41 protein-coding genes and 1 pseudogene (1 of these 42 running past the window's edge) are annotated in these 48,126 nt (G+C 32.2%); 10 read left to right on the forward strand and 32 right to left on the reverse strand.

The window, feature by feature from the left end; translation table 11 throughout:
* Positions 1 to 72, forward strand: the end of a protein-coding gene (gene ltaA / locus ACZ267_RS05570) for a lipoteichoic acid biosynthesis MFS flippase LtaA (RefSeq protein WP_015365213.1). 1,116 nt of this gene lie to the left of the window's left edge; the window shows 72 of its 1,188 coding nt (coding positions 1,117–1,188); its start codon lies off the left edge, out of view; the stop codon is at positions 70 to 72.
* Positions 73 to 151: 79 nt separating this feature from the next.
* On the opposite strand, the gene ACZ267_RS05575 is transcribed toward ltaA, so the two are convergent.
* The 3 genes from ACZ267_RS05575 to ACZ267_RS05585 form a co-directional block, all read right to left on the reverse strand.
* Positions 152 to 661, reverse strand: a complete 510-nt coding sequence (locus ACZ267_RS05575; RefSeq protein ID WP_002465632.1) for a YjcG family protein — start codon at positions 659 to 661, stop codon at positions 152 to 154.
* A gap of 163 nt (positions 662 to 824) precedes the next feature.
* A complete protein-coding gene (locus tag ACZ267_RS05580) occupies positions 825 to 1,571 on the reverse strand; it encodes an esterase family protein (RefSeq protein WP_002465611.1) in 747 nt (248 codons plus the stop codon).
* A 191-nt stretch (positions 1,572 to 1,762) separates the two neighbouring features.
* Positions 1,763 to 3,325: an alanine/glycine:cation symporter family protein gene (locus ACZ267_RS05585; RefSeq protein WP_002465639.1), complete on the reverse strand. Its 1,563-nt coding sequence runs from the start codon at positions 3,323 to 3,325 to the stop codon at positions 1,763 to 1,765.
* A 210-nt stretch (positions 3,326 to 3,535) separates the two neighbouring features.
* Between ACZ267_RS05585 and cozEa the strand changes: the two genes are divergently transcribed.
* Positions 3,536 to 4,621, forward strand: coding sequence for a lipoteichoic acid biosynthesis protein CozEa (gene cozEa, locus ACZ267_RS05590; protein ID WP_002465608.1), 1,086 nt, complete (start codon positions 3,536 to 3,538; stop codon positions 4,619 to 4,621).
* 97 nt (positions 4,622 to 4,718) lie between these two features.
* Here cozEa and fabI read toward each other — a convergent pair whose 3' ends face one another.
* The 7 genes from fabI to ACZ267_RS05625 form a co-directional block, all read right to left on the reverse strand.
* The gene (gene fabI / locus ACZ267_RS05595; RefSeq protein ID WP_079449059.1) at positions 4,719 to 5,489 is read right to left on the reverse strand and encodes an enoyl-ACP reductase FabI; all 771 of its coding nucleotides are present in this window, start codon (positions 5,487 to 5,489) and stop codon (positions 4,719 to 4,721) included.
* A gap of 204 nt (positions 5,490 to 5,693) precedes the next feature.
* The gene (locus ACZ267_RS05600) at positions 5,694 to 7,538 is read right to left on the reverse strand and encodes a monovalent cation:proton antiporter family protein (RefSeq protein ID WP_002465616.1); all 1,845 of its coding nucleotides are present in this window, start codon (positions 7,536 to 7,538) and stop codon (positions 5,694 to 5,696) included.
* A gap of 10 nt (positions 7,539 to 7,548) precedes the next feature.
* Complete coding sequence (gene mgtE, locus ACZ267_RS05605; RefSeq protein ID WP_002465623.1) at positions 7,549 to 8,940, reverse strand: magnesium transporter; 1,392 nt, start codon at positions 8,938 to 8,940, stop codon at positions 7,549 to 7,551.
* A gap of 24 nt (positions 8,941 to 8,964) precedes the next feature.
* Positions 8,965 to 9,819: an RluA family pseudouridine synthase gene (locus tag ACZ267_RS05610; RefSeq protein ID WP_002465618.1), complete on the reverse strand. Its 855-nt coding sequence runs from the start codon at positions 9,817 to 9,819 to the stop codon at positions 8,965 to 8,967.
* Positions 9,816 to 10,625, reverse strand: coding sequence for an NAD kinase (locus ACZ267_RS05615; RefSeq protein WP_002450766.1), 810 nt, complete (start codon positions 10,623 to 10,625; stop codon positions 9,816 to 9,818). The genes ACZ267_RS05610 and ACZ267_RS05615 overlap by 4 nt, the downstream gene beginning before the upstream one ends.
* Positions 10,626 to 10,637: 12 nt before the next feature.
* Positions 10,638 to 11,273, reverse strand: a complete 636-nt coding sequence (gene yjbM / locus ACZ267_RS05620) for a GTP diphosphokinase (RefSeq protein WP_002450767.1) — start codon at positions 11,271 to 11,273, stop codon at positions 10,638 to 10,640.
* A gap of 16 nt (positions 11,274 to 11,289) precedes the next feature.
* On the reverse strand, positions 11,290 to 11,637 hold the full coding sequence (locus ACZ267_RS05625) for a UPF0738 family protein (protein WP_002450768.1): 348 nt from the start codon (positions 11,635 to 11,637) through the stop codon (positions 11,290 to 11,292).
* A 233-nt stretch (positions 11,638 to 11,870) separates the two neighbouring features.
* Here ACZ267_RS05625 and ACZ267_RS05630 point away from each other — a divergent pair, with 233 nt between their 5' ends.
* The 3 genes from ACZ267_RS05630 to yjbH all read left to right on the forward strand — a co-directional run bounded on the left by ACZ267_RS05630 (position 11,871) and on the right by yjbH (position 13,733).
* Entirely contained in the window at positions 11,871 to 12,452 is a 582-nt protein-coding gene (locus tag ACZ267_RS05630) for a CYTH domain-containing protein (RefSeq protein WP_002465631.1), read from the forward strand.
* 89 nt (positions 12,453 to 12,541) lie between these two features.
* Positions 12,542 to 12,913, forward strand: a complete 372-nt coding sequence (locus ACZ267_RS05635) for a truncated hemoglobin YjbI (RefSeq protein ID WP_015365216.1) — start codon at positions 12,542 to 12,544, stop codon at positions 12,911 to 12,913.
* A gap of 16 nt (positions 12,914 to 12,929) precedes the next feature.
* Complete coding sequence (yjbH, locus tag ACZ267_RS05640; protein ID WP_079449058.1) at positions 12,930 to 13,733, forward strand: protease adaptor protein YjbH; 804 nt, start codon at positions 12,930 to 12,932, stop codon at positions 13,731 to 13,733.
* A 327-nt stretch (positions 13,734 to 14,060) separates the two neighbouring features.
* Here the strand turns inward: yjbH and pepF are convergent, their stop codons facing one another.
* From pepF to spxA, 4 genes are all read right to left on the reverse strand, one after another.
* Positions 14,061 to 15,869 carry an oligoendopeptidase F gene (gene pepF, locus ACZ267_RS05645; RefSeq protein WP_079449057.1) on the reverse strand — a complete coding sequence of 603 codons (1,809 nt, stop codon included), beginning with the start codon at positions 15,867 to 15,869 and terminating at the stop codon, positions 14,061 to 14,063.
* A 44-nt stretch (positions 15,870 to 15,913) separates the two neighbouring features.
* Entirely contained in the window at positions 15,914 to 16,900 is a 987-nt protein-coding gene (locus ACZ267_RS05650; RefSeq protein ID WP_002465630.1) for a competence protein CoiA, read from the reverse strand.
* Between the two features lie 117 nt (positions 16,901 to 17,017).
* Positions 17,018 to 17,737, reverse strand: a complete 720-nt coding sequence (gene mecA, locus ACZ267_RS05655) for an adaptor protein MecA (RefSeq protein WP_002465643.1) — start codon at positions 17,735 to 17,737, stop codon at positions 17,018 to 17,020.
* A gap of 260 nt (positions 17,738 to 17,997) precedes the next feature.
* On the reverse strand, positions 17,998 to 18,393 hold the full coding sequence (spxA, locus tag ACZ267_RS05660; protein ID WP_002450775.1) for a transcriptional regulator SpxA: 396 nt from the start codon (positions 18,391 to 18,393) through the stop codon (positions 17,998 to 18,000).
* Positions 18,394 to 18,679: 286 nt separating this feature from the next.
* Here spxA and trpS point away from each other — a divergent pair, with 286 nt between their 5' ends.
* Positions 18,680 to 19,669 (forward strand): tryptophan--tRNA ligase, encoded by a 990-nt coding sequence (gene trpS / locus ACZ267_RS05665; protein WP_002465641.1) that lies wholly within the window; start codon positions 18,680 to 18,682, stop codon positions 19,667 to 19,669.
* Positions 19,670 to 19,727: 58 nt separating this feature from the next.
* Here trpS and ACZ267_RS05670 read toward each other — a convergent pair whose 3' ends face one another.
* The 5 genes from ACZ267_RS05670 to opp3b are packed head-to-tail and all read right to left on the reverse strand — an operon-like array spanning position 19,728 to position 25,417.
* Positions 19,728 to 21,383, reverse strand: a complete 1,656-nt coding sequence (locus ACZ267_RS05670) for a peptide ABC transporter substrate-binding protein (protein WP_047210699.1) — start codon at positions 21,381 to 21,383, stop codon at positions 19,728 to 19,730.
* Positions 21,384 to 21,403: 20 nt separating this feature from the next.
* Complete coding sequence (locus ACZ267_RS05675) at positions 21,404 to 22,345, reverse strand: ABC transporter ATP-binding protein (protein ID WP_015365219.1); 942 nt, start codon at positions 22,343 to 22,345, stop codon at positions 21,404 to 21,406.
* Positions 22,338 to 23,417 (reverse strand): ABC transporter ATP-binding protein, encoded by a 1,080-nt coding sequence (locus tag ACZ267_RS05680; protein WP_463680292.1) that lies wholly within the window; start codon positions 23,415 to 23,417, stop codon positions 22,338 to 22,340. Before ACZ267_RS05680 ends, ACZ267_RS05675 begins: the two co-directional genes overlap by 8 nt.
* Positions 23,418 to 23,432: 15 nt before the next feature.
* The gene (gene opp3C, locus ACZ267_RS05685; RefSeq protein ID WP_002467195.1) at positions 23,433 to 24,491 is read right to left on the reverse strand and encodes an oligopeptide ABC transporter permease; all 1,059 of its coding nucleotides are present in this window, start codon (positions 24,489 to 24,491) and stop codon (positions 23,433 to 23,435) included.
* Positions 24,491 to 25,417: an oligopeptide ABC transporter permease gene (gene opp3b, locus ACZ267_RS05690; RefSeq protein ID WP_002467196.1), complete on the reverse strand. Its 927-nt coding sequence runs from the start codon at positions 25,415 to 25,417 to the stop codon at positions 24,491 to 24,493. Before opp3b ends, opp3C begins: the two co-directional genes overlap by 1 nt.
* Before the next feature lie 201 nt (positions 25,418 to 25,618).
* Between opp3b and ACZ267_RS05695 the strand changes: the two genes are divergently transcribed.
* Positions 25,619 to 25,999: a DUF3899 domain-containing protein gene (locus tag ACZ267_RS05695; RefSeq protein ID WP_031463933.1), complete on the forward strand. Its 381-nt coding sequence runs from the start codon at positions 25,619 to 25,621 to the stop codon at positions 25,997 to 25,999.
* Between the two features lie 44 nt (positions 26,000 to 26,043).
* Here ACZ267_RS05695 and fabF read toward each other — a convergent pair whose 3' ends face one another.
* Both fabF and ACZ267_RS05705 read right to left on the reverse strand, forming a co-directional pair.
* Positions 26,044 to 27,285, reverse strand: coding sequence for a beta-ketoacyl-ACP synthase II (gene fabF, locus ACZ267_RS05700; protein WP_002450783.1), 1,242 nt, complete (start codon positions 27,283 to 27,285; stop codon positions 26,044 to 26,046).
* Between the two features lie 11 nt (positions 27,286 to 27,296).
* A complete protein-coding gene (locus ACZ267_RS05705) occupies positions 27,297 to 28,238 on the reverse strand; it encodes a beta-ketoacyl-ACP synthase III (protein ID WP_002450784.1) in 942 nt (313 codons plus the stop codon).
* 314 nt (positions 28,239 to 28,552) lie between these two features.
* On the opposite strand from ACZ267_RS05705, the gene ACZ267_RS05710 reads away from it, so the two are divergent.
* Positions 28,553 to 28,744, forward strand: a complete 192-nt coding sequence (locus ACZ267_RS05710; protein WP_002450785.1) for a YjzD family protein — start codon at positions 28,553 to 28,555, stop codon at positions 28,742 to 28,744.
* A 179-nt stretch (positions 28,745 to 28,923) separates the two neighbouring features.
* Here ACZ267_RS05710 and clpB read toward each other — a convergent pair whose 3' ends face one another.
* From clpB to ACZ267_RS05725, 3 genes are all read right to left on the reverse strand, one after another.
* Positions 28,924 to 31,530 carry an ATP-dependent chaperone ClpB gene (gene clpB / locus ACZ267_RS05715; RefSeq protein ID WP_079449056.1) on the reverse strand — a complete coding sequence of 869 codons (2,607 nt, stop codon included), beginning with the start codon at positions 31,528 to 31,530 and terminating at the stop codon, positions 28,924 to 28,926.
* 377 nt (positions 31,531 to 31,907) lie between these two features.
* Entirely contained in the window at positions 31,908 to 33,710 is a 1,803-nt protein-coding gene (locus tag ACZ267_RS05720) for an acyltransferase family protein (RefSeq protein WP_015365221.1), read from the reverse strand.
* 494 nt (positions 33,711 to 34,204) lie between these two features.
* A complete protein-coding gene (locus tag ACZ267_RS05725) occupies positions 34,205 to 34,513 on the reverse strand; it encodes a metal-sulfur cluster assembly factor (RefSeq protein WP_002450788.1) in 309 nt (102 codons plus the stop codon).
* 113 nt (positions 34,514 to 34,626) lie between these two features.
* Here ACZ267_RS05725 and ACZ267_RS05730 point away from each other — a divergent pair, with 113 nt between their 5' ends.
* On the forward strand, positions 34,627 to 35,451 hold the full coding sequence (locus ACZ267_RS05730; protein ID WP_079449054.1) for a Cof-type HAD-IIB family hydrolase: 825 nt from the start codon (positions 34,627 to 34,629) through the stop codon (positions 35,449 to 35,451).
* Between the two features lie 75 nt (positions 35,452 to 35,526).
* On the forward strand, positions 35,527 to 36,843 hold the full coding sequence (locus ACZ267_RS05735) for a CoA-disulfide reductase (protein ID WP_002467063.1): 1,317 nt from the start codon (positions 35,527 to 35,529) through the stop codon (positions 36,841 to 36,843).
* An 82-nt stretch (positions 36,844 to 36,925) separates the two neighbouring features.
* Here ACZ267_RS05735 and ACZ267_RS05740 read toward each other — a convergent pair whose 3' ends face one another.
* The 8 genes and pseudogenes from ACZ267_RS05740 to ACZ267_RS05775 all read right to left on the reverse strand — a co-directional run.
* Positions 36,926 to 37,327: a YisL family protein gene (locus ACZ267_RS05740; protein ID WP_002467064.1), complete on the reverse strand. Its 402-nt coding sequence runs from the start codon at positions 37,325 to 37,327 to the stop codon at positions 36,926 to 36,928.
* A gap of 123 nt (positions 37,328 to 37,450) precedes the next feature.
* Complete coding sequence (locus ACZ267_RS05745; RefSeq protein WP_002450792.1) at positions 37,451 to 38,353, reverse strand: fumarylacetoacetate hydrolase family protein; 903 nt, start codon at positions 38,351 to 38,353, stop codon at positions 37,451 to 37,453.
* 133 nt (positions 38,354 to 38,486) lie between these two features.
* Entirely contained in the window at positions 38,487 to 42,149 is a 3,663-nt protein-coding gene (addA, locus tag ACZ267_RS05750; RefSeq protein ID WP_047210697.1) for a helicase-exonuclease AddAB subunit AddA, read from the reverse strand.
* Positions 42,146 to 45,616 carry a helicase-exonuclease AddAB subunit AddB gene (gene addB, locus ACZ267_RS05755; protein ID WP_019235846.1) on the reverse strand — a complete coding sequence of 1,157 codons (3,471 nt, stop codon included), beginning with the start codon at positions 45,614 to 45,616 and terminating at the stop codon, positions 42,146 to 42,148. The genes addA and addB overlap by 4 nt, the downstream gene beginning before the upstream one ends.
* 264 nt (positions 45,617 to 45,880) lie before the next feature.
* Positions 45,881 to 46,456: a signal peptidase I gene (gene lepB / locus ACZ267_RS05760; RefSeq protein WP_079449053.1), complete on the reverse strand. Its 576-nt coding sequence runs from the start codon at positions 46,454 to 46,456 to the stop codon at positions 45,881 to 45,883.
* 18 nt (positions 46,457 to 46,474) lie between these two features.
* Positions 46,475 to 46,996, reverse strand: a complete 522-nt coding sequence (gene lepB / locus ACZ267_RS05765) for a signal peptidase I (protein WP_079449052.1) — start codon at positions 46,994 to 46,996, stop codon at positions 46,475 to 46,477.
* A 4-nt stretch (positions 46,997 to 47,000) separates the two neighbouring features.
* On the reverse strand, positions 47,001 to 47,576 hold the full coding sequence (locus ACZ267_RS05770; protein ID WP_015365226.1) for a TVP38/TMEM64 family protein: 576 nt from the start codon (positions 47,574 to 47,576) through the stop codon (positions 47,001 to 47,003).
* Positions 47,577 to 47,796: 220 nt separating this feature from the next.
* Positions 47,797 to 48,126: pseudogene (locus ACZ267_RS05775) on the reverse strand (glucose-6-phosphate isomerase); the annotation flags it as partial.

Below are 48,126 nucleotides of genomic sequence, written 5' to 3' on the forward strand. Positions count from 1 at the left end.
TCTGCACTTATTTTCTTAGTTTTAGCCTTATTTTATGGCTATTACTTTATAAATAGAAAACGTGCTAATTAAATAAAAATGGAGTGAGATAAAGATCTATGTATCATAGATTCCACTATCTCACTCCATTTTTTATAACTATTTATAATTTTTAATTTAACTTAAATGTATCGATAACTTTCCATTTATCTTCTTCAGTGCTAAATTGTAGTAATGATAATTCATCGATTGTCTCTTTATGATCTACCCCTGCTAACTCTACTTGACCATAAATATCTTCAAATTCTTGGCTTGAAAGACCTTGAGCAATTGTAAAATGAGGTACAAATTGATGTTCGGCCTTACCATAGAAATCATCTGTATTAAAACGATCGAAAATTTCTTCAAGTTCATCATTCTTAGCAACTTTAAAGTAAATGACATTATTTACTGGTTTAAAGCTAGATGCTTTAGTTGCATGAATATCAATTGATGAAATACCTTTAATTCGAGTTTCAATTTCTTTTTTAACTGAATCTAAATCCGCATCGTTAATTTCAAATTGAGATTTCACAGTAATATGTGGCATAATTTGCGCATAATGTGTATCATAACGCTTACGATATGCATTTACCTCTTCTTGAAATGACTTTGATGGGATTAAAGCTAATCCTAAAATCATTTGAATTCCTCCTTTGTTTAACCTATTTCCATTATATCAAAATTCTATGAAAACCGTTACTTTAAACTTAAAAATATTTTTTCTATTTTAAACAATATACATAATAATATTTGTACGTTATTAATTTGAATAACGATTGAACTTGATCATTAATAAGTATAATTTACTCTGGTAATTCCTCATCTAAAAAGTATTTTAAAATATCCCCTAATAAAGGTTTCCATGATTTCCAATTATGACCACCTTCAAATTCTTGATAGTGATAACGAACATCAAATTGATTAATAAGTGCATTCAACTCGCGATTAGGTGTTAAGAAGTTAGCTCTCTTGCCATTCGTAGGTAATGTGAAGTCTTCCTCTTCTAAACCGATTCCATGCCAAATAGAAAGTTGTGATTTCGTGTCACACCCCTCAACCTTTTCTTTAACCACTTCATCGTATTGTGGACTTAACATTGCTACTTGGCTAAATATCGTTGGATAGGTTAGGGCTGTAAGTAATGCTATACTTCCAGCTAAACTATCACCCATCAATAGTCGAGCATTCCCCACTTTATAAGTAGGAAAAGTCGCATCTATAAATGGTAATAGTTCTTTACCAACTGCTTGGACAGTTAAATGTGATCGGCTACCTTTTGGATGAAACTCTTCACGACGTTTTTCTACATCTTCATAATGAAAACCAACAATAATCGCTCTTTGAATTTCATTATCTTTACGTAGCTTTTCATATTCTCGTTGGATTCGTCCAAACCTTAAAAAATCCAAACCGTCGAAGCATATAATCACTTGGTATTTAAATAAATCAGTATATTCTTCAGGCAAGTAAATAGAAATAGTAACATCTCTTTCTAATATGTCACTATAAAATATATGTTTGTTAATTTTACCTGGTTTAAATTCAGACATGTTAAAACGCCCCCTAGTAGTATTATTTATATTGTACCAAGAGACGTTATATTTTTAAATTATGTGCGTTATGAACTTTGATAAACACTGCAAAATTAAATCAGCAATATGTTAATTTGTTGTACTTAATCTAATAATGACTTACAAATGATAACTAATTACTCTAATTCTTTAAATAATAAACTCATTATTTATTTTTCATTTTTCAATCTTTCTGGATAAGTTTTCAACCAAAATATTGCATTAGGAATTTTCTTTGCATCAGGCTTGTAAACCGCATGGTAGCCAGAACCCAAATGTGCCTTTTGTCGTTCATAATCTTTGAGGGCTTCTAACGCAGGTTTATGCAATATCCAAATTGCTATAATATTCAACCATGCCATTAATCCAACACCTAAATCCCCTAAAGCCCATGCGACATCGGCTGTTTTAATTGAACCATAAAAAGTTGCAAATAATAAAGCTAATCTTGCTATGATAAAGAAGATGTGTGTAGTACTTTTACTTTGATGTCTAGTTAAATATGCTACATTAGTCTCTGCGATATAGTAATAAGCCAATATCGTCGTAAAGGCAAAGAAGAATAAAGCAATGGCAATAAAGTATGAACCAATACCAGAAAAATGGGGATCAAAATGGTAACCACTTCCATGGAAAGCTTTATCTATACCTGCTTGAGCATACATTGCAGTACCTGAATAATCTTTACTGCCATCTGCATTTTCTACAAATATTCCTCCATCTTTGATTAAATGTGGTGTGCCATTCGAATTAGTCTGACCATCTGTTACGTTATATGTACCTGAAAGTAAAATAATGAGTGCTGTTGCTGTACATACAAATAATGTATCTACATAAACTGAGAATGATTGAACGAGTCCTTGTTTTGTTGGGTGAGAAACTTCTGCAGCAGATGCGGCATGCGGTCCTGTCCCTTGTCCTGCTTCATTAGAATATAACCCTCTTTTTACACCTATCTCAATCATGGCACCGACTATACCACCAAACGCTGACTGTAACCCAAACGCAGATTTGAAAATAAGTGCAAATAAAGCTGGAACATGTTGGATATTAATAATAATAATGACTATTGCCATTAATATATATATGACTGCCATAAACGGTACAACTGCTGTAGCAACATTAGCAATTGAACGTAATCCACCAAAAATAATTAATGCTAAAATAATGACAACTATAATAGCTACTATCCAATTCGGAACATTAAAAGCATTATGCATAGAGCTTGCAATTGCATTTGATTGTACACCGGGTAAGAGTAGACCTACTGAAATGACTGTAACAATCGCGAATACTAAACCATATATTTTCCCGAATTTTCCACCTATCCCATATTCAATATAGTATGCTGGTCCACCTCGATATTCTCCCTTATCTTCACGTTTAAAAATTTGTCCTAAAGTGGATTCAATAAATGCACTACTCGCACCTAGAAAGGCGCTAATCCACATCCAGAATACAGCGCCTGGTCCTCCAATAAATATAGCAGTCGACACACCTACAATGTTACCTGTCCCTACACGCCCTGCTAATGACATTGCTATAGCTTGAAAACTTGTAATACCACTTGGTGACTTTTCCCCTTGGAACATTAAACGTATCATCTCTTTAAAATGTCTCACTTGGAAAAAACGCATTCTCAAACTAAATAAAATCCCTGTTAATAATAGTCCGTATACTAATGGTTTACTCCAGACGAGATCATTTAAAAATGTAACGATTTTTTCAATCATCGTATACCCCCTTAATTATTATCGATTAAAAAAATTATACAATGTACATTTACACTTTACAATATATTTTCAGAATTTTCATTAAATAATATGTATTTTTAACTTACTCAATATGACACTTTATCAATCATGACTCTTTTGTAGCTTTTCAATTTGAGATATACTATATAAGACTATAAAAAATGAAAATTTTCAGGAGGATCTATATATATGTTAAACAAAGTTTGGTTTAGAACCGGCATAGCTCTAATTATGTTGTTCATACTCATCAAGCTATTTATGCAAGTGCATGAAGTATTTACACCAGTTGTAACTATCATCGGTTCTGTTTTTCTTCCTTTTTTAATTAGTGGATTTTTATTCTACATATGTTTACCATTTCAAACATTATTAGAAAAATGGGGATTCCCAAGATGGGCAAGTATTTTAACTATATTTGTAGTATTAATTGCAATTATCGCTATTGTTGTAGCATTTATCGCACCTATCATTATTTCAAATATTAATAACCTAATTAAACAAACACCTGCCTTACAAAGAGAAACTGAGCGTTTAATCAATTTCTCACTAACACAAATTGATAAATTACCAAGTGATGTCACACATCGAATTAATAACATGGTTAAATCAATGGGAGATGGCGTGACTGATGTGTTATCTAACTCAATTTCATATATCACATCATTAATTTCTACTATCTTTTTATTAATCATGGTACCGTTCTTCCTTATTTACATGTTGAAAGATCATGAAAAATTTATTCCTGCTGTAGCTAAATTTTTCAAAGGTGAACGTAAAGTATTTGTCGTAGATTTATTAAAAGACTTAAACTATACATTAAAATCTTACATCCAAGGTCAAGTGACGGTGAGTGTTATTTTAGGTATCATTTTGTATATTGGTTATACAATAATCGGCTTACCCTATACACCGTTACTTGTTTTATTCGCTGGTGTTGCCAACTTAATACCATTCTTAGGCCCATGGCTATCTTTCACGCCAGCAGCTATTTTAGGTATTATCGATGGACCTTCAACTTTCATTTGGGTATGTGTCATTACGTTAATTGCTCAACAATTAGAAGGTAATGTCATCACGCCAAATGTAATGGGTAAATCACTTAGCATGCATCCATTAACAATTATTGTTGTCATATTAGCTGCAGGTGATTTAGGTGGTTTCACTCTCATTCTGATTGCCGTACCTTTATACGCAGTGTTAAAAACAGTTATTAGCAATATCTTTAAATATCGTCAGCGTATTATCGATAAAGCAAATAGCAATGTCAAAGATTAATCTTATTTATAAAACAAAAAGACCAAGTGATTATTTTATTAATCACTTGGTCTTTTATTATGTTATAAGTAATATACATAAATAGTTAATAACTCAATTATTTAATTGCGTGGAATCCACCATCTACATGAATATTTTCACCTGTAACACCACTTGATAAGTCACTTAATAAGTATGCAGCAGTTTTACCTACTTCTTCTTGATCCACATTACGTTTTAATGGTGAACGTTCTTCAATTTCTTTAAGAATAGTATTGAAACCACCAACACCTTTTCCACTTAGCGTACGGATAGGACCTGCTGAAATTGCATTAACACGGATATTATCTTCACCTAAGTCTAATGCTAAATATTTAACATTGGCTTCTAAACTTGCTTTGGCAACACCCATAACATTATAGTTTTGTACTGCAAATTCGCCACCTAAATAAGTAGTTGCAACTATGCTACCGCCTTCAGGCATTAATTTTTTAGCTTCGTGTGCAACAATTGTTAAAGAATATGAACTAATATCTTGTGCTAATAAGAAACCATCTCTTGAAGTTTCAGAGAAACGTCCTCTTAAATCTTCCATATTTGCAAATGCGATTGAGTGGTAAACACCGTCTATATTACCTACTTCTTCACCAATTTTCGCAAATCCATTGATAACATCTTCATCACTTTGAACATCAATTTGATATAAACGTGCTTCAGGTTGATTTAATTGATCTAATAATTTTTCTAATTCTTTACGGCTACGTTCTTTACGATATGTAAATACTAATTTTGCACCTAATTGGTCCAATACTTTTGCAACACCAAAACCAATACTACGTTTATTAGCAATTCCCATAATGACGTAAGTTTTATTTTCTAGATTTAACATGCAAATAACTCCTTTAATTTAGATATATGTTAGTTTATTTCAAACGTTTCCTTCTTTATTCACTCATCATATTCTAACACTTTTAGTACCAGATAATAAAGTATTTTAGATTGGTATAACTTCAATCATCAATTTAGACTTTCTTCATCAATAACAAATCGCCTGTAAGTATTCCTTATACTTACAGACGATTGCTATTATATATTAATAATAAAATTCTAATTCTTGTTTTAATTCGTCAACATATTCTTTTGAACCTGTAACAATCAATCTATCTTTATAGCGCAATTGTGTGTCACCGTGTGGAACGATAGAATCATTGTTACGGACAATTCTCACGAAGATTATATCTCCACCGAATGGGAAGTTACGTAATTGCATATTTTCATATTGGTGATTCAACATTTGAATTTCATATAGAGACGTTTCTACGTTACTTAATAAGTTAAGCATATTTGGTGTTTCTATTAATCCTTTAAGTAAAATCTTATTACTTAAGTAGTTACTGAAAATTTCAATACCTAATGATTTCATTTCCATATCTTCATTAGTACTTTCTAATCTACAAATAACACGTTCAACACCATGTTCTTTAGCCATTAAAGCCACTTTTCTATTTATTTCATCATCATTCGTCGCACAAACAACAATATCACGATCAAATAGACCTAATCTTTCTAATATCTCTTGTTCATAGTCAGCTATTTCAATCATTGTAATTTCATCGGATAATTTTCGACTGTCACTTAAATCCTTACGATAATAGAGTGAAATATCGTATAGTTGTGACGTTAAATTCTGAGCAATTGGAATAGTAAGTTGGTTTTTACCAATTAAACTAACTTCTATACGACGATTCATTTCATTTGGCACAGGGAATAATTTTTTAAAGATGACTGGTACAAATACACATGTAATTACAGCACTTAATATCAGTAACCCTGATGTTTCAGGTGAGATCGTCTTAAGTTGTTCAGCAATTTTAGCTGCTGCAATCACAAGCGATAACGTCGATGTTAATAAAAAACCAGAGGCAATCGTGGTTTTCAAATCAAACCAACGTTTGATTAAGAATACTGGTATCAACTTAGATACAATAAATGCCAAGATTAATATTGGAATAATAATCAGTAATGATGGTTCTTTAACAAGTGACGGAATATTTAAATCGACTCCTACCATAATGAAGAAAATTGGAATAAAGAATCCATAACCAAAGGAATCTAACTTTTCAACCATTTCTTCGTCAGGATTTAATAATGACACTACAACACCGGCTAAAAATGCACCGAGTATGTATTCTGCCCCTACGCCTTCAGCCAAAGCTACAAGCAATATAATAAGCGCAAAGACGGCACGAATACCAATTTGAGTTGTACCACCCATTAACTTTTGTAAAAACGACATACGCTTAAATAGTACACCGATAACATAAAATACGATTGTAAATACAACTAATATACCTGTTAGCCAAATCGTACTACCACCATGGCCGTTCACCGCACCATATATAGTTAATAATATCATTGTGACTAAATCAGCTAATACCGCTACTAATAGGATAAATTGTCCAATCGTAGTTCTCATAATGTTCATTTCTTTTAATGTCGGTACTACGACGCCTAAAGAAATTGTTGAAATGATAATAACCATTAATAATACATCGTCGATTAAACCAAACCATTTAAATGCAAAAGCTAAAATGATTGATACAATCATGATTAAACCGAAAACTAACATAGCTAGATTTAAATGCCCAGGCACTTTCTTTTCTTCTTTACTTTCACCTTGTCGTGGGCGTGAATCCTTTTTAAACGCATTAAAATCAATTTCCAAACCACTTAAAAACATTAAAAAGATAAATCCTAATGTTGAAAGAATATTAAGCATAGAATCTTTTGTTACGAGATTTAAAAATGAATTTCCTATGATAATTCCCATTAAGATTTCAGCGACAACCACTGGCAAAAAGTTGATATTTAACCTATTAACGATAATAGGTGTTAAAAATGCAGCAACGACTACAATCACAAGTGATAAGAACTCCATTCGTTCCTCCTTAAGTTAAATAAGACATAAATGATGTTGCTAAGCCAAAATAAATTAACATACTAACAATATCATTAATTGTAGTAATAAATGGACCGCTTGCTACTGCTGGATCAATTTTTAATTTATTCATAAGTAATGGAATCATTGAACCTACTAATGTTCCTACTGTCATAGCACATGTCAAACTACCACCTACGATGACTGCTAATAAAGGTTGTCGATAGATTGAAATGATAATAATGATTAAAATAATTGAACAGACAATTCCAGATAATAATCCGCTTCCCGCTTCTCTTAAAGCTACTTTAAACTTGCTTTGTTCATCAATATCTCCTGTTGAGATATTACGTACAGAAACGGCTAATGATTGTGTACCAGAATTACCTGACATCCCGCTAATAATAGGAATGAATGCTGCTAATAGTGCAACTTTAGATAATGTATCCTCAAAACTACCTAGAATCGTCGCAGTAATCATGCCTAAAAACGTTAAAATGATTAACCACGGTAAACGTTTCATCGCTGTTTTAATCACAGAGTCATTCGTAGAATCAATATCAGAAACCCCGGCTAAACGAGAGTAGTCTTCACTAGCTTCTTCGTCCATTACATCTAGAATGTCATCGATTGTAATGATACCTAGCAAATGATTTTGATAATCTACTACTGGTACCGCAATAAAATCATAGTCTCTCATGATTTGTGCAACGTCTTCTTGGTCTGTTGCAACGTCAACGCTAATGACACGTTCGCTCATGACATCTTCAATATAAGCATCGTTTTCAGCGGTGATTAAATCCCTTAATGATAAAACACCTACTAGTTGATCATCTTCATTCACAGCAAAAATGACATATATGGTTTCTGCATTAGGCGCTTGCTCTTTAACATGCATCAATGCTTCTTTCACAGGCGTTGTTGATTTTAAAGAAAGATATTCCGTCGTCATAATACCGCCGGCAGTATCTTCTTCATAATGTAACAATGCTTTGATTTCATTTGCATCTTCGTTATTCATTAATGTGAGTAAACTAGCAACTTTCGGTTTGGATAATTCGTTTAAAATATCTACCGCATTATCGTAAGACATCTCTTCTAAAATATGACTCGCATAGTTTGCATTGATATTATCGAATAGCTCCTCATATTCTTCATCATCTATATCTAAATGGTCGAAGAAATCAGCAACTTCACTAGGAGATAAGAATTCGAATATCTTTTGCCGTTTTTCTTCATCGGTATCTTCAAAGTACTCACTTTGTTCGTAATTATGCATTGATAAAAATTCTTCTCTAAATGCATCAATATCGCCATCTTGTAATAATTGATCTAATAAATCTTTATCATAAACGTCTTCGTTCACATTTTCTTTCTCTTTTAATTCTGTGTCGTTAGACAAATTAAACACCTCCAAAACAATTTTTTATATTAAGTCATACCATTGATTGAGTTGTTTATGATCAATTTCGATATGTATCATATTTTTATTAACTGGATGTTCAAAAATGAGTTTTGAACAATGTAAGCACTGCCCCTCTATTTTACCATGTTTTCCACCATACAATGTATCACCTATTAAAGGGTGACCGATATATTGAAAATGCACTCTAATTTGATGAGTTCGACCCGTACAGAGTTGTACTTCACAGCAACTAACATTCTCTTTTTGTTTTAAAGTACGAAACACTGTTTTGGCATATTTCCCGTTCTCAGATACACATCTTTCTATAATACTTTCATCGCTTCTTGCAATAGGAGCTTCAATCATGCCACTAGGTTCAGTCATACCGTATGCTAAACACGTATAAACTTTGTCCATTTTGGCTTTTGAAAATAAATGATGTATATATCCATATTTCGCAAAAAGTACAATCCCAGTAGTATTGCGGTCTAAACGGGTTACTATATGAGGATTGGTTCGTTCACCTTTATGATGTAAATAACCTAATACTTGTTCAACTAAGCTTTCATGTGGATGTTCACGTGACGGTGCACAGTTTTGTCCATTAGGTTTAGATACAATAATGATATAGTCATCTTCGAATAATATATCTAGTGGCTTCATATAAGGTGTTAAATTGGCACTGGGTACTTCTATAGGTAGTTGAACTTCTAGCTGATCACCAAAATTCAATTGATATCTCACAGTGACATGTCTCTGATTGACAAGTAAAGCGCCATTAGTTTTAATGGCGCTAATTGTCTTCTTCGAAAAGTCATGTCGTTGTAAAAATGATTTAAGCGTTTCTTGCTGTGTAATCGTATATCTGAAAATCATACTTCATCATCACTTGAAATAAATGAATCGTGTACCCTCTTCCAAAATGGGAATGGTCTGAAGCGTGCAAATCTTACCTTTTCATTTGCTACTCTATACTGGATTGCATTTACATTTTTATGCTTAATACTCACGTGATCAATCGTAGTTCTTATTGTGTCATGATTGACCGGTGTTATCAAACACGTGTGATGTTTAGGAAGTACTAATGGCGACCCCACTGTTCTAAACACACGATTGTTGATTGAAGCAATTTCTGCAATTTGCATTGCTTCTAAAGATGGATGAATTAATGCGCCACCTAATGCTTTATTGTATGCTGTTGATCCAGATGGCGTAGATATACATAGCCCATCTCCTCTAAAACGCTCAAAATGTTTACCACGAATATTAACATCCACAACTAATGTTGATCCATTTTCAGTTTTCATTGTAGCTTCATTCAATGCTAAATACCTTGTTTCATAACCATTATTATTATATCGAACAATGATTTCCAATAATGGATATTCAATAACTTGAAATTCTGAATTATTGATTTCAATAATCAATTTCTCGACTTCATGAGGTAACCAGTCAGCATAAAACCCTAAATGTCCGGTGTGCACACCAACAAACGCCACTTTCGAAAGCATATGACTATATTGATGAAAGGCTTGTAATAAAGTGCCATCCCCACCGACTGAAATGACTATTTCTGGGTTTTCATTATCTTCAACCATTTGAAAATCTTTCATATAGTTAATCATTTTATGCTTTAACGCATTAGATTTCGAATCACCTTTAGTTAGGATTGTATAACGCATGTTTACACCTCATTAGTCATTTTCATGTTTTTTTGCACGCTTTTGAGTATAATATTTCTGTGCTTCTTGAATTTCATCTTTAATCTCGGACATTTCTTCATCTAATAAGTAAGCCGCTTCTGCCGCCCTTTCTAAACGATGCTGTATCTCATCTGGATAATCTCCATCATATTTATATCGTAATGTATGTTCTATGGTTGACCAGAAATTCATAGCCAACGTTCTAATCTGAATTTCAGCTAAAATAGATTTTTGTCCATTTAATGTTTCAATAGGATATTCAATAATTACGTGGTAAGAGCGATATCCACTTGGTTTGGTATTGCGAATATAGTCCCTTTCTTCAACAACACTAAAATCCTTACGTTGACGTAATATATTAACTACGACATCTATATCATCCACAAATTGGCACATAATTCTGAGTCCAGCTATGTCATACATTTCTTCTCTTAATCTATCAAATGGAATTTCCCTTTTGTTTGCTTTATCTATAATACTTGAAATAGGTTTAACGCGGCCTGTTACGAATTCAATGGGAGAACTGTGTTCACTAATCTCATATTGTTTACGTAATCCTTTTAATTTAACTTTTAATTCATTAACAGCCTGTTTATACGGTGTTAAAAATTGATCCCACTGGTTCATATTACTTCACTCCGCTTCATTCTAGTTCAAAAGTTTTTTCAACAGCAGAAACAAACTCCTTACCATAGTTATTATTGCCTTCAATATTGTCTAATATGTAATCTAATTCCTCTTGGAAATGTTTAAGTTCTAACTCATCGTTTACAATAAGTTTCTTACCTTTGTTTTCATGTAACATCGACCATGTTTCTTCTACAAAGATTAAATACGAATAGGATTGACCATCATCTAAGATGTATGCAAATCCATAATTATCACTGTCAACAAGCATTTGTCCTACTTCTTCTAATCCTTCGATTGAATCTTCTGAATAACAGTAAATTGTATCGTCTTTCACTTTGATTTCATTTATATATATACGCATGCTTGCCCCTCCTTATTCCATATTAGTTTAACATAATTTATGCTTACATCACACGTATGTAGCCGAATATTGTCACTTTATTATATGTATTTGAATTTTTTAATATGACTTATTATTCTAATTTCATTTTTTTATAATGATTCTATTTTCAAAACATTGTCTCACTTTAAAACAAGAACCATTTCAGTCATACTATTAATAAAACAAACAACGTTGTAGAGGAGTAACAATGAATGACAACAAATAATGAAATTGAATTCAAACAAATACTTAGTGAATCAGCATATAATGATATTAAAAATCAATATTTCAAAGAAACATCACCTTTCAAACAAACAAATTACTATATAGATACTGCAGACTTTAAACTTAAGGATCACTATTCTGCATTAAGAATTCGCGTTAAAAATAATACTTATGAGATGACACTCAAAGTACCTGCAGAGGTAGGTTTAACTGAATATAATTTCAATGTCACGCTTGAGCCTGAAATTGACAAAACAATTTATCACGACCAATTGCCAGATGAGATTAGACAAATACTAATGGAGGACTTTGACGTTAAAGATGGCACATTATTGATATTAGGTGCTTTAACTACGTATAGAATGGAAACCTCCTATCAAAATGAACTTCTTGTGTTAGATAAAAGTGAGTATCTTGGCACAGAAGATTGCGAGCTAGAATTCGAAGTACATGATTATGACGAGGGCTTACAAAAGTTTAATGACTTACTGAAATCATTTCATATGACTCATGAAAAACCATTAAACAAAGTCCAACGTTTCTTTAACAGAAAAGCTAATTTAGCCTAACAACAACAATGGAAGCCATAATGCAAATTACTTTCAAATGTAAAAATTCATGTTATATTAGATATATATTAATGAAATACGGTGATATTATGCCTAAAACACCATATGACATCATAGGGCAAGATGCACTATATCAAATGATTGATCATTTTTATGATTTAGTTGAAAAAGACGATAGAATTAATCATTTATTCCCTGGTGATTTTATAGAAACGAGTCGAAAACAAAAGCAATTTTTAACTCAGTTTTTAGGAGGCCCTGATTTATATACACAGGAACATGGACACCCCATGTTGAAAAGACGACATATGGAATTTACGATTACTGAATATGAGCGCGATGCTTGGTTAGAAAATATGTCTATAGCAATTAATCATGCTAACTTCCCTGCTGGGGTTGGTGACTATTTATTTGAAAGATTGCGACTAACAGCTAATCATATGGTGAATTCCGAAAAATAATTGTAGGTGAAAAGACATGGCTGAAGAGTTAAGAGTAATGGAGAATAAGAGTCGTGAAGATGCAAATACTGATCTATCACCTGTATGCAAAATAGAAATTTACTCTTTTTTCGATCCCTTTAGTAAAGATTGTTTCAAAATTTCGGCAATCTTATCAAAACTAAGAATTGAATATAATCAATATATACGTGTAAGACATATTCTTAATCCTTCATTAAAAGTTTTAACAAAATGCCAAGCACAAAGCACCTCTGATTTCGATAATATTGCATTAGCTTACAAAGCAGCTGAATTACAAGGTCGTTTAAGAGCAGAGCGATTTATTCATTTAATGCAAAATGAAATTATACCAAAACGCGATATTATCACCGAAGAAATGATATGTGATTGTGTAAAAAATGCTGGAATTGATTATGATGTGTTTAAAGAAGACTTACAGAAAAGCAAACTAACAGAAAGTTTAAAAGTTGATTTGCATATAGCACGTGAAATGGAAATAGAACAATCTCCATCCCTCGTATTCTTCAGTGAAGACGTGCATGAAGAAGGATTAAAAGTTGAAGGTCTTTATCTATATCACATATACACATACATCATCAATGAACTTATGGGGACACCAATTGAAAAGAATTTGCCTCCGAAGTTAGAAACTTATATACAACAGAAACAACTTGTGACAATGGAAGAGTTACTCACGATTTATGAGTGGCCTGAAAAATTATTAAATAAAGAATTGAAAAAACTCATGCTACAACAGAAAGTGGAAAAATTAAATTATCCTGATGGCAAGTTTTGGAAATCTAAAATGCCTAAATGTTGAAAACTTACTGTGGTTCAATATTTAAAAATAAGCGCAACAGATATCAAATGATCTGTTGCGCTTATTTTTTGTTTATTCATAATTTGTATAATTTATGTATATTGTTTACTGCATATTTTACAGCAAATAAAAAAACGCCGTGTCTGATTACACGACGCTAAACAAAGGGGATGGGAGAAATTTTTCACTTCAAACAAAGGGGTATGTTTGTTATGTGATTAATTTCATGTTCATAATATAACACGACGTATATCCCATTTCAACCTTTGTGTTTGATTAAATTTAAATTGTCACAATCTGTTCATAATGTAAGCGAATTCAATCATATTAAGCTTTCATTAGTTTTTCAAAAGCATCTAATTTCTGTTCGAAGACTTCACATGCTTGTTCAATTGGTTCAGGTGATGTCATATCTACACCTGCATTTTTTAAGATTTCAATTGGATAATTTGAGCTACCTTTTTTCAAGAATTCATTAATATATCTTTCAACAGCTGGTTGGCCCTCTGTTAAGATTTGGTGGCTTAAACTTTGTGCAGCACTATAACCAGTTGCGTATTGATATACATAATAATTCATATAGAAGTGAGGAATTCGTGACCATTCTTTACTAATGTCTTCATCTGTTTCAACTGCATCACCAAAGTATTGTTTATTAAGTTTGGCATACTCTTCATTCATGCGATTCGGCGTCAATGGTTGCCCTGCTTCTTCAATTTGATGAATTTTATGTTCAAATTCTGCAAACATAGTTTGACGGAATAAAGTTGCTCTAAAGCGTTCAAGTTCTTGATTCAACAATAATAAACGTTTGTCGTCATCTAAATGCTTATCCATATAGTCGCTTAATAAAGCTTCATTACATGTTGATGCTACTTCAGCTACAAATATTGTATAGTCACTTAAATTGGATGGTTGATTTTGACGACTGAAATAACTATGTGCTGAATGACCAAATTCATGAACTAAAGTATATAAATCTGAAACTGTATCTGACCAGTTTAATAAGATGAATGGGTTGGTTAAATGTGCACCAGATGAATATCCACCAGATCGTTTACCTTTGTTTTCATAAACATCAACCCAACGGTTGTCCAATCCTTCTTTAACCACGTTTAAATATTCTTCTCCCATTGGTTCAAGTGCTTTTAACATCCATGATTTAGCTTCTTCATAAGGCATTTCAAATTTAACGTCTTTCACCAATGGTGTATATAAATCATACATTTTTAAGTCATCGATGCCTAATAACTCTTGTCTTAAACGCGTATATCTATGAAGTAATGGTAAGTATTTGTGAACCGTTTTAACTAAATTATCATATACTTCTTCTGGAATATGGTTATTACTTAAAGCTTTTTCACGGGCAGATTTATAGTGATGCGTACGCGCATTAAACACATTTTTCTTCACTTCACCTGCTAATGTTGCTCCTAAAGTATTGTTATGAGATCCATAAGCTTTATATACGTTTCTAAATGCAGATTCTCTTAAAACACGATCATCTGACTCTAGATATTTAATAAATGTACCTTGCGTTAACGGATGTGCTTTACCATCTTTATCAATAGCATCTTCAAATTCTAAATCCGCATTACTGAACATACCATATACGTTAGACGGCGTAGATAAAGCATCTTGTGCTTCAGTCAATAATTTTTCAGTATCAGCATCTAATATATGTGGGCGCTTTTCATTGATGAGTTGTAGATCAAATTCATATTGTTTTAATTTATCGTTTGATTGAATAAATGTTTGAATTGTCTCTTCATCAAGTTGTAAAATTTCTGGTACTAAAAAACTCCATGCTGAACTAAATTTAATAATTAATTGATGTGCACGTGCTTCCATGCCTGTATACTGATCATTGGCAGTATCTTGGTCTTGTTTTAAGTGGGCATAGACATATACCTTTTCTAATTTGGTGCCTATTTCATCTTCTAATGCTAAGGCTTGATATAAAGTATCTGCACTATCTCCTAGGTGACCTTTAAACTGTTCTTCTTTACCGATGTCGTTTTCGACATCTTTAAATGCCGCTTCAAATGCATCATCACTTGGGAATATCGTTGTTAAATCCCATGTATATTCAGGATATTTACGTTCCTGTTCTTCTCTAGATAATTGTTGACTCATCATGTAAACCTCCTCGAAATAATCAATAACTTAATTTTCTCATTTTAATAGATAATTTGCACGTCATTACAATTCAATTTTCGTGCATTTTGATACTGTTCTATTATTTTATTTAACAGTTTTGATTTGCTGTAATGATGATATGCAAAATCTCGCAACTTAATCACTGCCCCTATATTCGCAATCGTCAATTCGTCATGAATTTCTAAAAGTCGAAGTTGTAGCTGCCATTCAATTGGATGGGGTTTGATATAAATTTGTAGTGGGATAATAATGCCAAACTGTTGAATGACTTGCTTGTCATTGAGTTGCAATTGATACATAGCGCTTAGAGTTGGTTCTAATACAGAATTCTTACGACGGCAATGTTGGATATATCTATTTATAAGGCTTTCGCCTAATTTATAACATACCATGTTTTTATGTCTTTTTTCTGTCAGTAATATTGTCATATCTTCAACTATGTCTCTTTTTGCAAGAAATTGCCGCCCTCCTAGATGCTGGATATTTGAATATCTGATTAATTGGCAAAACTTTTCTTGCCATGTATACAAAGACCTATGGGTCGCATTTATAAAACTGGCTTGATGATCATTTAATGTCAATTTACCGTTTCTGTATTTGATATCTTCGATAATCCAAAATGGTCTAAGTCCGACACTCATTAGCCCTGCGGTACGCTTTTGAATTTCAGACAACGGAATGTTAGAAAATTGTACCTCAATCGCAAATGATGAATTAACAACAATATCAGGAAACTGTTGTATATTCTCATAATATGGTTCAACTTCAACTTTAAAATTCAACCTTTTTAACATGGAGGCAATTTTGTATTTTGTTTGATAATGCAAAGCACTTTCCCCTTTTGAACGCCATATCTTACAAGGATTCACATGTGCAAAATGTGCTATTACTTTCGTTCCAATTTTTAAAATCACTTTTGATTTACAATGTGGACAGAAATAATTCTGATTCTTTATTGCTTGCTTTGCTAACACACATTCATGATTTTCATTTATAGCTACTAACATCGGTTCACCTCATATATTTCAACGAAGCAAACTTTCAATTTACTTGTGTAACTTGACCCTTGCATTAACCATAAAAAAACGAGACATCCACATGTCTCGTTTATCAATCTATTAAATTTATTCAGTTGCGTCAGTAAAGTAACGACGCACTTGTGAAGTAACGTTATGGCTCATTATAATCTTACCATAATCATTTAAATATACTTCTGTTTTATCAGTTGGGTATGCAAATTCTAATAATTGACTATAACTATCATTAATTGTCTCTTGATCGACCGTGTCATCAAAATGAATAGCATAGTAATATTGTGAGTCAATCATATAAAGTAAATCTTCAAACTCATCAGCACTTTGATTATTGTGATATGCATAATTAATGACTTGTTCTAAATCCTCAAATTTTACAATCACTGTACGAATATTGGCTTGTTTGCGTTGTCTTTGAGATTGTTCTTGTTGCGCTTTCTTTTGTTGATTACGTTGTTCAAATATATTTTCGATATTATCTTCGCTTTCAAGCGTTTGAGCTAGAAGTTCATTTACTTGGTCATCAAATTGATCAAAATTACCATCTTCAGCCATATTCATGGCATCTTCATTTTTAGACTTAGAAATAGTCACTTCCACGCCCTTTTCAAAGGCATGTACTTGAATCCATAGTGGTCCTTCAACGACAAAATCTTCTTCTTCATTAATTTCATCCATCATTGACCAGAAGAATTCTTCACCGCGTTTGCGGTTAGTCCATAAATCTTCACGACTAAAACCACGAGCTTCTATGTCGCTATATGTTATAAACAATTTAACTGTTGTATCATCAACGCGTTCTATTCTCATATCATCTCACTCCTTACAGTCGATGAATAGTAACCATATTGTATTAGAACGTGACTCAAATTACAATCTATTTGTTTGATTAAATTTAACTATTCTTAAGATGGCTTCTTATATTAACATATTCCCTATTTTAATGCTAAAAAACAGCGCATTTGTTCATGATTTATTTTAAAAAATACACAAAAGACAACACCATTTAACAATAGTGTTGTCTTAATATCTTTTAGTAAAGTGATAAAATCACATAGTTATTAAAGTTATTAGTCAACCAAACGTTGAGCTTCTTGTAATTGGAACGTACGGACTTTTCTTGGTAAGAAACGTCTGATTTCATCCTCGTTATAACCTACTTGTAAACGTTTATCGTCTAAAATGATTGGGCGACGTAATAAACCTGGATTATCTTGAATAATTGAATATAAATCTTGTAATGGTAAAGAATCAATATCAACATTCAATTTTTGGTATGTTTTAGAACGAGTAGAAATAATTTCATCAGTTCCGTCTTCAGTCATTTTTAATATTAATTTAATTTCATCGATTGTTAAATGTTCAGAAAAAATGTTACGCTCCGTATATGGAATGTCATGTTCTTGTAACCATGCTTTCGCTTTACGGCAAGATGTGCAACTTGGTGAAGTAAATAATGTTACCATACATCTCACTCTCCTATAAATGGATTCATTCATTAATTTTAAATTAGTTATAGATTAAAGAAATGATTGTTATTTGCTTTCTTAACCTTACAATATATATTATAACCATCTAACATTAAAATTAAATGAGAAAATCCTAATTTTTCTGAGAAATCTTGAAATTATTCAAAATTATCTCACAAACTATTTAATACTTAGATATACATTCATTTTAACACAACTTACAATTTAAAGAAATACTGTTATAATGAGAGATAAATAATATTTGAGAAAGTAGGCATCTAATATGGAAACATTATTTTCAGGCATTCAACCAAGCGGTATACCAACAATTGGTAACTATATAGGTGCATTAAAACAATTTGAAGAAATACAAAATGATTATGATTGTTTCTTCTGTATTGTTGATCAACATGCAATCACTGTACCTCAAGACCGTTTGAAATTACGCAAACAAATTAGACAACTCGCAGCAATATATCTAGCTTCAGGTATTGATCCTGACAAATCTACCCTATTCATTCAGTCTGAAGTCCCTGCACATGTTCAAGCAGGATGGATGCTCACTACAATAGCTTCAATTGGTGAATTAGAACGTATGACACAATTTAAAGATAAAGCTCAAAAACGAACTGATGGCGTCCCAGCTGGATTACTTACTTATCCACCATTAATGGCAGCTGATATAGTTATTTATAATACTAATATTGTTCCTGTTGGTGAAGATCAAAAACAACATATGGAATTGACACGTAATTTGGTAGATAGATTTAATAGTCGTTATAATGACGTATTAATTAAACCAGAAATCCGTATGCCAAAAGTAGGTGGTCGTGTGATGAGTTTACAAGACCCTACTAAAAAGATGAGTAAAAGTGATGATAATCAAAAGAACTTCATTTCATTATTAGACGAACCAAATGTAGCAGCTAAAAAAATTAAAAGTGCTGTTACTGATTCAGATGGTATTATTAAGTTTGACCGTGATAATAAACCAGGGGTTTCTAATTTACTTTCAATCTATTCTGGTTTAACTAACGAACCTATTAAAGATATCGAAGCGAAATATGAGGGAGAAGGTTACGGAAAATTCAAAGGTGATTTAGCTGAAATAGTTAAATCATTCCTAGTTGACTTCCAAGAAAAATACGACGCATTTTATAACTCTGATGAACTAGATGATATTTTAGATAAAGGTAGAGAAAAGGCACATCAAGCCTCATTTAAAACATTGAAAAAAATGGAAAAAGCTATGGGTCTTGGCCGTAAAAGATAATCGATTCACTATACGAAAAAGCACTGAGGTTACACAACCTCAGTGCTTTTTTATTATATTATTTTTTCTTTTTACCAGTTTCTCTATCAATCGATTTATCGATATATACATCTTTTAATGTAGTATCTGGACCTACCTTATGGTATACCAATCCTTTTACTTGAGGATTTGTTAAATGCGCCTCTCCTTTTTGATAAATTGGTGCAACAGGTGCATCATTTAGTAAAATTTCTTCTGCTTTTTGAAGTGTTGCATTTCTTTCATCTTCATTTTGAAGCAATTTACCATTGGCATCTTTTATTAGCTTATCGTATTCTTTGTTACTCCAGTCAGTGTTGTTTTGCGGATTTCCTGTAGTCATTATTTGTAAAAAAGCCGTTGGATCTGGATAATCTGGTACCCAACCTGAATATGTTGCCTCAAAGTCACCTGCAAGTTCTAGGTTGGTTTTTTGTTTGAAAGGCATTTGTTTGACTTTCATTTCTACGCCAGGCAAATTATTTTCAATTTGAGATTTTATATATTCAGCAGAAATTTTTGCTCCCGGAGTATCTTCTACATTTAAAGTAAATGTTACATTTTTCTTACCTAATTCTTTTTGCGCTTTTTTCCAATTATTTTTTGCACCTTTTTTGTCAAAATTTAATGGTGATTTCACTGTACTAGCAAAATCTTTACCCTCAGGCGTCTTAGCTGTCCCAGTTGCAGTAAATTTATTAGATACCGTAGAGCCATTATTAAGTGTTGAATTTACATAAGTTTCCTTATCAATAGATTTTGCAATAGCCTTTCTCAAATTCTTATTTTTAAATTCCGGCTTATTTTTTTGATTCATTTTAATGAAAAATGTTCCTGCTGTTAAACGCTTATTAAAAGATGGAGAATCTTTATATTTATCCGCTTGTTCTGAAGAAACTAAGGTATCGTCAACTGAATTAGTTTCGTAAAGGGACGTACCTGCCTGTCCATCTTTTAACACTTTATATTGAACCTTATCTAGTTTTACATGTTTTTTATCCCAGTAATCTTTATTCTTTACTAATTGGATTTTATCTTCAACTTGCCAGTTCACTACTTTGAATGGTCCATTGTAAACTGCTTTATCAGCAGTAGTACCATATGCTTTGCCATATTTTTTAGCCACTTTTTCATTTTGAGGATCAAATGTATTTAATGCCAACAACTCATTGATATATGGCACCGGTCTTTCCAATTTAACTTGTAGTTTATATTTATTTAGTGCTTTGATACCTAAATCCTTAACCGGCTTTTTACCAGCATTAACTTGATCGGCATTTTTAATATCGCTCATAATATACGCAAATTCTGAACCTGTTTTAGGGTCTACTACTTTTCTCCAAGCAAAAACAAAGTCATTCGCAGTAACTGGATCTCCATTACTCCATTTTGCGTCTTTTCTTAAATTAATAGTTAGTGTTTTTCCATCATTACTTTTCTTAGGTAATGATGTTGCAACAGCTGGCTCTGCTTTATCATGTTTATCCATTGTATATAGCCCTTCAAATGCTTGACCCGCAATATCACCTGATACAGCTTCAGTAATCAATGTCGTATCTAAAGTCGTCATATCTTGTGGTATAACTTTTCTAAATACTTGACCTTCATCTGAATATAAACTTTTACTGTTACTGCAACCTGATAAGGTGCTTAATGAAATGATAAAAATCGCAATCAGTGTTATCCATTTTCTCATACGTATCCCCCTCCCTTTGATTATCCTGCTGTATTAACATGCTGTTTTAATTTTTCTGCTTCCGCTTCAGTTGCAAAGACAAAGTGTTCTGGTCGAATCTCGTGCAATTGTCTATTTTGATCATCTGCATTGCTTGCTTCATATGTAATCCGTTTTCTTTGTCTTTCAACGTCTGGATCAGGTTGAGGAATCGCTGATAATAATGACTTCGTATAGTCATGTAAAGGATGATTATATATATCATCTGCAGGTCCGAGTTCAACAATTTTTCCAAAATGCATCACAGCTATTCTGTCTGAAATATATTTAACCATTGATAAATCATGTGCAATAAATAAGAACGTAATCCCTTTTTCTCTTTGTAGTCGTAACATTATATTGACGACTTGTGCTTGTATGGAAACGTCTAATGCTGAAATCGGCTCATCAGCAATAATAAATTCTGGTTCTACTGCTAATGCCCTTGCTATACCTATACGTTGACGTTGTCCACCTGAAAATTCATGAGGATAACGGTTCGCATGTTCCTTACTTAACCCTACTGTTTCTAATGCATCATATACACGCTTCTTACGATTACGTTTATCAGTGGCTAAATGATGAATATCTATGCCTTCTCCAACAATGTCCATCACTTTTAGACGTGGGTTTAAAGACGCATAGGGATCTTGAAAGATCATTTGAATCTTCTTGTTGAATTTCAACATATCTTGGCGTTTACGAATATTATGTATATCCGTACCATCATAAATAATTTCTCCACTAGTAATATCATTTAATTTAATGATAGCTTTACCTGTAGTTGATTTACCACAACCTGATTCTCCAACTAAACCTAAAGTTTCACCTTTATAAATATCAAACGAAATATCTTCAATTGCTCTAACTTCGTTCTTTTTACCTTGGTTAAAATATTGTTTTAAATGTTTCACTTCTACTAATTTCTTTTTTTGGTTAATCATTAAACGCCACCCTCTCTACTTTGATGGGTTGTTCATATTGGTTAGGTAATGTTTTAAAGCGCTTTTGAACTGCTAATGGTGGTTCAACTTTGGGTGCTCTTTCATCTAATAACCATGACTTAACAAAATGAGTAGGCGATACTTTAAACCACGGTGCTTCTTCTTTAAAATCAATATCTAATGCATACTGACTTCGTCTAGCAAATGCATCTCCTACCGGTGGATGTAATAAATCTGGTGGTGTTCCAGGAATTGCAATTAAGTCTGTATCATTACTCGTAGTTAAATCTGGCATGGATGATAATAATCCCCAAGTATAAGGATGTTTCGGACCATAAAATATTTCATCAACATTACCTGTTTCAACCATTTGTCCGCCATACATAACGGCTACTCTATCAGCAATATTTGCTACGACACCTAAATCATGTGTAATAAAAATAATTGAAGTATTAATTTTCTGTTGAAGTTCCTTCATCAAATCTAATATTTGAGCTTGCATTGTTACATCAAGTGCTGTCGTCGGTTCGTCAGCGATTAATACTTTGGGTTCACATGCTAGTGCTGTTGCGATAACAATTCTTTGTCTTTGACCACCTGAAAATTGATGTGGGTATGCTTTAAAACGCTTTTCAGCGTTTGGCAATCCAACTAGATTTAAAATTTCTAATGCGCGTTGTTTAGCTTCAGATTTACTTAGATTTTTATGTTTAATTAATGGTTCCATAACTTGTTTGCCAATTTGCATCGTTGGGTTTAAAGATGTCATTGGATCTTGAAATATCATTGAGATATCTCTACCTCGTAATTTAATTAATTCTTTTTCACTTTTATTCGCAAGATTTTCCCCTAAAAAGTTAATTTCTCCCTGTTTAATACGACCTGCATCCCCTTGGAATAACTTTGTGATTGCCTTAGTCGTAACTGATTTACCTGAACCTGATTCTCCAACAATTGCTAATGTTTCTCCTTTATTCAGGTAAAAGTCTACGCCTCGGACAGCTTGAACTTCACCTGCAGAAATATCAAATGAAACATGCAAGTCGTTGACTTCTAAAATTCTCTCTGTCATATACATGCCCCTCCTTTATTTACGCATCTTCGGATCGAATGCATCACGTAATCCATCACTGAATAGATAGAAAAATAAGATTAATAAACTTAAAATGATTGCTGGTATAAATAATTCATGTGGATGAATTAATAACATTGCACGTCCATCGTTGACGAGTGATCCTAAAGATGTTTGTGGTGCTGGTACACCAATACCAATAAAACTTAAAAATGCTTCAAAGAAAATAGCACTTGGTACTGTAAACATAGATGTAACAACAATTGCACCTAATGTATTAGGCAAAATATGTTTGAATATAAGTTTGAATTTTGATGCACCTAAAGTTTGAGAAGCGAGTACAAATTCTTGGTTCTTTAATTTTAAGAATTCACCTCTAACAACACGACTCATACCTAACCAACCTGTGATGGACATCGCTATAATAATAGTCCAAATCGAAGGTTCAAAAATTAATACAAAGAGAATAACGACAATTAGATTAGGAATTGAAGCAATAACTTCTAGGATTCTTTGCATGACATTATCAATTCGACCACCAAAGAAACCTGAAATAGCACCATAAGTCACACCAATAAAAATATCTAATATCGCTGCAACGATACCAATGAATAGTGAAATCTGTGTTCCTTTCCATGTTCTTGTCCACAAGTCACGACCTAATTGATCAGTTCCAAACCAATAGTTTTCCTTGGCGTGTGCTTCTTTATATGCATCTTTACCATCCGTTCCCTTACCATCAAATGGTAAAAATGGTACTTTATCTAACACTGGTATTTTAGCTGGTAAATTTCGATGTTCAACATTTTGCTCTGCATAATCTCTGTTATTCATTAAAGGTCCAATAAATGCGAATAACACAATTAAAATGAGTCCAATCATACCAACAACAGCTAGTTTATTACTTTTTAATTGCGCCCACGCATCTTGCCAGAAGTTTTTACTTTCACGTTGTAGCTCTGGCTCTTGATTTAAATCTAATTCTCTTAATACAAAATCCGTAGAAATTGCCCCTTCAGAGGTATGTGACATTGTTGCATTTGAGTAATCTTTATCCTTTCTTTTATCTGTCATTACTTTTTACCTCCTTGAACACGAATTCTAGGATCTATAATGCCGTATAAGATATCTACGATAAAAATAGATACGATAAATAATGTACTAAATAAAATCGTTGTCGCCATGATGACTGAGAAATCGTTTGTAGTAATCGAACGTACGAATTGATCCCCTAATCCAGGTACTCCGAAGATATTCTCAATGGTAAGTGTCCCAGTTAAAATACCTGCTAACATTGGCACTAATATCGTAATGATGGGTATCAAAGCGTTTCTTAACGCATGACCGAACAACACTCTCATCGTTGAATTACCTTTTGCTCGTGCTAATAAAATATAATCTGAACTTAATACTTCAATCATTTCAGCTCGTATGTATCGGGCTACTGTTGCTAATACTACTGCAGATAAAGCGAGTGAAGGTAACACTGCTGTAGAAAATCCTTCCCATCCTGCAACTGGGAACCATCTTAAACGTACTGCAAACACATATTGTAATAAAACTGCTAATACGAATGATGGTACAGACACTGCAATAACTGAAATTACAGTCGTTGTGTAATCTACCCAGGTATTTTGTTTCGTAGCTGCAGCAATTCCTAAAATGAGTCCAACGATAATACCAATAATCATTGCCGTTAATCCCATTTCAAATGATGGTATTAATCTTGGCTTAATCAATTCCCATACCGGTTGATTATGGTATTGGAATGAATAACCAAAATCGCCTGTCACAACATTTTTTAGATAATGTACGTACTGTACTGCGACGGGGTCATTTAACCCATATTTCTCATTTAATATCGCTTTTTGATCAGCATTTAATTTTGCATCATTAAATGGTGAACCTGGCATCATTTTCATCAAGAAAAATGTGATTGTAATAATGATGAATAATGATAAAAACATATAACCTAATCTTTTAAGGATGTATTTTCCCATCTAATCCCCCCATTTATTTTTCACAATTGACAATCCCTTCAAAATATTCAGAATACTTTATTAGTATTATATATATAACTTACATGCAAAATCAATATAGTTTTGCGTTAATGCAATAAAGCAATCATTTTATAAAATAGAATTTTTTTGTTTTCAGAATAAGTTGATTATTGTAAACTAAAACCAATACGATACGGAGTGATGTTATTGAAATTAATTAAATTTTATCTCTATCCATTACTAATAACTCTATTTATTTCTTTTATTTTTTGGTTATGGACCAAACATACATGGGTCGAGTACATCAATGTCTTATTTTATGTTTCATTAGTGATTTTCATCATATTATTTATTATTTTATTAGTTCAAGAAGGTATCTTCGATGTAACAAGCTATGGATTTAGACGTTTAAAATATCAAATGTCCTCTACTTCAAGAAAACGTAGCATGGAAGATGATAGCTTTTTAAATCCTCAACACGTCAAAAAAGAACACTACATGATTTCCTCATGGGTGTTCCCTAACCTGCTTATACATTTAGTTTTAGTGTTAATCACAATAATTATTTCGTTCAATATGTAAAAAAGCGCAAGTGCGATGTAATTCACACTTGCGCTTTATATTTATTAATCTTCAAATTTTTTGAATATCAATACTGCATTATGTCCGCCGAATCCTAAACTATTACTCATTGCATGAGTAATGTCTAAGTCTTGTGCTTCATTCGGAACATAATCTATATCACATTCTGGGTCTGGTGTTTCAGCGTGAATCGTTGGTGCAATTTTTGAATCTCTAATTGAAAGTGCAGAGAAGATTGCCTCAATACCACCAGTAGCACCTAATAAATGACCAGTCATTGATTTAGTAGAACTTACTTTTAAATTATTGACTGCATCGCCAAATGTATTCTTAATGGCTTGTACTTCATATAAATCACCTACTGGTGTACTTGTACCGTGAGCATTTAAATATTGAATATCTTTTGCTTCAATACCTGCATCATCTAATGCAGCTTGCATTGCTCTAGAACCACCTTCACCTTCAGGTGCTGGTGCAGTAATGTGATAAGCATCGCCTGTTGTACCGTAACCAACAATTTCAGCATAAATTTTGGCACCACGTGCTTTTGCAGATTCTAGTGATTCTACAACCACAATACCTGCACCTTCACCCATAACAAATCCATCTCTACCTTCTTGGAATGGACGACATGCCGTCTCTTTGTCATTATTTGTAGATAATGCACGGCTTGCACTAAATCCTGCAATAGCCATATGAGAAATCGGTGCTTCAGTACCACCAGTAATCATTGCATCTGCATCACCACGTTGGATAATCTTAAATGCTTCACCAATTGAGTTAGTACCTGTTGCACATGCTGTAACAGTTGAACCACTTGGTCCTTTAGCACCTAAATCAATAGATACTTGGCCTGTAGCCATATCAGGAATTAACATTGGTACAAAGAATGGGCTGACACGTCTTGGTCCACGTTCTACCAATTGTGTATGCGCCGTTTCAAATGTTTCCATACCGCCAATACCAGAACCAATCCATACACCAATACGGTTAGCATTAGCTTTGATATCTAATTGAGAATCTTTGACCGCTTCTCTAGCCGCTACCACAGCATATTGAGTAAATCTATCCATACGACGTGCTTCTTTTTTATCAATGTGGTCTTCGATATTAAAATCTTTTAATTCACCAGCCAGATGCACATTATAATTTTCAGTATCAATTCGTGTGATAGTATCGATACCATTAACTCCTTTTAATGCATTCTGCCATGTTGTTTCAGCATCGTTACCGATTGGAGATAAGGCTCCGATACCTGTAATAACAACTCTATTATTTTCACTCATTAGTTATCCTCCTATTTTCCCCATTTGATAACGATTGCACCCCAAGTCAGGCCTCCGCCGAAACCTACTAAGACAAGAGTATCGTCATCTTTAATTTTACCGTTTTCAAGCTCTTGATTGATACTTAATGGTATTGATGCAGCAGATGTATTACCGTATTTATTTACAGATACGCTCATTTTTTCTGGTTCAATACCTAAGCGTAAACGAGCTGATTCCATAATTCTTATATTAGCTTGATGAGGAACAAATAAATCGATATCGTCAGAAGTTAAACCTGCTTTTTCAACAACACGTGTTGACGCATCGCCCATAATTCTAACTGCAAATTTAAATACTTCTCGTCCATTCATTTTTAATTTACCAGTTTCTTTATCTAAATATAAGTATTTGCCACCGCTTCCATCAGATCCCATTTCGTAACTAATAATACCACGACCTTCTGATACTTCGCCAATGACAACTGCTCCAGCACCGTCACCGAATAAAACAGCCGTAGATCGATCTGTTAAGTCAGTGATTTTAGATAATTTATCAGCACCGACAACTAAAATATTGTGATAATCTCCAGATTGAATATATTGTTTAGCTGTAATCATTGAATACATAAATCCAGAACATGCTGCAAGTTGATCCATTGTAGGCACTTTACCTGTACCTAAACGTTCTTGTAATATATTCGCTACACTTGGAAAAGGCATATCTCCAGTAGCTGTCGCAACAATAATCATATCTATATCTTCTGGTTGAATACCAGCATCTTTAATTGCTTTTACACTTGCTTCATAAGCTAAATCTGAAGTATCTTGATCTTCATTTGCCCAATGTCTTTCTTTGATTCCTGTCATTTTAGAAATCCATTCATCTGATGTTTCTAAAAATTGTTCAAAATAGGCATTGTCTACAATATTTTCTGGAGCATAAGCTCCGAAACCTTTAATACCCACATCCATGGTTGTACACCTTCTTAATAAATTTTTAATACCAGGTATTAATTTAACATATTACTGTTTTTAAACTCAAGCATATCACTTTTATTTATCATTTAATTGATAAACAAAGTAAAGTATTGATTCTATTATGATAACCTATATTTGCATTTGCTTAATACTAATCAAACCATATCTCTGAAATCAATAATTATTTTATTAATGATATCATATATCGTTAAAGTGATTATATATCATACTACATTCTGATTCACTCTATACAAACATGTATTTTTCTATTAAAATAAAGGTATATATTATATTGGAGGTCACATACAATGAAATACCTCATGACATTTATTTGGGCATTAGTCTTGTTACAAATGGTCAATTTCGTATTGAATAGTTTAAATGGTGGCGGTGCGTTAAACGTCGTATCACCAATCATCATGGCTGTTATCTTTACTGTAGCAGTTGCTATCTTAGCTGCTACTATAAGTCCAAAAAGCACGTCAGAACAATACGAATAATAAATATTAAACAAATGGTCATTTCTAGTAACAATGAGGCATTTGTTATTAATTACAAAAAGCTGGTAGCGCACTTTAAAATAGTCGCTACCAGCTTTGTTTTGTTTATCTTCCAATACAAACAAAACAACAGGCTAGAATTGCTCTTCTAGCCTGTTGTTTGTTGTGAATTAACACGATTATTCTGGTTTAGTCACGTCAAATGTTAATTCGTTATCATTATTAAGATCTACATTTATTTTAGTACCTTCTGGTAAGTTTTCTTTAATCATCATACGAGCTAATGGTGTCTCAATTTGTCTTTGTACAAATCGTTTCAATGGACGTGCACCAAATTGAGGTTCATAAGCTTCTTCACCTAACCATTTTTTCGCTTCGTCAGTTACTTCAATGGTAATTCTTTGATCAACTAATCTCATATTCAATTGACCTAATATTTTATCGACAATCATACTCATATCGTTTACTGATAATGGTTTGAATAACACAATATCATCCATACGGTTTAAAATTTCAGGTTTGAAGTAAGCATGCAAACTATCCATGACCGCTTTTTCAGTTGATTCACTTATATCTCCTGTTTCTGAAACTTGTTCTAATAGGACTTGTGAACCGATATTACTAGTCATGATAATAATTGTATTTTTAAAGTCCACACTTCTACCTTTAGAATCAGTCAATCGACCTTCATCTAATATTTGAAGTAACACATTGAACACATCGCTATGCGCTTTCTCTACTTCATCAAGTAAGATGACTGAATAAGGATTTCTTCTAACTGCTTCAGTTAATTGACCACCTTCATCATGACCTACATAGCCTGGAGGGGCACCAATTAATCTAGACACTGTATGTTTCTCCATGTACTCACTCATGTCAATGCGTATCATATGTTTTTCAGAATCAAATAATGACGCTGCTAATGATTTAGCTAATTCTGTTTTACCTACACCTGTAGGTCCTAAGAATAGGAAACTACCGATAGGTCTATTCGGATCTTTAATACCTGCTCTTGCACGTACAACTGCGTCTGATACTAAGTCTACAGCTTTATCTTGTCCAACCACACGTTTATGAAGAATGTCACCTAAATGAAGTAATTTTTCTCTTTCTGTTTCAACTAATTTAGAAACTGGGATACCAGTCCATTGACTAACGATATCACCAATTTCTTCATCAGATACAATTTCACGAATCATTCTATCATTATCTTCGCCTTGTTCATCTTGGAAAACGTCTTCTAATTCTTTTAATTCTTTTTCTAATTGAGGTATTTTACCATATTGTAATTCTGCTGCTTTTTCTAGATTATTATTAGTTTGTGCGTCTTCTAAAGCTTTTCTACTTTCATCTAATTCTGCACGTTTTTCTTGTAGTTTCGCAATTTTTTCTTTTTCTTGTTCTACACGTGATTGTAATGACGCTTGTTTTTCTTTTTCATTTGATAATTCTTCTTGAAGTTCTTCTAAACGTTGTTTACTAGCGTTGTCAGATTCATTTTTCAATGCACTTTCTTCAATTTCTAATTGCATTACACGTCGATTAACTTGGTCTAATTCAGTTGGATTTGAACCCATTTCAGTACGTATAGTGGCACATGCTTGGTCAACCAAGTCAATGGCTTTATCAGGTAAAAATCTATCAGTAATATATCTGTCGGAAAGTTCTGCTGCTGCAACTAATGCACGGTCTTGAATACGTACACCATGATACACTTCATAGCGCTCTTTCAAGCCACGTAGAATAGATATTGTATCTTCTACATCAGGTTCACTGACACCCACTTTTTGGAAACGACGTTCTAAAGCTGAATCTTTTTCGATATATTCTCTATATTCATTTAATGTTGTAGCACCAATACAATGTAATTCACCACGTGCTAACATTGGTTTCAACATATTTCCGGCATCCATTGCGCCATCTGTTTTACCAGCACCTACTAACATATGAATTTCATCTATAAATAATATAATTCTACCATCAGATTCCTTAACTTCTTTAAGTACTGCTTTTAAGCGCTCTTCGAATTCACCTCTAAATTTGGCACCTGCAACCAATGCACTTAAATCAAGTTCGAAAATGGTTTTATCTAATAATGATTCCGGTACGTCCTTTTTAACAATACGTTGTGCTAATCCTTCGACAATCGCTGTTTTACCAACACCTGGTTCACCAATTAGCACTGGATTGTTTTTTGTTTTACGACTTAATATACGAATTGTGTTACGAATTTCTTCATCACGGCCAATGACCGGATCCATTTTACCTTGACGTACCTCTTCTACTAAGTCACGTCCATATTTTTCTAATGCTTCATAATTTACTTCTGGGTTCTGACTAGTCACATGATTTCCCCCTCTTATTTTATTAATAATTTCTTTAACCACTTCAGTTTTATTACCTATAAAGTTTTGTGTAGTTTGATCAATGTCCATTGCTGCACGAAGTACATGTTCCATTGAAATAAATTCATCATCATATTCATTCATATATGTTTCAGATTTATTCATCAATTCATTCGCTTTTGCACTTATATATTGACCATACTGTACATTATCTCCTTGTACAGTTGGATAAGCTTTTAATTTATTATCATAAGCTTTTTCTAGTTCTTCTACATCAATATTTGCACGTTCTAGAACACTCTTAATTAAACTTTCACTTTCATTTAATGTCGCTTTTAAAATTGCTTCAATTTCGATATTTTGTAATTCAAATTCTTTACTATACTCAATGGCTCTTTGTAATGAACCTTGTATAGCATATGTCATTTTATTGATATCCAATTGTTTTCACCTCTATTATTTTAGAGTCGGTCAAAGGTAAAAAAATTTCGATTTAACTTTGACTTTCTTTGACCTTAACTATATTATAGTCCCCTTCTAATAAATTATCAACAACTTAAGCTTGTTTTTTGTAATATTTTTTAGGTTTATTTTTAATATCAAATGTGATGAATCAAACCTTTTATTATTCTATTTCCCAATAATTCAAACAACAAACAAAGCATTAATAACTATATTTAACTGTTTCGTTAAATAATAGAAAATAACCCGAGATATCTATTTATCTCGGGCTTTCTTTATAAATTTATTCACCATTCAATATATTTTAGTAAAGTCAAACACGTATGATTAGTTTGATTTATTAATTTGTTGGATGATTATTTCTTTTTAATCTTACTTAAAATTTCATCTGTTAAGGCTTCTACACCACTATGTTCTAAATGTATGCCATCTGGCGCAAAGTATTCTGTATGTCCTTCTGATCTTTTATACCAATCGATTAATGTTACATTACTTTTTTCTTTAGCTGCATCTGCCATTAGTTTATTGACATGATCCTCGTACCCTCTTGGTACTCTAGTATTGACCAAATATACTTGCGCATCTCCAAATTTATTAATTAAATCATCAAGTTGCTTTTTATTAAAATCTCCATTAGTACCTAATTCTAAAATAACTTGGTCTGTTTTTTTATTATATTGTTTATAATTAGCTTCTACTAGTGGAATAGCTTGATACAAATTACGACCAACCTTACCATCAATTTTAGCTTTAGGTACCCTATCTTTAAAGTTCTCACCAATATCTACCATTACCGAATCACCGATTAACAATGGACTAATATCAGTATACACATCTGTGTCCTTACTATTTTTTTGGCCAATTTTATCTATTGGAATCATTCTTATTAAATATTTATCTTCTAAATCAGTATTAAATGAATTTGATTTTTGATCGATTTTATCTTTTCCTAAACCATCAAACGCACCACCCATAATAAATGCAAATGGAATGATACATATCATAATTGCAATCGTTCTTATAAGTGCAGGTTTGTATTTACGTTTCAACGTAAATGCCTTTAAACCTTCTTTTCTAAATGGTGTTTCGATATATCTATAAGAAGCTTCAGCACATAATACTGTTAAAATAATATCCACAATGTAAACATAGAATGGAATTTGACCTGCAATAAAATGACTATGTACAAAGCTAATAATAGGGAAATGCCATAAATATAAACTATATGAACGTTTACCGATATAAACAAATAATGGATTACCTAATAACTTCGATACTAATGTAGATGGATGAACAACACTTGCGATTATCAACAACGTCATAGCAGAAATAATATAAAATCCACCATCATATATCCAGTCGCTTTCATCTTGAACTGTAAAGAACAATAAGATTAAAAAGGCCAGTCCAAATAATCCTACGCCGTCTATCGCTCGCTGTAACACTTTAGGTGGTTCAGCCTTTAGCTTAAATGGTGGCCATAAGAAAGCTAAAATCACACCTAATAATAATGTTTGTAGTCTCGTATCAGTTCCAAAATACACTCTAGAATGATTAAGATGTGGTTGTGAAATCACAATCATTAGCATGAGTGATAATAATGAAATAATCCAAAAAATTAATGTAATATTGCGATATTTCTTTATAGTTAGCAATAATGTAATTAAAACGACAGGGAAAAATAAATAAAATTGTTCCTCTATCGCTAACGACCAAAGATGTTTTAATGGCATGAATGAGAACTGTTCAAAGTAGTTAACATCTTTAGCTATATACCACCAATTTGATACATAGAATATAGCAGCTATAATATCATGTTTCACTCTAACTATATCTTCAGATTTGAATAGTAATGTGGCTATACCTACTACTAATAATAAAACTAATACTGCTGGTACTAGACGCTTTAATCGACGTAACCAGAAATTCTTTAAATTAATGATACCCGTTTCTTCATACTCTTTTAATAATAAACTTGTGATTAAATAACCTGAAATTACAAAAAATGTATCTACACCCAAAAAGCCGCCTGTCAACCATTGCTTATTTAGATGGTAAATGATAATGCCGATAACGGCTATCGCCCTTAATCCATCTAAACCAGGCATATATCTTAATCGCTTACCCCTAGTTTTAGTTCTTTTATATTCCTTTTCCATATTTCACTTTCTTCCCCATAGAGTCATTTCGAATTTCGTTTAAAACAGATTTATTAATAATATGATTAATCTGTATAAATACGTCATTCGAGTCTTAAGTTAAAAGAGATATGTATGTCTAACAAAATGTATAAATCAATATTTTCAAAACAGATTTAACTTTAATAATCTGTAAAGATTGACTAAGATTACTCTTCTGACAATTTATTCACAACTTAAATTTATTGTGTTCTAGTTACAATCAGTCTTAAATATTGTAATACAATCGTAATATAAATTCAATTTAAATACTAAATGAATACTATATTTTTAATGACGATTTGTTTTTCTGATAATTTTCCAAAGAATTTTTTTATATTTAGGAATAATACGTTAGATTTTGACTTATATATGAATGGCCATACGTCTCAAAAATAAAAAAGAATGGCACATAGTATCCTATACACGATTCGTGCATTAAACTACATGACCATTCTTATTCTTTGTCATAAAGATTATCCAACGCCTAGTGCAATTTTTGCATATCTAGACATCATGTCTTTATTCCATGGTGGACTCCATACAATGTTTACTTCAGTATCTTGAATTTCTGGAATCTCTGCTAAAACAGTTTTAATTTGTTCGATAATTTGCGGTCCTAAAGGACAACCCATAGAAGTTAATGTCATCTCAACAGTACAAAGTCCTTCATCATCCACATCAACTTTATATACTAAACCTAAATTAACAATATCAATGCCTAATTCAGGGTCGATTACCATTTCTAGAGCCCCTAGGATACTATCTTTTAACGCCTCTTCCATTAGTATCACCTCTCTATATTTATCTTTATACTAATATATCAAATATCCGACAAAACGCCAATAAAATGCTATGATACAACTACAATATATTAAAACGACATAAGGAGATATTTATGCAACCTTATTTAATTTGCTTAGACTTAGATGGAACATTATTAAATGATAATAAAGAAATTTCGAATTATACGAAACAAGTGTTAACTGAATTACAACAACGTGGTCACTCCATTATGATAGCGACTGGACGTCCTTATCGAGCGAGCCAAATATATTATCATGAGTTAAACATGGATACACCGGTTGTGAATTTTAATGGTGCTTATGTACATCATCCTAAATCTGATGAATTCAAAACAATACATGAAGTATTAGACATTGATATGTCAAAAAATATCATTGAAAAGTTACAACAATTTCAAGTGACTAATATCATTGCAGAAGTAAAAGATTATGTTTTTATCAATAATCATGATCCACGCTTATTTGAAGGGTTCTCTATGGGGAATCCGAGAATACAAACTGGTAACTTACTTGAACAACTTAATGAAGCACCTACATCACTTTTAGTAGAAGCAGAAGAAAGTAAAATTCCAGAAATAAAAGATAAATTAACTCATTTTTATGCTGAAAATATAGAACATCGTCGTTGGGGCGCGCCTTTCCCAGTGATAGAAATCGTTAAACGTGGCATTAATAAAGCGCGTGGTATTGAACAAGTCAGACAGTTTTTAAATATTGATCCACAACATATTATTGTTTTCGGTGACGAAGATAATGATATTGAAATGATTAAATACGCACAACATGGTGTTGCTATGGATAATGGTTTACAAGAACTAAAAGATATAGCAAATGAAACTACATTTAGTAACAACGATGATGGTATTGGTAGATATTTAAATGACTTCTTTAATTTAAATATCCGTTATTATTCATAGAACGAGATGTTAAATCAATCTGAGATGGTGACACGATACTATCTCAGCATTTTTATGATATAAGGAGGTTGTCAAATGAGTAAAATTGTTGTAGTTGGTGCTGTAGCAGGTGGTGCTACTTGTGCTAGCCAAATTAGACGTTTAGATCAAAGTAGTGAGATTACTGTATTTGAAAAAGATAGAGATATGAGCTTTGCAAATTGTGCTTTACCTTATTATTTGAGCGATACAATCACTGAAAGAGAGAAAGTTTTAGCATATACACCTGAATCCTTTTATGATAAAAAGCAAATTAATGTAAAAACATATCATGAAGTCATAGCAGTTAATGATACGCGTCAAACTGTTACTGTGAAAAATAGAACTAGTGACGAAACATTTGAAGAACACTATGATTATTTAATACTTAGTCCTGGTTGCAGTGCCAATCGACTTAACTTTAATACTGACATGGCCTTTACTTTAAGAAATTTAGAAGATACTGATGCAATTAATGAATATATTGATACTCATGACGTTCATAAAGCACTTATTGTAGGTGCCGGCTATATTTCGCTTGAAGTACTTGAAAATTTATATCAACGTGGATTAGATATCACACTTATTCATCGCTCCGAACAAGTAAATAAATTAATGGATCAAGATATGAATCAACCTATCTTTGAAGAACTAGAAGAAAAACATATTGAGTATCGTTTAAATGAAGAAATCACTGATATCAATGGTCATGACGTTTCATTCAAATCTGGTAAGAAAGAACAGTTCGATATCATCATTGAAGGTATCGGTACAAAACCTAATTCTGAATTTATTAAGTCATCTAATATCCAAATTGATGACAAGGGTTTTATACCGGTTAATGATTATTTCCAAACAAATATTCATAATATCTATGCATTAGGCGATGTAATCTCATCCCATTATAGACATGTTGACTTAAAAGCTAATGTACCTCTTGCTTGGGGTGCTCATCGTGCTGCCAGTATAATCGCAGAACAACTTGTTGGAAAAAGCAATATCAAATTTAAAGGTTATCTTGGCGCAAATATTGTAAAATTCTTTAATTATACATTTGCTAGTGTTGGCGTCAAACCTGATGAGTTATCTCACTTTAATTATAAAATGGTTGAAACGAAGCAAGGTGCACATGCAGGTTATTACCCAGGTAATACACCCTTACATTTAAGAGTTTATTATGATGAAGAAACAAGAGTAATCATACGTGCAGCTGCAGTTGGTCAAGAAGGCGTAGATAAACGAATTGATGTTTTATCAATGGCGATGCAAAATAATATAACAGTTGATGAATTAACAGAATTCGAAGTTGCTTACGCTCCACCATATAGTCATCCTAAAGATTTAATCAATATGATTGGTTACAAAGCACAATAAATAAAGTAAAAAGCAAGTCGATTCAATGATTAGATTGAATCGACTTGCTTTATTTTCTTACATAAACATGGTTTATACCTTATTATCCTAAACCGAACATCTTACTAATTGGTCCCCAAGGAAGAATGATACCGATTGCAATTGTTACGATAATTAATGCAATTGTCATCCAGAATAATTTATCACTATTTTCATGTTTCTTTCTCTTAGCAATCGAAACTTCCATCAATGCTAATACACCCAAGCCACAAAGCATTTTCAATGTAAGTAGCATATGATTGCCACCTTCACCATGGCTTGCTGCTGCGAATTCTTTAATTAATTCCCAGAATCCAGAAATAAGCGCTAATACCATAAATAATCTTAGCAACATTTGTAAAGGTTTAAAATATGGTGATGCTCCTTGTACTTTTGAAATGTTTAAGTATGTAGCAATAAATAAAATAATTGCTAATACCCAACTTAAAATATGAACATGTAACAAGACAATGTCCCCCCCACTAATATATTTACTTTAATTATCATAACATAAAAGTGGTAGCTATCATTGAAGTTTAATTACTTCAAGATAGCTACCTTGTTATTTAAAATAATACAATTTCATCAATTATTTTGAAATATAAGTTGTTAAAGTACCAATATTATCAATTGTTACTTTTACTTCGTCACCTGGTTGTAAGAATTGTGGTGGTTGCATACCTGCACCCACACCAGCTGGCGTACCAGTCGCAATAATATCACCAGGATGTAAAGCAACATATTTAGAAATTTCTTCGATTAATTCGTCAATTTTTAAGATCATTTCACCAGAATTACCATCTTGACGAATTTCATTATTAACTTTTGTTACAATGTTAACATTTTCAGGAGTAGGAAGTTCATCCTTCGTAACGATATATGGTCCCATTGGGCAACCGCCAGTTAAACTTTTAGATAAAAATGCTTGGTCATGATTATTTTGGGCGTTACGGTCTGTAATATCATTAATAATTGTATAACCATAAACATAGTCTAATGCTAGCGCTTTAGGAATTTTCTCACCAGATTTACCAATGACAATACCTAATTCCCCTTCATAGTCTAATTGATCTGTAATATCTTTATGATTTGGAATTGTAGCACTATCACCTGTTAATGATGACGCAGCTTTAGTAAATACGTATAAACGTTGTACTTCATGGTTCAATTCACTTGCATGGTCTTCATAGTTACGACCGAATGCAATAACGTTATTCGGTGGGGTAACTGGTGGTAAAAACTCAATATCATTAAATGAAATTTTATAATCTTCAGCTTTACCACTATCTTCTGCAGCAACAACTGCTTTACGTACTTGTTCTTGGAAATCTAACGTTTGGTTTTGTTGTAAACCTGCTAATAATGTTTTTGGATGAAAATCACTTTCCGCAAAATCAGCAAATACTAATGTTAAATCCCAAACAGCATCTTCACGTTTAACTTTAACACCGTATGAAGTTCTGTCATTATGCTTGAATGATAAAAATTTCATTCATAATCAACTCCTCATCTATATCTTAATACATATTATAACTATAATAAGCATGAAATAACAAATATATAAGTAAGAAAATTAAGAAAGTTTCTACAGATTGGTTATCATACTTTATTAGGATGGCTAGAAATCATTCATGATCATCTATTTCTAACATGCCAAACTTAAAGAAGTATAGATAACCTTTAACTTTTGTTTGAAGAATCGTTTCTAATGTATTGCGATAATATTTCATCTGAATTTGATATTTATCTTTCAATTGCTGTCCGATTTCCTCATCTGTTAGCCCTTTTCGTCGATTGAATGCATCTGTCTTATAGTCTACAAAGTAATATTGACCTTCACTCACGTAAATCAAGTCAATCATACCTTGAATAATCGATACACCCTCATCTTCCAACTCTATCTGATCAACTTTCGATTGATTCACTACAAATGGTAACTCTCGGTAAACTTGATCTGCATTGGCAATATTCATGTATAAATCACTCTGAATGAATGACATAATTTCTTTAAATCTAATATCCTCTTTAGCGTCAGATTCAATAATATTAGTTTCTATTAGACGATCGATATATTCATCTAACTCTGTTTCAGTCAATCTACTCATTTTAAACGGCAAATGCTGCATTACTGTGTGCATTAATGTCCCCACTTCATTAGCCTTACGTTTACCTTGTTGACTTAAAAACTTTGGTCTTTCGTATGTTGACACACCAATACGGTATTGACGCACTCGATCATAATTTGTACCACTTTCCTCTGTTTCCAATTGACGCTTCAATTCAGATACAGATTGTTTAGATGGTTTTTCAATATCCTTTTGGTATGGATATTCAAATATTAGTTTTTCCTTAATTTTAGCTTTGATGTCATCATTACCGCTTTGATCATTTTCAATATCTTCTACAGTTCTTAGTTCACTTTCTGATACTAGAGTCTCTGTTGATATATCTTCGAAGTTGTCTACATATAGATTCACTCTTGGTTTAACATTGCTATCTAATTGTTCTATGTTTGATTCAAATTTTTGATCATTTGTAATACTTGAAGATTGATATTTAGCTAAAATACTATAAATCATAGTAAATGGCGTTGGTGCAGTTAAACGTTCGTTAACTGCAAGATGGTTTCCCGAAATTGGCAATCTTTCTAATTTACCTAATTCTTTTTCATCTTTCACCCTACCTATCAGAATCAATTGCTCTTTGGCACGAGTTAATGCAACATAAATTAAACGCATTTCCTCAGAGATCATTTCCTTCTCATTAATTGCCTTATAAGCCACTGAAGATAATGAAGGATACGCGATATCTTCATTAACATCGAAATAATCCATACCTAAACCATATTTTTGATTCAATACAACTTGTCTACTCAGATCATTTTTATTAAATCTTTTAGATAGTCCTGAATAAATGACAAATGGAAATTCCAAGCCCTTACTACTATGAATGGTCATCATTCTAACCACATTATCATTTGGACCAACAATATTTTCTTCACCGAAATCCTTACCTCTATCAATCAACTCGTCAATAAATCTAATGAATTGATATAAACCTCGGAAACTTGAATTCTCAAATTCAATCGCTTTATTAAATAAACCATAAAGATTTGCTCGACGACCTCTACCACCGATAAGACCACTAAAATATTGAATCACATAATGGTCATTATAGAATTTATCAATTAATTGATAAACAGGATAGCGCTGACTATAGTCTTGATAATGTTGAATATCAGCTAAAAATCGTTTTAACTTAGTTACTAATTTTTTATTAGCCATATCATTTTTTATATATTGTTGAATCGATTGATAAAAATAATCATAATTCGGACTAAATACGCGAATATTAGCTAATTCATCTTCTGTAAATTGATAAATCACTGAACGCATTAACCCGACTAAATAAATATCTTGTAATGGATTATCAACTGTACGAAGAAACGATAATATTAAACGTACTTCTGTTTGTTCAAAATATCCTTCCCTACTATTGACATGGAATGGGATATCATTATCTTTAAATGCTTGCTGTAAATTACGTGCTTGGCCATAACTTCGTTCTAGAATAACGATATCTTTATACGTTGCTGGTCGATACGTATTTGTTTTCATATCATAGACTTTTCGATGTTCTAAAATATCTTTTACTTGTTCAACGATATAATTAGCTTCTTGCTCAGTACCCGTTAATTTACTATTTTCCGAGCTAGCTTCAACTAATGTACGTAATTCTACATTATGATTAACTTCATCAAAAGGTGCACCATAATATAATTGAGCTGCGTCATCATAAGTGATTTCTCCTACCGCTTCATCCATCATATGCTTAAATAAATAATTAGTAGTAGATAACACTTCTTTACGAGAACGGAAATTCTGTGATAAATCAATACGCATTCCTGCCTCATATCCATCAACATTAAATCGATTATATTTTTCAATAAATAAGCTAGGATCTGCTTGTCTAAATTTATAAATGGATTGTTTTACATCACCAACCATAAATAAATTACCATTCGATTCATCACCCGTTTTAATACAAGATAAAATTTTCTCTTGTACTCGGTTTGTGTCTTGGTACTCATCTACTAATATTTCAGAAAAATGTTGACGATACATTTCAGCAATGGCAGACGGTGTGCCATCTTCATTGGTTAAAATTTGAAGTGCAAAATGTTCGTAATCAGCAAAATCTAATACATTTCGACTTCTCTTATGCTTACTAAAATCATGGATAACATCTTTCACAATTTCTGAAAGATAGTTCACACGTGGCGCAAGTAATTGCATATCACGTTTTAATTCTTCTGGAGTTCTTGAAAAATAATCATTTTTCACTTTATTAATCATGTCTTTATATTTATCATATGAGGCTTTCGCGTCTTCTAAAGCGTCGAGCATCATCGCATTTTCTTCTTTAATTTTAGCGCTAATACTAGGAAATCGACTTACAAATTGGTGATTAACAAGTACATCCACCTGTAGTTGATCATTATTATATAAATCACGCATAAATCGACGTTCTTTTTCAATAACTTCTAATTGTTTCTCAACACCTTCCATCATTGAAAATAATTCATAACTTTTTTCAAGCGATTCATAACCAGCATTAATAAAGATCATTGCTAAATCGTTTAATAATTTTAATAAATCATCTTGTTGTGTTTCATCGTGGTATGGTGCAGATAGTTGATTTAACCATTCGAATGGATCAGGGTTAGCAATACTAAAGAAATATAACTGTTTAATCATATTTCTAAATTGTGTATCACTACGATCATTTGATAATTGCTCTGTTAAATCAATAAAATCAGGATTTAACTTATCATAATGTTGTTCTAATACTTCATCAATCGTTTGTTCTAAAAGTAGAATATTCTCCGCTTCACTACTCGTTCTAAAATTCGGATCGATATCCAATACATCATAATGTTGTTGAATTAATTTTAAACAAAAACTATGCAAAGTGGATATCTGTGCTTGATGTATTTTGATACGTTGATTTTTTAAATGTTCGTTATTTGGATCTTCTATGGAAGCCTGTTGTATACGTTGATTCACACGATGTTTCATCTCTCTAGCACTTAAATTCGTAAATGTTACAACTAATAAGCGGTCAACATCAATTTCATCCCTTAAAATTCGTTGAATAATTCTTTCTACAAGGACAGCCGTTTTCCCGGATCCTGCAGCAGCCGCTACTAAAGTATCTTGACCTTTCGCATAAATACTACGCCATTGTGCATCTGTCCAAATAACATCTTTAGGTTTTGTAGGTATCATTCATTTTCACCTCCATTTTCTTCCATTTGTTGTATTGCTTCTATTGGATTAATCGATTCATCAACTGTGCGATATCGTTTACTATCAATCATACCATCCACATGACATACTGATTGATAACTACAAAATTGGCACGGCAATGTTTGTTTATATTTAAGTGGTGATACTTCTGTGTGACCATCCATAATATGTGTTGCTGTATCAATAAAGTTATTTTTATTATGTTCTATAAATTTATAAATTGTTTTTTCATCAGCAACTTGACTACCAGATTTACTAATAGCACCTTTAGCCGTTAACCCTACTGGCACAATATCAGATTTGAATTTAGGTTCTAAACGGATATCTAATGCATCTAAAACATCTTCGTCACTATTAACTAATCCACTCATTTTAAATGATTTAATATAATCTTTTTCTATTTTCTCTTGATCAATTTCCGACCAGTTTTTCAATTTTAATCTTGGCTCATGAACATGGAAATATAGTAATCCTCCTGGCTTAACTATATCTGTTAATCCTAATCTATCTTGATTTTGTAGCACAATGTCCATATACGTCATCATCTGCATTTGTAAGCCATAATACACTTTGGTTAAATCAAGTGTGGCACTGCTTTCTGACGATTTATAATCGATAATATTAACATAGCTTTGATTATCTTTAGTATACGTATCAATACGATCAATTTGACCTCTGATATTAATGGGTACACCTTGTTTAGTTGTTAATGATTGTGCAATTAACTCATCATCAGATTTAGGCTTTTTACGGAAACCTGTTTCAAATTGTTGTGGTTTGAATTTTGTATAATCGCCTTGATATTTTAGTGCATTAAGTGTCGTCTCTACAATGGCACCTATTCTTCGTGATAAATATCGATAATAAGCAGACGAATTTAGTAAATTAAATTGTACTTTAGGTAGAATAGTTTCTAATGCTTCAGTAGTTAATGCCTTGATTTTCTTTTGATCTAAATGTTTAAAATCGCCATTGATACGATCCGAAATGTATTTCAATACAGAATGGAAGATATCACCTAAATCAAAATTCTGTAGTTCATATTTTGTGCGTTCATTTAATCGTAAGCCATGTGAAGCGTAGTGTTTAAATGGACACTGTTGATACCCTTCAAATCTCGATACACTTGCATTGATGGTTTTACCATATAAATCTTGCGCCAGTGTTTCATTAAGTTGTGTAGTTTCATTATCGTAAGTTAATGAAGTCATTAAATAATCTAGGTCTTTATTTAAACGCTCGTCATCTCGCATAACTTGGTACGCATCTATCCATGTCTCTGCTACAATTTCTTCGTCTAACCACGCTCTCAGCGCTTCAAACAAATTAATTTTAGTTTGATGCACATTTTCAATTAAAGACATTGGGTACGCTTGATGCATCTGATGGATATTAACTGCATCCAAGTCTTGATAAATATCTTTAATTTGAGCGAGAAATGGACTCATTTCTTTTTCATCACCTGATGCCCCCATTAAACTATATGAAAATGTCACTTTAGAAGTTGCTCTAGTCATAGCGATATAACATACAAATGCTTCATCCATTTGTAAAATATCTGCCGTAGGACTTAATTCGATTTGAGCATTTTCTTCAAATATTTTCTTTTCATCGTCACTAATTAAACTAGAAGAAGAAATGGGTTGTGGCATTGAACCATCATTCATACCTACAAGATAGATATGCTTTTTATTATCTACTTTTGCTAAATCCATGGTACCAATACTTACTTGATCTAGTGTTTGTGGAATCATAACAAATTCTAATTGTTCTAATCCTATATCAAACACTTCTAAGAAACGAGATAATGACATATTTTCATTTTCAAAGACTGTCACCAAGTCATCTAAAATCTGTATTAATCCGTTCCAAATTTGATCAATTTCTTCAGCTTGTTCATGATAACCATCATTATCTAGCATATCTCTCTCAGTCATCAAATGATTCGGTAATTCAAAATATTCCATACTCTCATAAAATGCCGTCGCAAAATCTCGTACTGTTTTTCCTTCATTCATGGCTTGTTCAAAATGTAAAATTTTATCGATGACATCTGTTTTTAATTTGACTACTTGTTCAAATGTGTCTCTTTCTTCTTGAGTCAGTTGATGTTCTTTGCGCCCCATTTTTCTAAAGTTTTCTATGTTAAATAACTCATCATCTAACCATCTTTTTCCATATATTCCGCGTTCTATCGCAAAGTTTTCCAATAAATCTATAAGATGGGTACTATTTTTAAATTGATCTGTGAGTACATTGGTTTTCAATAAACGCATCATGGCATTGATATGCCAATTAGATTGGATGACTTCGATTAATGAACGAATCATTTCCATAATAGGATGATGTGTCATTGAACGCTTTGTATCGATGTTAAATGGAATTTGATATAACGGTAAAATTGATTCAAATAAATCCGCATAAGATGCATCTCTATAAAGGATTGCAATATCTTGAAAACGTAATTGATTATCACGTGTGTCTTTAAGTATTTGACGTGCTATTTCATTTATTTCTTCTCTCATACTTGATGATTCAAAAATATCTATAAATCCTTCTGATTTTTGAGGTATGATTTGTAATGCATCGAATTGTGACTCTAATGATTTTAAGTCATTATTTTCAAATCGATAAATATCTGTAAAGAAGTTTTTATTTAATTGGATATGCAAGTCTTGTGCTATATCTTCGAGATGCGTGAGTACTTCTGAGGGCTTTCTAAATAAACTAAAAGCATCTTTATTCCCGTCAGTAGTGAGTAATACCGTTACTTTTTTAGCATTCTTTACTAATGCTTGTATCATTTCATATTCTAAAGTTGAAAAGTTGTGGAAGCCATCTATGTATATTTCTGATCGTTTCAACCACTCAGATTGATCCATTTGTGTAATAAATTGACGCAATGAATCCTCTACTGTAATAAATTGTCCATGCATTCTCGATTCAAATTGCTTATATATTAAAGATATATCTTCTAATTTATGCTTTGTTCTCGTTTGAACATGATGCGTATTTAAAAATTCATCAATTTGCTCTGGCAAAACAGAATACTTTTTAAAATCTTGAATTTGTTCTGCTAACTTTTCACTAAATCCAAAATATTTAGCTTGCGAACGATATAATTTCATATCATCTTGAAATTGTTGTACTAGATGATAAATCATCATTTCTGTCGCAGCCTTAGATAAACGTTGTTCCTTGAAGCCCCCAACTTCTTGGAATACTCTATGACTTAATCTTTCAAAATGAAGTACTTCTGTTCTTAAACTACCATTCAGTGAATTGTCATTAACAAATGCTTGTTCAAATTGAAATGTACTTTGTGTTGGAGCGATTAAAATAATTGGATCCCCAAGTGGGTCACGTTTCATTTTATCTTTAATTTCATCAACCATTGCTGTGGATTTACCAGTACCAGCTCTCCCAATATATGCATTTAATTCCATTATAACCCTCACTCCTTTGACAACATTTTAACACATAGAAACACTACATTTTTATAAAATGTTAGTGTTTCTTGCGCACTAGCTTTAGCTAGGGTGAACCTTTAATTTAAATTAATATTGAGATTTCGTCGTAACCCCAACTTGCATTGCTTGTAGAATTTCTTTTTGAAATTCTCTATGTTTGGGGCCCCACTCCCCTGGCAAAGTAGCGTAAAATGAAAAAAGCGGTAGACATCATTACAACATCTACCACTTTAAATCGTATTAATTTTTAGTATTATCTGGATTAAAGTTAAATTTAAATTCATTTAATGGCCAGAATCTAAATGATACTTTACCAACAATTTGATCCTTATCGATTAAGCCGAATGAACGACTGTCTTTACTTACTTCACGATTGTCACCTAATACTAAGTACTTACCTTTAGGTATCACGTTAGATTTAGGATTTGCATTAGCTAAGTCTTTCACTTGGAAAGTACCAGTAATATATTCAATTTGCTTACGTTTCTCATTATAATTTAAATAAGGTTCATCTTGTTTCTTACCGTTAATGTATAATTGGTCTTTTTTATATTGTACTTTATCACCAGGTACACCAATCACACGTTTTACGTAATCATCTTTCTTGTTAGCATGGAAAACGATGACGTTACCTTTTTTCACATCACCTATTTTATAGCCCATAATATTAACAACTACGCGTTCACCATCTTTTAATGTTGGATCCATTGAATCACCTTTAATTGTACACGGTTGACCAACAAATTTTCCTATTAAAAATACTAATGCTAAAGCCACCGCTATGGCAATAACCCACTCCATAATTTCTTTTTTCAAATTAGACACCTCTTATATTCATTTAAAATCTGTCGTAAATGCTTCAAACGGATAATATTTAATACTTATATCTCCAATAATATTCTGTTTATCAATTAAACCATAGCGTCTTGAGTCTGATTGATTATGATCATTATCATTTAACACAAAATAATGTTTAAGTGAAATGATATCGCCATCAGAATATTTCATATCTCTTAATGAAAAGTTGTTTAATTGTCTATTTTCCGCAAATTTATCTTTAATTTCTCTATCGTCACGATAAATTTTATTATTCCTTATTTCAATAGATTGACCTGGTTTACCTATAATCCTACCAAAATGAGTATGCCCATCATTTTTATACATGATAATATCACCAGTATCTAATAAATTAAATGTAACTTTAATTTTATTAACAATTAATCTATCACCTTTAATTATTGTAGGTGACATATTGTCTTCGGAAACGACGGCTCCTCTAATAACGAATGTTTGAATGAACAGTACAATAATAATCGCAAATATTAAGGAAATCAAATATTTAATAACAGTTTTCACTTTTTCACTCCTTAGTAGAGCCCATAAAATGCTTTTCTACCCTTTTACTAATAAACCAAAGTATGATGAAAAAAAGTATAGTCACAATTGCTCTTATCGGATTAGTGAAAATAGTCGTTACTTCTCGTCCCATTATCCCTAATACAGTGATAGAAATCAATTTAGATAAAGTTAATACAATAAAATAATACTTTGTTTTAATATGTGAAAGGCTTGCCACTACATTAATCAATGTATTTGGTGTAAATGGAAAGCATAATAATATAAATAATGGTATTAAACCTTGTCTATCAATAAAACTAATTAATCGTTGTACAGATCGTTTAGTTTTAAATTGCTTCATCTTTTTTGTGTTGACTAATCGTTTAAAAATTAAAAACATAGTAAAAGTACCGGAAACGATACCTAGCCAACATATGATAATACCTACTATAGCACCATATGTATGCATAATTAATATGACATATAACGTTAGCGGTAATATTGGAATAATTGCACGAAAATAAATGAGCACAAAGCCTGGAATATATCCAAATTGCCGAAATAAATCAAACCATTCTTCTAACTGTTCAAACGACAAAATCCCAAATCCTTTCTTCGGTAAACATTACTATATTTATTATAGTTGTAATTATAGCTTTTTGAAACAACTATCTTTTTAAATTCAATAAATACATCTTTAGGCGTAGATGATTCTCTATATCAATATAAATACCGATGAAACACATTATGTTCCATCGGTATTATTTCAATTATATTTAAATCATTTAAAATGATTATTTTTCTTTGTAATTGATGACTTATAATCTTGCTTCAAGATCTTTTTTCATATCTTCAAATCCTGGTTTACCAAGTAAAGCAAACATATTTTGTTTATACGCTTCTACACCAGGTTGATTGAATGGATTTACGCCTAATTGATAACCACTCATAGCACATGCAAGTTCGAAGAAGTACACGACATAGCCAAATGTTTCTTCATCTAATTGTGGAATGTTAACAACGATATTAGGTACGCCACCATCAGTATGTGCTAATAATGTACCTTCAAACGCTTTTGTATTAACTTCATCAATTGTTTTACCAGCAAGATAATTTAATCCATCTAAATCGTCACTATCTTCTTCAAT

This window comes from Staphylococcus sp. AC872 (genome assembly GCF_979255425.1).

Bases quoted from the DNA above. Each gene is read 5' to 3' on its own strand.
- ACZ267_RS05610 (WP_002465618.1), bottom strand. From the start codon at position 9,819: ATGATTTTCAGATATACGATTACACAGCAAGAAACGCTTAAATCATTT.
- opp3b (WP_002467196.1), bottom strand. From the start codon at position 25,417: ATGGGAAAATACATCCTTAAAAGATTAGGTTATATGTTTTTATCATTA.
- addA (WP_047210697.1), bottom strand. From the start codon at position 42,149: ATGATACCTACAAAACCTAAAGATGTTATTTGGACAGATGCACAATGG.
- yjbM (WP_002450767.1), bottom strand. From the start codon at position 11,273: ATGAACCAGTGGGATCAATTTTTAACACCGTATAAACAGGCTGTTAAT.
- ACZ267_RS05630 (WP_002465631.1), top strand. From the start codon at position 11,871: ATGACAACAAATAATGAAATTGAATTCAAACAAATACTTAGTGAATCA.
- ACZ267_RS05680 (WP_463680292.1), bottom strand. From the start codon at position 23,417: ATGACAGAGAGAATTTTAGAAGTCAACGACTTGCATGTTTCATTTGAT.
- ACZ267_RS05730 (WP_079449054.1), top strand. From the start codon at position 34,627: ATGCAACCTTATTTAATTTGCTTAGACTTAGATGGAACATTATTAAAT.
- ACZ267_RS05675 (WP_015365219.1), bottom strand. From the start codon at position 22,345: ATGATTAACCAAAAAAAGAAATTAGTAGAAGTGAAACATTTAAAACAA.
- mecA (WP_002465643.1), bottom strand. From the start codon at position 17,737: ATGAGAATAGAACGCGTTGATGATACAACAGTTAAATTGTTTATAACA.
- cozEa (WP_002465608.1), top strand. From the start codon at position 3,536: ATGTTAAACAAAGTTTGGTTTAGAACCGGCATAGCTCTAATTATGTTG.
- spxA (WP_002450775.1), bottom strand. From the start codon at position 18,393: ATGGTAACATTATTTACTTCACCAAGTTGCACATCTTGCCGTAAAGCG.
- trpS (WP_002465641.1), top strand. From the start codon at position 18,680: ATGGAAACATTATTTTCAGGCATTCAACCAAGCGGTATACCAACAATT.
- ACZ267_RS05710 (WP_002450785.1), top strand. From the start codon at position 28,553: ATGAAATACCTCATGACATTTATTTGGGCATTAGTCTTGTTACAAATG.
- ACZ267_RS05695 (WP_031463933.1), top strand. From the start codon at position 25,619: ATGTTATTGAAATTAATTAAATTTTATCTCTATCCATTACTAATAACT.
- opp3C (WP_002467195.1), bottom strand. From the start codon at position 24,491: ATGACAGATAAAAGAAAGGATAAAGATTACTCAAATGCAACAATGTCA.
- ACZ267_RS05735 (WP_002467063.1), top strand. From the start codon at position 35,527: ATGAGTAAAATTGTTGTAGTTGGTGCTGTAGCAGGTGGTGCTACTTGT.
- fabF (WP_002450783.1), bottom strand. From the start codon at position 27,285: ATGAGTGAAAATAATAGAGTTGTTATTACAGGTATCGGAGCCTTATCT.
- ACZ267_RS05705 (WP_002450784.1), bottom strand. From the start codon at position 28,238: ATGGATGTGGGTATTAAAGGTTTCGGAGCTTATGCTCCAGAAAATATT.
- ACZ267_RS05600 (WP_002465616.1), bottom strand. From the start codon at position 7,538: ATGGAGTTCTTATCACTTGTGATTGTAGTCGTTGCTGCATTTTTAACA.
- ACZ267_RS05745 (WP_002450792.1), bottom strand. From the start codon at position 38,353: ATGAAATTTTTATCATTCAAGCATAATGACAGAACTTCATACGGTGTT.
- addB (WP_019235846.1), bottom strand. From the start codon at position 45,616: ATGGAATTAAATGCATATATTGGGAGAGCTGGTACTGGTAAATCCACA.
- ACZ267_RS05580 (WP_002465611.1), bottom strand. From the start codon at position 1,571: ATGTCTGAATTTAAACCAGGTAAAATTAACAAACATATATTTTATAGT.
- ACZ267_RS05635 (WP_015365216.1), top strand. From the start codon at position 12,542: ATGCCTAAAACACCATATGACATCATAGGGCAAGATGCACTATATCAA.
- ACZ267_RS05650 (WP_002465630.1), bottom strand. From the start codon at position 16,900: ATGTTAGTAGCTATAAATGAAAATCATGAATGTGTGTTAGCAAAGCAA.
- ACZ267_RS05720 (WP_015365221.1), bottom strand. From the start codon at position 33,710: ATGGAAAAGGAATATAAAAGAACTAAAACTAGGGGTAAGCGATTAAGA.
- ACZ267_RS05625 (WP_002450768.1), bottom strand. From the start codon at position 11,637: ATGCGTATATATATAAATGAAATCAAAGTGAAAGACGATACAATTTAC.
- ACZ267_RS05725 (WP_002450788.1), bottom strand. From the start codon at position 34,513: ATGGAAGAGGCGTTAAAAGATAGTATCCTAGGGGCTCTAGAAATGGTA.
- fabI (WP_079449059.1), bottom strand. From the start codon at position 5,489: ATGTTAAATCTAGAAAATAAAACTTACGTCATTATGGGAATTGCTAAT.
- ACZ267_RS05615 (WP_002450766.1), bottom strand. From the start codon at position 10,625: ATGCGTTATACAATCCTAACTAAAGGTGATTCGAAATCTAATGCGTTA.
- ACZ267_RS05670 (WP_047210699.1), bottom strand. From the start codon at position 21,383: ATGAGAAAATGGATAACACTGATTGCGATTTTTATCATTTCATTAAGC.
- ACZ267_RS05575 (WP_002465632.1), bottom strand. From the start codon at position 661: ATGATTTTAGGATTAGCTTTAATCCCATCAAAGTCATTTCAAGAAGAG.
- pepF (WP_079449057.1), bottom strand. From the start codon at position 15,869: ATGAGTCAACAATTATCTAGAGAAGAACAGGAACGTAAATATCCTGAA.
- yjbH (WP_079449058.1), top strand. From the start codon at position 12,930: ATGGCTGAAGAGTTAAGAGTAATGGAGAATAAGAGTCGTGAAGATGCA.
- ACZ267_RS05585 (WP_002465639.1), bottom strand. From the start codon at position 3,325: ATGATTGAAAAAATCGTTACATTTTTAAATGATCTCGTCTGGAGTAAA.